48 protein-coding genes and 2 pseudogenes (1 of these 50 only partly in view) are annotated in these 56,004 nt (G+C 66.0%); 30 read left to right on the top strand and 20 right to left on the bottom strand.

Features of this window, described 5'->3' with window-relative positions:
* Positions 1-126, bottom strand: a pseudogene (locus tag V8Z74_RS21395) (GntR family transcriptional regulator); the annotation flags it as partial.
* 102 nt (positions 127-228) lie between these two features.
* Positions 229-1,143, bottom strand: coding sequence for a LysR family transcriptional regulator (locus tag V8Z74_RS21400; RefSeq protein WP_349711080.1), 915 nt, complete (start codon positions 1,141-1,143; stop codon positions 229-231).
* Between the two features lie 121 nt (positions 1,144-1,264).
* On the opposite strand from V8Z74_RS21400, the gene V8Z74_RS21405 reads away from it, so the two are divergent.
* The 3 genes from V8Z74_RS21405 to V8Z74_RS21415 all read left to right on the top strand — a co-directional run bounded on the left by V8Z74_RS21405 (position 1,265) and on the right by V8Z74_RS21415 (position 4,948).
* Entirely contained in the window at positions 1,265-2,377 is a 1,113-nt protein-coding gene (locus V8Z74_RS21405) for a tartrate dehydrogenase (RefSeq protein ID WP_349711082.1), read from the top strand.
* Between the two features lie 120 nt (positions 2,378-2,497).
* Entirely contained in the window at positions 2,498-3,445 is a 948-nt protein-coding gene (locus V8Z74_RS21410) for a tripartite tricarboxylate transporter substrate binding protein (RefSeq protein WP_349711126.1), read from the top strand.
* Between the two features lie 168 nt (positions 3,446-3,613).
* Positions 3,614-4,948 (top strand): glycerate kinase type-2 family protein, encoded by a 1,335-nt coding sequence (locus tag V8Z74_RS21415; protein ID WP_349711084.1) that lies wholly within the window; start codon positions 3,614-3,616, stop codon positions 4,946-4,948.
* Between the two features lie 991 nt (positions 4,949-5,939).
* Here V8Z74_RS21415 and V8Z74_RS21420 read toward each other — a convergent pair.
* Positions 5,940-6,857, bottom strand: coding sequence for a LysR family transcriptional regulator (locus tag V8Z74_RS21420; RefSeq protein ID WP_066477010.1), 918 nt, complete (start codon positions 6,855-6,857; stop codon positions 5,940-5,942).
* A gap of 109 nt (positions 6,858-6,966) precedes the next feature.
* On the opposite strand from V8Z74_RS21420, the gene gcl reads away from it, so the two are divergent.
* The 3 genes from gcl to glxR all read left to right on the top strand — a co-directional run bounded on the left by gcl (position 6,967) and on the right by glxR (position 10,597).
* On the top strand, positions 6,967-8,757 hold the full coding sequence (gcl, locus tag V8Z74_RS21425; protein WP_066477004.1) for a glyoxylate carboligase: 1,791 nt from the start codon (positions 6,967-6,969) through the stop codon (positions 8,755-8,757).
* A 71-nt stretch (positions 8,758-8,828) separates the two neighbouring features.
* Entirely contained in the window at positions 8,829-9,632 is an 804-nt protein-coding gene (gene hyi, locus V8Z74_RS21430) for a hydroxypyruvate isomerase (protein ID WP_066477002.1), read from the top strand.
* 50 nt (positions 9,633-9,682) lie between these two features.
* A complete protein-coding gene (glxR, locus tag V8Z74_RS21435) occupies positions 9,683-10,597 on the top strand; it encodes a 2-hydroxy-3-oxopropionate reductase (RefSeq protein WP_066476998.1) in 915 nt (304 codons plus the stop codon).
* Between the two features lie 196 nt (positions 10,598-10,793).
* On the opposite strand, the gene ggt is transcribed toward glxR, so the two are convergent.
* Complete coding sequence (ggt, locus tag V8Z74_RS21440) at positions 10,794-12,626, bottom strand: gamma-glutamyltransferase (RefSeq protein ID WP_349711085.1); 1,833 nt, start codon at positions 12,624-12,626, stop codon at positions 10,794-10,796.
* Between the two features lie 287 nt (positions 12,627-12,913).
* Here ggt and uraH point away from each other — a divergent pair, with 287 nt between their 5' ends.
* Complete coding sequence (gene uraH / locus V8Z74_RS21445) at positions 12,914-13,264, top strand: hydroxyisourate hydrolase (RefSeq protein WP_349711086.1); 351 nt, start codon at positions 12,914-12,916, stop codon at positions 13,262-13,264.
* A gap of 168 nt (positions 13,265-13,432) precedes the next feature.
* Here uraH and V8Z74_RS21450 read toward each other — a convergent pair whose 3' ends face one another.
* Positions 13,433-13,822 (bottom strand): DoxX family protein, encoded by a 390-nt coding sequence (locus tag V8Z74_RS21450; protein ID WP_066476989.1) that lies wholly within the window; start codon positions 13,820-13,822, stop codon positions 13,433-13,435.
* 377 nt (positions 13,823-14,199) lie between these two features.
* Here V8Z74_RS21450 and V8Z74_RS21455 point away from each other — a divergent pair, with 377 nt between their 5' ends.
* Positions 14,200-14,784 (top strand): BPSL1445 family SYLF domain-containing lipoprotein, encoded by a 585-nt coding sequence (locus V8Z74_RS21455; RefSeq protein WP_066476987.1) that lies wholly within the window; start codon positions 14,200-14,202, stop codon positions 14,782-14,784.
* Positions 14,785-14,889: 105 nt separating this feature from the next.
* On the opposite strand, the gene V8Z74_RS21460 is transcribed toward V8Z74_RS21455, so the two are convergent.
* Positions 14,890-15,390, bottom strand: a complete 501-nt coding sequence (locus V8Z74_RS21460) for a hypothetical protein (RefSeq protein ID WP_066476978.1) — start codon at positions 15,388-15,390, stop codon at positions 14,890-14,892.
* A gap of 272 nt (positions 15,391-15,662) precedes the next feature.
* Between V8Z74_RS21460 and xdhC the strand changes: the two genes are divergently transcribed.
* From xdhC to V8Z74_RS21520, 12 genes and pseudogenes are all read left to right on the top strand, one after another.
* Positions 15,663-16,502 (top strand): xanthine dehydrogenase accessory protein XdhC, encoded by an 840-nt coding sequence (gene xdhC / locus V8Z74_RS21465; RefSeq protein ID WP_066476974.1) that lies wholly within the window; start codon positions 15,663-15,665, stop codon positions 16,500-16,502.
* A 329-nt stretch (positions 16,503-16,831) separates the two neighbouring features.
* Positions 16,832-18,142 (top strand): urate hydroxylase PuuD, encoded by a 1,311-nt coding sequence (locus tag V8Z74_RS21470; protein ID WP_066476972.1) that lies wholly within the window; start codon positions 16,832-16,834, stop codon positions 18,140-18,142.
* A gap of 164 nt (positions 18,143-18,306) precedes the next feature.
* Positions 18,307-18,948 (top strand): Crp/Fnr family transcriptional regulator, encoded by a 642-nt coding sequence (locus tag V8Z74_RS21475; protein WP_349711087.1) that lies wholly within the window; start codon positions 18,307-18,309, stop codon positions 18,946-18,948.
* A 252-nt stretch (positions 18,949-19,200) separates the two neighbouring features.
* Positions 19,201-21,231: a sensor domain-containing diguanylate cyclase gene (locus V8Z74_RS21480; RefSeq protein WP_349711088.1), complete on the top strand. Its 2,031-nt coding sequence runs from the start codon at positions 19,201-19,203 to the stop codon at positions 21,229-21,231.
* Positions 21,232-21,409: 178 nt separating this feature from the next.
* Positions 21,410-22,342 (top strand): LysR family transcriptional regulator, encoded by a 933-nt coding sequence (locus V8Z74_RS21485; protein ID WP_066476970.1) that lies wholly within the window; start codon positions 21,410-21,412, stop codon positions 22,340-22,342.
* Positions 22,343-22,418: 76 nt separating this feature from the next.
* A pseudogene (locus V8Z74_RS21490) lies at positions 22,419-23,985 on the top strand (ABC transporter ATP-binding protein).
* Positions 23,978-25,075 (top strand): ABC transporter permease, encoded by a 1,098-nt coding sequence (locus V8Z74_RS21495; protein WP_349711089.1) that lies wholly within the window; start codon positions 23,978-23,980, stop codon positions 25,073-25,075. The pseudogene V8Z74_RS21490 and the gene V8Z74_RS21495 overlap by 8 nt, the downstream one beginning before the upstream one ends.
* Positions 25,075-25,995, top strand: coding sequence for an ABC transporter permease (locus V8Z74_RS21500; RefSeq protein WP_349711090.1), 921 nt, complete (start codon positions 25,075-25,077; stop codon positions 25,993-25,995). The genes V8Z74_RS21495 and V8Z74_RS21500 overlap by 1 nt, the downstream gene beginning before the upstream one ends.
* A 47-nt stretch (positions 25,996-26,042) precedes the next feature.
* Positions 26,043-27,191, top strand: coding sequence for a BMP family ABC transporter substrate-binding protein (locus tag V8Z74_RS21505; RefSeq protein ID WP_066476957.1), 1,149 nt, complete (start codon positions 26,043-26,045; stop codon positions 27,189-27,191).
* Positions 27,192-27,435: 244 nt separating this feature from the next.
* Positions 27,436-28,596: a BMP family ABC transporter substrate-binding protein gene (locus V8Z74_RS21510; protein ID WP_066476954.1), complete on the top strand. Its 1,161-nt coding sequence runs from the start codon at positions 27,436-27,438 to the stop codon at positions 28,594-28,596.
* 155 nt (positions 28,597-28,751) lie between these two features.
* Positions 28,752-29,726: an aromatic ring-hydroxylating dioxygenase subunit alpha gene (locus V8Z74_RS21515; protein WP_349711091.1), complete on the top strand. Its 975-nt coding sequence runs from the start codon at positions 28,752-28,754 to the stop codon at positions 29,724-29,726.
* Positions 29,726-30,787, top strand: a complete 1,062-nt coding sequence (locus V8Z74_RS21520; protein WP_349711092.1) for an adenosine deaminase — start codon at positions 29,726-29,728, stop codon at positions 30,785-30,787. The genes V8Z74_RS21515 and V8Z74_RS21520 overlap by 1 nt, the downstream gene beginning before the upstream one ends.
* A gap of 42 nt (positions 30,788-30,829) precedes the next feature.
* Here V8Z74_RS21520 and V8Z74_RS21525 read toward each other — a convergent pair whose 3' ends face one another.
* From V8Z74_RS21525 to V8Z74_RS21540, 4 genes are all read right to left on the bottom strand, one after another.
* Entirely contained in the window at positions 30,830-31,276 is a 447-nt protein-coding gene (locus tag V8Z74_RS21525) for an HIT family protein (RefSeq protein ID WP_349711093.1), read from the bottom strand.
* A 99-nt stretch (positions 31,277-31,375) separates the two neighbouring features.
* Entirely contained in the window at positions 31,376-32,569 is a 1,194-nt protein-coding gene (locus V8Z74_RS21530) for a serine hydrolase domain-containing protein (protein ID WP_349711094.1), read from the bottom strand.
* Between the two features lie 195 nt (positions 32,570-32,764).
* On the bottom strand, positions 32,765-33,862 hold the full coding sequence (locus V8Z74_RS21535; RefSeq protein WP_349711096.1) for a porin: 1,098 nt from the start codon (positions 33,860-33,862) through the stop codon (positions 32,765-32,767).
* Between the two features lie 67 nt (positions 33,863-33,929).
* On the bottom strand, positions 33,930-34,313 hold the full coding sequence (locus V8Z74_RS21540) for a hypothetical protein (RefSeq protein ID WP_349711097.1): 384 nt from the start codon (positions 34,311-34,313) through the stop codon (positions 33,930-33,932).
* 65 nt (positions 34,314-34,378) lie between these two features.
* Here V8Z74_RS21540 and guaD point away from each other — a divergent pair, with 65 nt between their 5' ends.
* On the top strand, positions 34,379-35,671 hold the full coding sequence (gene guaD, locus V8Z74_RS21545; RefSeq protein ID WP_066476938.1) for a guanine deaminase: 1,293 nt from the start codon (positions 34,379-34,381) through the stop codon (positions 35,669-35,671).
* Between the two features lie 63 nt (positions 35,672-35,734).
* Complete coding sequence (gene dcd, locus V8Z74_RS21550; RefSeq protein WP_066476934.1) at positions 35,735-36,301, top strand: dCTP deaminase; 567 nt, start codon at positions 35,735-35,737, stop codon at positions 36,299-36,301.
* A 61-nt stretch (positions 36,302-36,362) separates the two neighbouring features.
* Here the strand turns inward: dcd and V8Z74_RS21555 are convergent, their stop codons facing one another.
* Together V8Z74_RS21555 and V8Z74_RS21560 are read right to left on the bottom strand one after the other, a co-directional pair.
* Positions 36,363-38,114 (bottom strand): sensor domain-containing diguanylate cyclase, encoded by a 1,752-nt coding sequence (locus tag V8Z74_RS21555; protein WP_066476931.1) that lies wholly within the window; start codon positions 38,112-38,114, stop codon positions 36,363-36,365.
* A gap of 70 nt (positions 38,115-38,184) precedes the next feature.
* Positions 38,185-39,150 (bottom strand): delta(1)-pyrroline-2-carboxylate reductase family protein, encoded by a 966-nt coding sequence (locus V8Z74_RS21560; protein WP_349711099.1) that lies wholly within the window; start codon positions 39,148-39,150, stop codon positions 38,185-38,187.
* A 161-nt stretch (positions 39,151-39,311) separates the two neighbouring features.
* Between V8Z74_RS21560 and V8Z74_RS21565 the strand changes: the two genes are divergently transcribed.
* From V8Z74_RS21565 to V8Z74_RS21575, 3 genes are all read left to right on the top strand, one after another.
* Positions 39,312-39,659: a hypothetical protein gene (locus tag V8Z74_RS21565; protein ID WP_066476924.1), complete on the top strand. Its 348-nt coding sequence runs from the start codon at positions 39,312-39,314 to the stop codon at positions 39,657-39,659.
* A gap of 105 nt (positions 39,660-39,764) precedes the next feature.
* Positions 39,765-40,634 carry a KPN_02809 family neutral zinc metallopeptidase gene (gene ypfJ, locus V8Z74_RS21570; protein ID WP_066476921.1) on the top strand — a complete coding sequence of 290 codons (870 nt, stop codon included), beginning with the start codon at positions 39,765-39,767 and terminating at the stop codon, positions 40,632-40,634.
* Between the two features lie 198 nt (positions 40,635-40,832).
* Positions 40,833-42,257: a DEAD/DEAH box helicase gene (locus V8Z74_RS21575; RefSeq protein WP_066476919.1), complete on the top strand. Its 1,425-nt coding sequence runs from the start codon at positions 40,833-40,835 to the stop codon at positions 42,255-42,257.
* Positions 42,258-42,314: 57 nt separating this feature from the next.
* Here V8Z74_RS21575 and V8Z74_RS21580 read toward each other — a convergent pair whose 3' ends face one another.
* A complete protein-coding gene (locus V8Z74_RS21580) occupies positions 42,315-43,169 on the bottom strand; it encodes a symmetrical bis(5'-nucleosyl)-tetraphosphatase (protein ID WP_349711100.1) in 855 nt (284 codons plus the stop codon).
* Between the two features lie 898 nt (positions 43,170-44,067).
* Here V8Z74_RS21580 and V8Z74_RS21585 point away from each other — a divergent pair.
* The 3 genes from V8Z74_RS21585 (at position 44,068) to V8Z74_RS21595 (ending at position 46,457) form a co-directional block, all read left to right on the top strand.
* On the top strand, positions 44,068-44,355 hold the full coding sequence (locus V8Z74_RS21585) for an H-NS histone family protein (protein ID WP_066476915.1): 288 nt from the start codon (positions 44,068-44,070) through the stop codon (positions 44,353-44,355).
* A 152-nt stretch (positions 44,356-44,507) separates the two neighbouring features.
* A complete protein-coding gene (locus V8Z74_RS21590; protein WP_066476906.1) occupies positions 44,508-45,698 on the top strand; it encodes an FAD-dependent monooxygenase in 1,191 nt (396 codons plus the stop codon).
* Between the two features lie 333 nt (positions 45,699-46,031).
* On the top strand, positions 46,032-46,457 hold the full coding sequence (locus V8Z74_RS21595; protein WP_349711101.1) for a hypothetical protein: 426 nt from the start codon (positions 46,032-46,034) through the stop codon (positions 46,455-46,457).
* Between the two features lie 55 nt (positions 46,458-46,512).
* On the opposite strand, the gene V8Z74_RS21600 is transcribed toward V8Z74_RS21595, so the two are convergent.
* Positions 46,513-47,781, bottom strand: a complete 1,269-nt coding sequence (locus V8Z74_RS21600) for an MFS transporter (protein WP_349711102.1) — start codon at positions 47,779-47,781, stop codon at positions 46,513-46,515.
* Between the two features lie 223 nt (positions 47,782-48,004).
* Positions 48,005-48,880, bottom strand: coding sequence for a tryptophan 2,3-dioxygenase (kynA, locus tag V8Z74_RS21605; RefSeq protein WP_066477171.1), 876 nt, complete (start codon positions 48,878-48,880; stop codon positions 48,005-48,007).
* A 138-nt stretch (positions 48,881-49,018) separates the two neighbouring features.
* Here kynA and V8Z74_RS21610 point away from each other — a divergent pair, with 138 nt between their 5' ends.
* A complete protein-coding gene (locus tag V8Z74_RS21610; protein WP_349711103.1) occupies positions 49,019-49,951 on the top strand; it encodes a methylated-DNA--[protein]-cysteine S-methyltransferase in 933 nt (310 codons plus the stop codon).
* Between the two features lie 103 nt (positions 49,952-50,054).
* A complete protein-coding gene (locus V8Z74_RS21615) occupies positions 50,055-50,996 on the top strand; it encodes a DNA-3-methyladenine glycosylase family protein (RefSeq protein WP_349711105.1) in 942 nt (313 codons plus the stop codon).
* Positions 50,997-51,136: 140 nt separating this feature from the next.
* Here the strand turns inward: V8Z74_RS21615 and kynU are convergent, their stop codons facing one another.
* From kynU to V8Z74_RS21640, 5 genes are all read right to left on the bottom strand, one after another.
* Positions 51,137-52,441, bottom strand: coding sequence for a kynureninase (gene kynU, locus V8Z74_RS21620; RefSeq protein ID WP_349711106.1), 1,305 nt, complete (start codon positions 52,439-52,441; stop codon positions 51,137-51,139).
* Positions 52,442-52,650: 209 nt separating this feature from the next.
* Positions 52,651-53,283 carry an arylformamidase gene (gene kynB, locus V8Z74_RS21625; protein WP_349711107.1) on the bottom strand — a complete coding sequence of 211 codons (633 nt, stop codon included), beginning with the start codon at positions 53,281-53,283 and terminating at the stop codon, positions 52,651-52,653.
* A 4-nt stretch (positions 53,284-53,287) separates the two neighbouring features.
* Positions 53,288-54,655, bottom strand: a complete 1,368-nt coding sequence (locus tag V8Z74_RS21630) for an amino acid permease (protein ID WP_349711109.1) — start codon at positions 54,653-54,655, stop codon at positions 53,288-53,290.
* A gap of 126 nt (positions 54,656-54,781) precedes the next feature.
* Positions 54,782-55,576, bottom strand: a complete 795-nt coding sequence (locus V8Z74_RS21635; protein ID WP_349711110.1) for a helix-turn-helix domain-containing protein — start codon at positions 55,574-55,576, stop codon at positions 54,782-54,784.
* A 26-nt stretch (positions 55,577-55,602) separates the two neighbouring features.
* Positions 55,603-56,004 carry the 3' portion of a LysE family translocator gene (locus V8Z74_RS21640; protein WP_349711111.1) on the bottom strand. It continues 252 nt past the right edge of the window, so only the last 402 of its 654 coding nucleotides appear in the window; its start codon lies off the right edge, out of view; its stop codon occupies positions 55,603-55,605.

The raw sequence follows: 56,004 nt of genomic DNA on the forward strand, positions 1-56,004 counted from the left end.
GGCCAGCTTGGTGCCGGGCATGAGGCGGTGTTCGACAATGGCCTTGGTCAGGCTTTCGACGATGAAACTGGTGGTGGAAGCTTCCATCGCCTCATCATAGTCCTTGGCGGCAAGTTTTGTATACAGTTTCTGTCGACAGGAACTAAGTGTTCTCCCTTAGGCTCCTCTGGCTGACACCAAGGTGAAAAGTGTTTTGCTGTGGAGAGGGGGCAGCAAGGCCCTCCGAAATCACCGGCCCGGCTGGACGGCGCCGAAGTGGCGCGTCAGGTGGGCGATGAACTTCTGCACGCGGCTCGTGTGCTGGTGGCGCTGCGGGTAGACCGCGTAGATATCCGCCATCGGGGTACTGTAGTCCTGCAGCACCTGCACCAGCCGGCCGCTTTGCAGATAGCGCGCGATGTCCCATTCCGCCCGCATCACGATGCCCAGGCCCGCCAGGGCCCAGTTCACGGCGATCTCCCCGTCGTTGGTGGAAAGGCGGCTGCGCAGCCGCACGCTCTCGGTCCTGCCGCCATGCGCAAAGCGCCAGATGCCGTAGGCATCGTCACCCTGGCGTATGTCTATGCAGTCGTGGTGGCGCAGCTGGGCGGGCGTCTGCGGAGCGCCATGCTGGGCCAGGTAGCGGGGGGCCGCGCACAGCAGCCGCCGGTTGGGTGCCAGCCGCGTGGCCAGTACCCGCGCATCGGGCGGTTCGCCAAAGCGTATGCAGATGTCGAAGCTGTCGTCGACCAGTGGTGGCGGCTGCACCGACAGCTGCAGCTGTACCTGGACCTGCGGATATTCCCTGCTGAAGCCGGCGATCAGCGGCGCGATATGGCTGCGGCCGAAGCCCAGCGTGGCGTTGACCCGCAGCAGTCCCTGGGGCTGCCTGCGCATGCCGGCCAGTTGCTGCTCCATGGCTTCGATGTCGGCCAGGATGCGGCGGGCCTGTTCCAGATAGGTTTCGCCCTCCATCGTCAGGTGCAGGCGCCGCGTGGTGCGGCTGACCAGCTGTACGCCGAGCCGGGCCTCCAGTTGCGAAAGGCGCTTGCTGGCGGCGGCGGTGCTGATGCCCTCCTCGCGCGCTGCGGCCGAGAGGCTGCCGGCACGAGCCAGCAGGCTGAAGAACGCCATTTCGGAAGGAGGCGAGGCGGGAGTGCTCATTGTTGAATCAAAGTGAACAATGGCATCACTTTAAGGGCGTGTGCAGCCCGGCTCAAGCGATAGATTCGCCTCCCATGGCCCCGTGGTGGCGGGCCGCACATCCACAAGGAGCAAAAGATCCATGAGCAAGACCTATCGCATCGCCTGCATCCCCGGCGACGGCATCGGCAAGGAGGTCATCCCCGCAGGGCAGGCGGTGCTGGAGGCGCTGGCCGCGTCGCAGCCCGGCCTGGCCTTCGAATTCACCAGCTACGGCTGGGGCGGCGACTGGTACCGCGCGCACGGCGAGATGATGCCGGCCGACGGCCTGCAGGCGCTCAGGGACAAGGATGCCATCCTGTTCGGCTCGGCGGGCGACCCGCACATCCCCGACCACGTCACGCTGTGGGGGCTGCGCCTGAAGATCTGCCAGGGGTTCGATCAGTACGCCAACGTGCGGCCCACGCGCATCCTGCCCGGCATCGACGCGCCGCTCAAGCGCTGCGGCCCGCAGGACCTGGACTGGGTCATCGTGCGAGAGAACTCGGAAGGCGAATACGCGGGAGTGGGCGGGCGCGTGCACCAGGGCCACCCCCTCGAGGCGGCCACGGACGTGAGCATGATGACCCGCGCCGGCGTCGAGCGCATCATGCGTTTTGCCTTCAGGCTGGCGCAATCCCGGCCGCGCAAGCTGCTCACGGTCATCACCAAAAGCAACGCCCAGCGCCATGCCATGGTGATGTGGGACGAGATCGCCGTGCAGATCAGCCAGGAGTTTCCCGACGTGAAATGGGACAAGGAACTGGTGGACGCCGCCACCGCGCGCATGGTCAACCGCCCCGCGACGCTGGACACCATAGTCGCCACCAACCTGCATGCCGACATCCTGAGCGACCTGGCCGCCGCGCTGGCCGGCAGCCTGGGCATCGCGCCCACCGGCAACATCGACCCCGAGCGCCGCTACCCCAGCATGTTCGAGCCCATCCACGGCTCGGCCTTCGACATCATGGGCAAGGGCCTGGCCAACCCCGTGGGCACCTTCTGGAGCTGCGTGATGCTGCTCGAGCACCTGGGCGAGCCCGCCGCCGCGCAGCGCCTGATGCGCGCCGTGGAGAGCGTGACCGCCGATTCCCGGCTCCACACCGGCGACCTGGGCGGCCAGGCCACCACGGCCGAGGTGACGCAGGCGGTGATCGACCGGTTTCAACATGCGCAGCCCGCCGGCCGGGCCGACAAGGCTGCCCAGGCCGTCTGAGGCAGCCCGGCCGCGGCACTGTCCGCCGGGGCGACAGCCCCGGCGAACATGATTCCAACGACAAAAAAGACAGAGAGACAAATCATGAGCACCATCAGCAAGCGCACCGTTCTCGCATCCATGCTGGGCCTGGCGATCTGCGGCGCGGCCGCCTCCGCGGCCTGGGCCCAGCCCTGGCCCGGCCGGCCCGTGAATCTCATCGTGCCCTTCCCGGCCGGCGGCACCACCGATGTGCTGGCCCGTGCTCTGGGCCAGGAACTGGCCAAGAGCCTGGGCCAGCCCGTGATCGTGGAAAACCGTCCCGGCGCCGGCGCCACGCTGGGGGCCGACTACGTGGCCAAGGCCAAGCCCGACGGCTACACGCTGCTCATGGGCGCCGTGCACCACACCATCGCCACCAGCGTCTACCGCAAGCTCGGCTATGACTTCCAGAAGGACCTGGCGCCCGTGACCACGGTGGCCGTGGTGCCCAATGTGCTGGTGGTCAATCCCCAGGTACCGGCCAGGAGCGTGCAGGAGCTGCTGGCGCTGGCGCGCGCGCAGCCGGGCAAGTACACCTACGGCTCCAACGGCGCGGGCACGGGCCAGCACCTGATCGGCGCCCAGTTCGAAAGCATGGGCCATGTGCAACTGCTGCATGTGCCCTACAAGGGCAGCGGCCCGCTGACCACGGACCTGCTGGGCGGGCAGATCGCCATGTCCTTCGACACCGTCACGCCCGTGCTGCCGCACATCAAGGCCGGCAAGCTGCGCGCGCTGGCCGTGACCACGGCCAGGCGCTCGGTGGCCTTGCCCGACGTGCCCACCATGGACGAGGCGGGGCTCAAGGGCTTCGACATGGGTACCTGGTTCGGCGTGCTCGTGCCCCGGGCCACGCCCGCCGACGTGGTGGCGCGCCTGAACGCCGACATGGTGCGCATCATCCAGTCGCCGTCCTTCCAGAAGAAGATGGCCGAAATCGGCGCCGACCCCGTGGGCAACACCCCGCAGCAGATGGCCGAGCAGATCAGGGACGACACAGAGCGCTTTGCCAGGCTGGTCAAGGACGCCGGGGTTTCCCTGGAATAACGCATATTCCGTCCCGGGGCCGCGACAGGCCGGTGGGCAGGGCGCAATCCCTTGCCGCGCCGGCCCTGGCGGGCGGTGCGGCTGCGGCGCGCTAAGCAGTTTTGACCGGAGCGCATGTGCCTGCCTGGCGGCGGCTGCTTTCATAATGGCCGTCGGAGACACCTAACCATGAGCACTGCAACGCACCCGGCGCTGGCCCAGCCCCAGCACGACCCCCAGCAATTTCTATTGGACCTGTACCGCATCGCCGTACAGCGTGCCCAGCCCCTGCACAGCATGGCGCAGCACCTGCCCAAGCCGCCCAAGGGCCGCACGGTGGTGCTCGGTGCCGGCAAGGCCGGCGGCTCCATGGCCCAGGCGCTGGAAGCGCTGTGGCCACAGGATGCGCCGCTGTCCGGACTGGTCGTGACGCGCTACGACCACATTCCGCCGCGCCCCGAAGGGCTGGCCCGGCGCCTGGAAGTCGTGGAAGCGGCCCACCCCGTGCCCGATGCCGCCGGCCTGGCTGCCGCCGAGCGCATCCTGGCGCTGACCGAAGGCCTGACCGAGGACGATCTGGTGCTGTGCCTGATCTCCGGCGGCGGCTCGTCGCTCCTGACCCTGCCGGCCGAGGGCATCGACCTGGCGGAAAAGCAGCGCATCAACAAGGCCCTGCTCGAAAGCGGTGCGGCCATCAACGAGATGAACTGCGTGCGCAAGCACCTCTCGCGCATCAAGGGAGGGCGCCTGGCCGCGGCCTGCCATCCGGCCAAGGTGGTGACGCTGACCATCAGCGACGTGCCTGGCGACGATCCGTCGATCATCGCCAGCGGCCCCACGGTGCCCGATGCCTCGACCTGTGCCGACGCTCTGGCCATCCTGGACCGCTACCAGATCAGCGTGCCCGACTCCGTGCGCGCCGCGCTGGAGGATGGCTCGCTGGAAACGCCCAAGCCCGGTGACCCGCGCTTTGCAGGCCATGAGGTCCACATGATCGCCACGCCCCAGCAGTCGCTGGACGCCGCTGCCGCGGCGGCGCGCGCGGCCGGCATCGCGGCCCATGTGCTGTCCGACGAGATCGAGGGCGAATCGCGCGAAGTGGGCAAGGTGCATGCCGCGATGGCCCGCGCCGTGGCCCGCCACGGCGAGCCGTTCGCCAAGCCTTGCGTGATCCTCTCGGGCGGCGAGACCACGGTCACCATCCGCCCGCGCCAGCCTGGTGCAGCCAAGGGGCGCGGCGGCCGTGCGGGCGAGTTCTGCATGGGCCTGGCCCAGGCGCTGCAAGGCCAGGAAAAGGTCTGGGCGCTGGCCGCCGATACCGACGGCATCGACGGCGTGGAAGACAATGCCGGCGCACGCGTCTCGCCCGACACGCTGGCACGCGCAGCCGGGAAGAACCTGCGCATCAGCGACCATCTGGACCGCAACGATGCTTACGGCTATTTCTCGGCCCTGGGCGATCTGGTGATCACCGGCCCGACCCACACCAACGTCAACGATTTCCGCGCGATTCTGATTCTTTGAAAACATCAAATTGAATAGCTGCCTGCGCTAGCTATTCAATGGTTTCAGGCTAGAAACAATCTGCAGCTACCGTTCATAAAGCGGTAGCTGCTCTTTTTTATGTAGCTGGCATGTAAAATTGGCAGGGTGATCGCATCTATCTAATCAGTGCTTTTTGTAGATGCAGATGTCTTGCTTGTGCAGTGGACAGAGGCCGGTTTTCGCCCGGCAGGCGACCTACTCTTCTTGCTCGCGCAAGCAGAGTAGACAGAAGAAGCGCGCCCTGCTGCCTGCGTCCCTACGGCTTCGCCTACGGGCAAACCTGCGTCACCTGCTTCAGTCTGCGGTGCGCCCCAACTCACGACGCGCTGCGCGCTTCGTTCAAACAAACGGGCGCAAGTCAGTGCACGAAGCAACGCTGTCCTGCGGCAGCGTTGCCCGCAGCCTGAACCGGGCGCCGCAGGCGCAGCCAAAAAGCGGTTGGGAGCGGGAACCACACGGGCCGTCGCTGCCGCTTGGCTTGGGGCGTTGCGCTGTTTCCTATCCCCCTGTGTATGCGCCTGCGGCACGAGGCTGGCGGGGGGGGCGGCTGCACCGCAGAGTGCAGACGCTTCGTGGTCTGACTCGCCGCCGTTTGTTTGAGTGGAGTGCGTAGCACGCAACGAGTTCGGTGGCGCCCCCCCGCAAGCCTTGTGACGCAGGTTGCCTGTAGGCGAAGCCGTAGGGACGCGGCAGTGGGGCACGTTTCTTTGGGTACTTGCTTGTCGTGCGACAAGAAAGTACCTCGCCTGCCGGGGCGAGACCCGGCTTCTGTCCGTAACGCGGGCATGACGCTTCAAATCAAGTCATTGATTTTTCAAAGTATTTAGATGCGACTGCCCTGGTAAAACAGTCACGCTCCAACCCCGGGACAGCGAGAAAGGGCCACTCCGCACCGGGACTGTCGTCCCTCTCCGTTAGCGCGTAGCGCGTACAGAGAGGGGAGGGCGCGAAGCGACTCAGGGGGGCATCTCTAGCCGCCGCGCGGCAGCTCCTCCCACCAGGCGTCGTCGAAGCGGCCCTGCAGAAAGGCGATGAAGGACTGCACCTTCTGCGGCACCAGGCGCGGCGATGGATAGACGGCGTGGATCTCCTGCTCGGGCAGGCGGCAGGTCTTGAGCACCTCGACCACGCGGCCGTCCTTGAGGGAGTCATGCGCCACGTAGCGGGGCAGGGCGGCAATGCCCATGTGCGAGCGTGCGGCGGCCAGCAAGGCCGAGAGGTTGTTGGAGCGCAGCCGCCCGGTGACGGGAACGGAGACGGGCTCGCCGCTGGCATTGCGCAGGCGCCACAGGTCGTTGCCCTGCACGCTGCTGTAGATCAGCGTGGCGTGCTCCTTGAGGTCCGAGGGGCGGCGCGGCGTGCCGCGTTTCTTCAGGTAGGCGGGCGATGCCACCAGCACCCAGGGGTTGACGCCCAGCGTGCGCGCGCCCAGCGACGAATCGGCCAGCTTGCCCAGGCGCAGCGCCACGTCGATGCCGTTGGCCACGAGGTCGGTGTAGCGGTCCTCGAAGCTCAGGTCCACCTGCACCTGGGGATTTTGCTGCATGAATTCCAGCGCCAGCGGAATGACCACGCGCCGCCCGAAGGCCACCGAGCTGCCGATGCGCAACTGGCCCTGCACATGGGTCTGGCGCAGCTGGACCACGTTTTCGGCGTCGGCTACGTCGTTGACGATGATCTTGCACTTCTCGTAGTAGAGCGCGCCGGCCTCGGTCAGGCTCACGCCGCGCGTGTTGCGGTTGAGCAGGCGGACCTTGAGCCGCGTTTCCATGGCCGCGACCTGCTTGGTCACTGTGGGCTGGGTGGTGGCGAATTCCTGGGCGACCTTGGTGAAACTGCCGGTTTCCACCACCCGCACGAACATGTGCATGGCATCGAGTCGGTCCATGATTTCCTCTCCTACTTATTCTTCAGTGGAATAAATTTTATGGTCCGTGGGCGCCTTCCGCCAGGCGGGGGTCTTGTCTAAAGTCCATCTCAGTTCTTAGGAGACCCCCATGGCCAAAATGAAAGCGATCGAAGCCGCAGTCCGCGTGCTCGAAAAAGAAGGTGTAACCGTTGCGTTCGGCGTGCCCGGCGCGGCAATCAATCCGCTGTACGCAGCGATGAAGGACCACGGCGGCATCGGTCACATTCTGGCCCGCCACGTCGAGGGCGCCAGCCACATGGCCGAAGGCTATACCCGTGCCGTCGCCGGCAACATCGGCGTGTGCATCGGCACCAGCGGACCTGCCGGCACCGACATGATCACCGGCCTGTACTCGGCCAGCGCCGACTCCATCCCGATCCTGTGCATCACCGGCCAGGCACCGCGCTCGCGCCTGCACAAGGAAGACTTCCAGGCCGTGGACATCGCCTCCATCGCCAAGCCCGTGACCAAGTGGGCCACCACTGTGCTGGAACCCGCCCAGGTGCCCCGCGCCTTCCAGCAGGCCTTCCACCTGATGCGCTCCGGCCGCCCCGGCCCCGTGCTGATCGACCTGCCCATCGACGTGCAGCTGGCCGAGATCGAATTCGACATCGACACCTACGAGCCCCTGCCCGCCTACAAGCCGGCGGCATCGCGCAAGCAGGCCGAGAAGGCCATCGCGATGCTCAACGAATCCGAGCGTCCGCTGATCGTCTCCGGCGGCGGCGTGATCAACGCCGATGCGTCCGAACTGCTGGTCGAGCTGGCCGAAACCCTGAACGTGCCCGTGATCCCCACGCTGATGGGCTGGGGCACCATTCCTGACGACCACCCGCTGATGGCGGGCATGTGCGGCCTGCAGACCAGCCACCGCTACGGCAACGCCACCATGCTGGCTTCGGACTTCGTGTTCGGCATCGGCAACCGCTGGGCCAACCGCCACACCGGCTCCGTCGACGTGTACACCAAGGGCCGCAAGTTCATCCACGTGGACATCGAGCCCACGCAGATCGGCCGCGTGTTCGCCCCCGACTACGGCATCGTCTCCGACGCCAAGGCTGCGCTGGAGCAGTTCGTGGCCGTGGCCAAGGAGTGGAAGGCCGCCGGCAAGCTCAAGGACCGCAGCGCCTGGGTGTCCGAATGCCAGGGCCGCAAGAACAGCGTCGAGTTCCTGCGCAAGACGAACTTCGACAACGTGCCGATGAAGCCCCAGCGCGTGTACCAGTGCATGAACCGCTCGCTGGACCGCGACACGACCTATGTGTCCACCATCGGCCTGTCGCAGATCGCCGGCGCCCAGTTCCTGCACGTGTACAAGCCCCGCAACTGGATCAACTGCGGCCAGGCCGGCCCGCTGGGCTGGACCACGCCCGCCGCTCTGGGCGTGCGCGTGGCCGATCCCAAGCGCAAGATCGTGGCGCTGTCGGGCGACTACGACTTCCAGTTCATGATCGAAGAGCTGGCCGTGGGTGCACAGTTCAAGCTGCCCTACGTCCACGTGCTGGTCAACAACAGCTACCTGGGCCTGATCCGCCAGGCGCAGCGTGCCTTCTCGATCGACTATTGCGTGCAATTGGCGTTCGACAATATCAACATGAATGAGGGTGAAGCCAGCCGCGGCTACGGCGTGGACCATGTTAAGGTCGTCGAGGGCCTGGGCTGCAAGGCCATCCGTGTGCACCGCGCCGAGGACTTCGCTCCCGCCATGGCACAGGCCGAGGCCTGGATGGCCGAGCACAAGACACCGGTGGTCATCGAGTGCATCCTGGAGCGTGTGACCAACATCTCCATGGGCACCGAAATCGACAACGTGGTCGAGTTCGAAGACCTGGCCACCGAAAAGGCCGACGTCCCCAGCGCACTGGCGCTGCTGGACTGAGCGGTCGGCCCAAAGGACAGAGCCTGGGCTCTGTCCTTTTCCCTTTGACGAGATATCTGGAGACTGAAGTCATGCCCCGTTTTGCTGCCAATCTGAGCATGCTGTTTACCGAGGTGCCGTTCCTCGACCGTTTCGAGCGCGCCGCCAATGCCGGCTTCGAAGCCGTCGAATTCCTGTTTCCCTACGCCCACACCGTGGAGGAAATCAAGGAGCGCCTGAACGCCACCGGCCTGAAGATCGTGCTGCACAACCTGCCCGCCGGCGACTGGGATGCCGGCGAGCGCGGCATTGCCTGCGACCCCAAGCGCGTCGACGAATTCCGCGCCGGCGTGGCCAAGGCCGTGACCTATGCCCACGCCCTGGGCGTGCCCCAGCTCAACTGCCTGGCCGGCAAGGCGCCCGCGGGCGTGGACGCCGCCACGCTGCGCCGCACCTTCGTCGAGAATCTGCGCTTTGCCGCAGCGGCGCTCAAGACTGCCGACCTGCGCCTGCTGATCGAGCCCATCAACCCCTTCGACATCCCCGGCTTCTACCTGAACCGCACGGATGAGGCCCTGTCCATCCTGGACGAAGTCGGCGCCGACAACGCCTTCGTGCAGTACGACATCTACCACGCCCAGCGCACCGAGGGCGAGCTGGCCAACACGCTGCAGAAGAACCTGGCCCGCATTGCCCATGTGCAACTGGCCGACAACCCCGGCCGCAACGAGCCCGGTACCGGCGAGATCAACTACCCCTTCCTGTTCGCGCACCTGGACCGCATCGGCTACACCGGCTGGGTCGGCTGCGAATACAAGCCCGCCAGGGACACCGAGTCCGGCCTTGGCTGGATCGAGACGGTTGCAGGCCAGAAGAAGGCCGCAGTGGCCGCCTGACACGCGGCATCAGCCACGAATTTGATTCTTAATAAAACTAGGAGAACACCATGAACGCATCGTCCCTCAAGCTGGGCTTCATCGGTCTGGGCATCATGGGCGCGCCCATGTGCGGCCACCTGATCGCCGCCGGCCACCAGCTGTTCGTCAACACCGTGGGCAAGGTGCCTTCGCCCATCGCCGAAAGCAGTGCCACCCAGTGCACCACGGCCCGCGGCGTGGCCGAGCGCGCCGACATCATCTTCATCATGGTTCCCGACACGCCCGACGTCGAGAAGGTGCTGTTCGGTGAAGACGGCGTGGCCGCCGGCCTCAAGGGCAGCTCCGGCAAGATCGTGGTGGACATGTCCTCCATCTCGCCCGTCGCCACCAAGGACTTCGCCAAGCGCATCGAAGCCGCTGGCGCCCAGTACCTGGACGCTCCCGTCTCCGGCGGCGAAGTCGGTGCCAAGAACGCCACGCTGTCCATCATGGTCGGCGGCCCCGACGCAGCCTTCGAGCGCGTCAAGCCCCTGTTCGAGAAGATGGGCAAGAACATCACCCTGGTGGGAGGCAACGGCGACGGCCAGACCGCCAAGGTGGCCAACCAGATCATCGTGGCGCTGAACATCGAAGCCGTGGCCGAGGCCCTGCTGTTCGCCTCGCGCGCCGGCGCCGATCCGGCCCGCGTGCGCGAAGCCCTGCTGGGCGGCTTTGCCTCTTCCAAGATCCTGGAAGTGCATGCCGAGCGCATGATCAAGCGCACCTTCGATCCCGGCTTCCGCATCGCCCTGCACCAGAAGGACCTGAACCTGGCCCTGTCCAGCGCCCGCCAGCTCGGCGTGTCGCTGCCCAATACGGCCCAGGCCCAGGAACTGTTCAACAGCTGCGTGGCCCATGGCGGCGCAGGCTGGGACCATTCCGGCATGGTGCGCGCCCTGGAAATCCAGGCCAATTTCGAAGTCGGCCAGAAGGTCGAAGGCTGACATCCGCTTGGTGGGGAGGACGGCGACAGCCAGGCGCAACAATGCGTGCTGCGCATTCAGCCAGTAGCTGTCCTGCAAGCAAAAAGCCGCGCTCGGTGAGCGCGGCTTTTTTTATGCCAATGCCGAGGCCGGCGGGCCAGCCACGGCAGCGGAAAAGCCGCTCCCGAGGGCGCGGGCCGTGCGGGCGGGCGCCGGCTCAGTACGCCATGGTTTCGCCGTCGGGATTGCGCGGATCGGAAGCGCCGTACAGCGTGCCGTCCCTGATCTCTATGGTCTGCGTGCGGCCCATGGAAGGCTTGAGCACCACGTTGTGCCCCCATTGCCTGAGCAGGGCCAGCGTGTCGGCGCTGAAGCCTTTTTCGACGCGCAGCTCGTCTGGCGACCACTGATGGTGAAAGCGCGGCGTGGCGGCGGCCTCCAGCGGGTTCATGCCGTAGTCGATGTAGTTGACGATCTGCTGCAGCACGGTGGTGATGATGCGCGCCCCGCCGGGGCTGCCGGTCACCAGCACCGGCTTGCCGCCCTTGAGCACCATGGTGGGCGTCATGGACGACAGCGGGCGCTTGCCGGCCTGCACGGCATTGGCGTCGCCGCCCACCAGGCCGTAGGCATTGGCCACGCCGGGCTTGGCCGAGAAGTCGTCCATCTCGTTGTTGAGCAAAATCCCCGTGCCCCGGGCCACGATGCCGCTGCCGAAGTTGGTGTTGAGCGTATAGGTCACGGCCACGGCGTTGCCGGCCTTGTCCACCACGGAGTAGTGCGTGGTCTGGTCGCTTTCATGGGGCTGGGGCTTGCCGGGCCTGATGTCCCTGCTGGGGCGGGCCTTGCGCGGCTGGATGGTGGCGGCCAGCTCGTCAGCATAGCTTTTGGAGATCAGGCCCTGCAGCGGAATCTTCACGAAGTCCGGGTCGCCCAGGTATTCGGAGCGGTCGGCATAGGCCAGCTTCATGGCCTCGGTCATGTAGTGCACGCTTTGCGCGCTGTTCGCGCCCCACTGGTTCATGGGCCAGCACTCCATCATGTTGAGGATCTGCAGCAGGTGGGCGCCGCCCGAGGACGGCGGCGGCATGGTCACGATCTGGTAGCCGCGGTAGGTGCCGCGCAGGGGCTCGCGCTCCACCACCTTGTAGTCGCGCAGGTCCTGCAGCGTGAGGGCATTGGCATGCGGCGCCATTTCGGCCGCGATCTTCTGTGCGATCGCACCCTGGTAGAAGACCTTGGCGCCCTGCTGGCTGATCAGGCGCATGGATCGGGCCAGGTCCTTTTGCACCAGGCGGTCGCCGGTCTTCAGCGGTGCGCCGTTCTTCCAGAAGATGGCCTGGGTGGCCGGCCATCGGCCCATGTTCTTCTTTTCCTGCTCCAGCGTCTTGGCCAGGGTCACGCTCACGGGATAGCCTTTTTCAGCCAGCGCAATGGCCGGCGCCATCACTTTGGGCAGGGGCATGGAGCCCCAGCGCGAGAGTGCATGCGTGAGGCCGGCCACGGTGCCGGGCACGCCCACGGCATAGTGGGTATAGAGCGACTTGCCGTCGATGACATGGCCCTTGTCGTCCAGGTACATATTGCGCGAGGCACCCCGGGGGGCCACTTCGCGGAAGTCCAGCGCAATGTCCCTGCCGCTCCTGGCATCGTGCACCATCATGAAGCCGCCGCCGCCGATGTTGCCGGCGTTGGGCAGGGCCACGGCCAGCGCAAAGCCCACGGCCACGGCCGCATCCACGGCATTGCCGCCGGCCTTGAGAATGTCCACGCCGATCTGCGTGGCCAGTTCCTGCTCGGTGGCCACCATGCCGTTTTTGGCCTCGACGGGATGGAACACGTCCATGTCGAAGTCATAGGCGGCGGCAGCGGCCTTGGCGGCATCGGACTGCATGACGGGTGCGGCGGCAGGTGCGGAGGGTGATGCCGTGGCGGCCGGTGCGGCGTCCTGGTTCCGGTCGCCATGGCTGCTGCAGGCGGCCAGGCCGGCAAGGGCAATGGCGAGGCAGGCGGCCTGCGCGGTGGCGCGCAATCGCGTGGGTAGGGGCATGATTCTTGTCTCCTGAGTTCGTCGTCCGGGAATGCGGCCCGTTGCGGGCTGCGCCGGCGAGGGGCCAGTCTAGAAGCGCTGCCGGCCGCTTTCTTGCAGGACTGCAGGCCATTTTGGGTATGTGCCTAGAAGTCAAGGCTGTAAAGCCTTGGGTGGGGTACAGAAACTGTATACACTTTGACAAGGCAAAGAGGGGATGGCTCGCGCAGGGGTGCGAGCGCTGCCACTTTGTCTATCGATATTTGACATAACCAAGGCGGCCCTGAACCGCCTCTGAGGAGATTTCCATGGGCCTGAGCACCCACGTTCTCGACACCATGAATGGCTGCCCTGCCGCCGGCATGGCCGTCGAACTGTTTTCCACCGAAGGCGACAAGGCCACGCTGATCAAGAGCCTGGTGCTGAACCATGACGGCCGCACCGATGCGCCGCTGTTCGACAACAACGCGCTCAAGGTCGGCACCTACCGCCTGACGTTCGACGTGGCCGCCTACTTCAAGGTCCGCGGCGTGCAGCTGCCCGAGCCCAGCTTCCTGAACAAGGTGAGCCTGGACTTCGGCGTGGCCAACGTCGACCAGCACTACCACGTGCCCCTGCTGGTCAGCCCCTGGAGCTACTCCACCTACCGCGGTTCCTGATAGCGGACCAGGGCGGGCTTGTCGCTCGTTCTGAGGAACATGGCAAAAATGAAAGCGGCTTGCGCTGAGTCATCAAGGATTTCAGATTGAAATATGTCTGAAAACTATAGATGAAGGGCGCAAGCCGCTCATTTATTTGAAGATCCGTGCCGGATCTCCCGGGCTCGTTTATTTGCCCTTGGAATGGCCCATGGCCACCACCAGGGCGGTGACGAAGTAGAAGGCCTGCAATTCCAGCGCCCAGCCGCCGGAGCTCTGCAGCATCAGCACCTGCCTGGTATGCACCAGCGCGAAGGCCACGACCATGTTGATGGCGATCACCAGCGCGGCCGGCACCACCCACAGCCCGACCAGCAGCAGCAGCGGCGCCACCACTTCGCCGATATAGACGCCATAGGCCAGCCAGCCGGGCGCGCCCAGGGCCTCCACCATGCGTTCTATGCCGCCGATGCCGTGGCGGATCTTGGCCCAGCCGTGGAACAGCGTCAGCACGGCCAGCGTCACGCGCAGCAGCACCATGGCTGCCTGGGGATGATGAAAATGGCTCCAGAACTTCATGAATTTCCTTGTGGTTGTCTGCCTTCGAAACCGGGAAGAATGCCTGGCAACAATGCCAGCGCCGAATGATGGCACAGCCCGGTGGCGGTCGGCCGGGGGCATGGCGCAGGCGCAGGAAAAGCTCCTTGCCGCCGGCGCCGGGTAATGCAAACGCGCACGGGCTTGTGGGCCATTTTTGATACTTCGCAAGGCGCCCTGTAGGCGAAACCCTCAAGTTGGTTGAAGAGCGGCCATGAACGCACGGGGGCGCACTAGGATCGTGCCAATCCTGTCTTTCGCGGGCTGTTGCCATGAGGGATGAACAGCGGCCGGACAACGCGGGGTGCAGGACCACCAACAAATGTGCTCACACATTCATCCCAAGAAAGGATATTGGTATGCGTCAAATCTCCATGCGTTCCGTGGCCATGGCTGTCGCCGTGGCTGCCGGCGCCCTGTCCATGGCTGCCTGCACCACCACCAAGCCCGAGACCACCTCGGCACCGCGCGCCGATTCCACGACCATCAACACGCGCGCCAACGCCGCGCTGGAGCGCCTGTACCAGACGGCTCCCGGCTCCAAGGAAATGGTGCAGCGCGCCAAGGGCGTGCTGATCTTCCCGTCGGTGATCGGCGGCAGCTTCGTCGTGGGCGTCGAGCATGGCCGCGGCGTGTTGCGCGTCAACGGTCGCAACCACAGCTACTACAGCACCACGGGCGCTTCCATCGGCTGGCAGGCCGGCGGCCAGTCCAAGGCTGTGATCTATGTGTTCAACACCCAGGAAGCCCTGGACAAGTTCGTCAACAGCAACGGCTGGTCCGTGGGAGCCGATGCCACGGTGGCGGCCGGCAAGATCGGCGCCAACGGCACCATCGACACCACCACGGCCCAGGCGCCTGTGACCAGCTATGTGCTGACCAATGCGGGCCTGGAAGCCGGTGTCTCGCTGCAGGGCTCCAAGATCACCAAGATTGTCGAGTGACCGATTGCCGGGGAGGGCGCAATGCTCTCCCGGTACGTCAAAAAAAACCGGCCGAGGCCGGTTTTTTCATGGGCGGACAGCGGGGTGCCCGCCAGGGCGGCGCGTCTACTGCCCGCGCTGGCCTTCGGTCAGCGTATCGAGCTGGAAGCGCCCCGACTGGTCCCACAGCCAGGTGTCGGTATAGGTCACCTTGCCCAGGCGCACGGGCGCCGGAAAAGGCGCCGCGGCGCGGACCGTGCGTTCGATCTCGGCCACCACCTCCGGCGCATGGCTGGGCGCGCGCAGCCAGTGCAGGCGCTGGATGCGGCCGCTGGCGTCGAGCTGCACCTGCAGCACACCCACGGCATACAGCATGGGCGGCAGCGTGCCCTTGTAGATGCGCTGGCCGTTGAGGTCGTAGATTCTGCGTGCGGCATCCTGGCGGTAGGCCTGGGCCGTGGTCGCATTCGAGGCGCCGGGCGCCGGGCCCGTTCCGATGTCGGGCGCGGTCTTGCAGGCCGTGACCAGCGAGGCGATGGTTGCCACCAGGCCGGCCCACAGCCAGGGGCTGCGCGGCTTGCCGGGCAGGGGGGAGCTGCCCGAAGGCATTTCAGGGGTCTCAGACATGGCGCCAAGCGTATCCCGAAATCCGGTACGGCCGCCAGAGCCTGTGCAAATCAATGTGGCGCCGCTGGAAAAATCCGCAACAGATTGCCCGGGGCGGCCTGGCCAGCCCGGTGGTTGCCCGCGCAGATGCCGCCGGCTATCCGGGCTTTGTTAGCGCGCCCATATGCGAATCCATCTACCGGTATCCCCAAAATGGGAGAACATGGGCGAAATGGTGCGGGCTTGCGGAAGTCGTCCCGAGAGCGCCCCTGCAACGAGCGGATTGAACAGACATGTGGAGCGAGACATACAGGCAGGTGCTGGACCGGCTGCGGCAGGAGCCGCTGTGCTGGGTGCAGATCGATCAGACGCAGGGCTCGGCTCCGCGCGAGGCAGGTGCGTGGATGGCGGTTTTTGCCGAACAGGTGTTCGGCACCATCGGCGGCGGCCACCTGGAATGGCAGGCCATTGACCAGGCCAGGCAGTTGCTGGCGCGGTGGCGCACGGAAGGCGGCCAGGCCGAAGAGGTCACGCACCGCTATGCCCTGGGCCCGAGCCTGGGCCAATGCTGCGGCGGTGCCGTCGGCTTGCGCTTTGCATTTTTCGAACAGGGCCGGCAGGAGCAGCTGCGTCCCTTGCTGCCCATTCCGGATGCCTGCGTGGCACTGTTCGGCGCCGGCCATGTCGGCTATGCGCTGGTGCGCATTCTTTCCAGCCTGCCTTACCGCGTCATCTGGGTGGACAGCCGCGATGCCATCTTTCCCGAGCAGGAGCAGATCGGCGTGCAGTGCGAATATTCCGACCCCGTGCAGGGCGCGGTGCAGGATCTGCCGCCGCAGTCCCAGGTGCTGATCATGAGCTTCAGCCATGCCGAGGACCTGGAGATCGTGGCCCAGTGCCTGCGGCGCCAGCGCCTGCAAGGCGATCTGCCCTATATCGGCCTGATCGGCAGCAAGACCAAGTGGGCGACCTTCAGGCGCCGCCTGCGCGAGCGCGGCTTCAGCGACGAGGAACTGGCGCATGTCACCTGTCCCATAGGCGTGCCGGGCATCGACGGCAAGGAGCCCGAGGTGATTGCAGTGGCCGTGGCGGCCCAGCTGCTGCAGAACCGGGGCAGCCGGGCCATGGCGTAAACTCCTGCAGTGCGCTTGCCGCGGGTGCGACGGCATGGTCCCGCGTTCAGGCCAGGCCATGCAAGGCCGGCGGCTTCTAACCCATTTGCGTGTCATGAAAGCCATCGCGCGGCCAAAAGTTCATCGATATAAGGGAAATCTCTAGGGTGGGATATCCCGAAACTGGATGATCTGGATCAGAAAAGTGCATACACTTTCTGTCCACAAACTGGTCGCAGCGGTGCCCCGTGATCTTTCACTCCCGGGAGCGCGGCCTTTTACCTTCTGCTCAGAGCGCCCGCAGTGGTGAGCAGGTTGTCGGCAGCCCCACGCTGCCAAGGTTGAGAGCTATGGAAAGCTACATTCTCGACTGGGCTAACCTGCTGTTGCGGTGGCTCCACGTCATTACGGCCATTGCCTGGGTCGGTTCTTCGTTCTACTTCGTGTTCCTGGACAGCAGCTTGACGCCGCCTGTCGATGACGACCTCAAGAAGCAGGGCGTCAACGGCGAGCTGTGGGCGGTGCACGGCGGTGGCTTCTACCATCCCGTCAAGTTCAACGTCTCCCCTCCCAAGATGCCGGACCACCTGCACTGGTTCTACTGGGAAAGCTACACGACCTGGCTGTCGGGCTTCGCGCTGCTGACGGTTTCCTATCTTTGGAATGCCAACATCTACCTGGTCAACCCCGGCGATCCGAACGGCATGAGCTCGGCTGCCGCCATTGCCTCGGCGCTGTCCTTCCTGGTGGTGTTCTGGCTGCTGTACGACTTCATCTGCCGCACCTTCGGCCAGAGGAAGAACGGCGACGCCATCGTCGGCGCCATGGTTCTGGTGCTGGTGTGCATTGCGGCCTTCCTGGCCTGCCACATCTTCCCCGGCCAGGCCGCCTTCCTGCTGATGGGCGCGATGATCGCCACCTCGATGAGCGCCAACGTGTTCTTCTGGATCATCCCCGGCCAGCGCAAGGTGGTTGCCGCCCTGAAAGCCGGCCAGCCCGTCGACCCCATCCATGGCAAGCGCGGCAAGCAGCGCAGCGTGCACAACACCTACTTCACGCTGCCCGTGCTGTTCGCCATGCTGTCCAACCACTATGGCTGGCTGTATAGCCACCAGCTGAACTGGCTGGTGCTGATCCTGATGATGTTTGCCGGCGCGGCCATCCGCCAGTTCTTCGTGATGCGCCACGGCTACAAGCTGGGCCGCAACAGCCATCCCTGGCCCTATGCCCTGGTCGGCGTGCTGGTTCTGATCGGCGTGTTCTCCTGGCTGAAGCCCGCTCCGGCGGCTCCCGCGGCTGCACCGGCGCCCGCTGCTGCCCCCGCACCCGCCGCAGCACCTGCTGCCGCAGCGGAAGGCACGCCAGCTCCGGCAGCCGCCGAGCAGCCCGCTGCCGCGCCTGCCGCCGCAGCCGGTGGCAGCATCGGATATGCCCAGGTGGGTCCGTTCTTCCAGCAGCACTGCGTGGTGTGCCACGGCGCTGCCATCCAGCAAAAGGGCGTGCGCCTGGACTCGGCCGAAGGCGTGAAGTCCCACGCCCAGCAGATCTACCAGCAGGTGGTCCAGCTGCGCAAGATGCCTTTCGGCAACCCCGGTTCGCTGACCGAGGACGAGCGCAACATGATCAAACAGTGGTACGAATCGGGCGCTTCGGTGAACTGATGCGCTGCTGATACAGCCAAGCCCCAAAGCCGCTTCTTCAGGAAGCGGCTTTTTTGTTCCTGTATCGCACCGAGCCGGCAAGGCCTTGCTCACAGGGCGAGGGATATGCCGGTTGTTGACCTGGCTCAATGCGGTGGTGGCTGGCGGACGGCAAAGTGGCGGCCATGTTCACTCTGCCATCCATGTCGCAACTGACCGCCATGTTCGGGCAACCCGCGGTGTTTGCTCCAGGCTCGTGGCTCAGGCGGCGCCACGCACCGATGGAACATGTGCTGTATCTCGAGAGCGGCTGCGTGCTGCTGGGCGTGGCGCAGCAGGAGCAGATGCGCCACCAGCTGGGACGCGTGGAAGGGCCGCTCTGGCTGGATGCCGCATTCGCCATGCAGCAGCACCTGCCTTGCATGGACATGCAGGCCCAGAGCCATGTGCGTGTGCACTCCATTCCCGTGGCAGCATTCCGGCAGGCACTGGCCGAACTGCAGTCGCCGGTGCAGATGCTGCTGCAGGACCTGGCGCGCGCCTATTGCACGCAGGCGGAGCTGGCGGTCAGCCGCCTGGCGCAGGACGCCGAGGCGCGGTGCGCCCAATGGCTGCTGCACCATGCGGTGCCGCACGAAAAGGGCAGCCTGCGCGTGACGCTCCATGCCCGCAAGCAGTCGATAGCCGCCCAGCTGGGCATGGCTCCCGAAACCCTGTCGCGCATCCTGCGCCAGCTGCGCGAGCGCGGCTTGATCGGCGGGCGTGGCAACGTGATCGATCTGCCCGAGCCGGGTGCTTTGCGTACGCTGGCGCTGGGCTCTTTCTGACACGCGCCGCGCAGGCAGCGCCGCCGGCGCCATGGCTGGCCGAGAGGATGGCTCAGGGGTTCCTCCCGTTGGATAACGGTTGCCATCTTCCTATATTGGGAGCTCATGTCCGAGCGCCCTCCGCATCCTTCGTCAGAGCCGCCCTGGGTGGTTCCGGAGCAGCCCCTTGCGGCTGCAGGGGAGAGGCTTTCTCCGCGCAAGCCGGGTGGCAGGCCTCGCGGGCCCGGGCCCATTGTGCGCAGCATGCTGCTGATGGCGGCCCTCACGGCCATCGTGCTGAGCATCGGCCTGGTCTGGTGGAGCGTGCATTCCACGCGGCAGTCGGTGGTGGAGCATGCCTTGCCGCTGCAGACCCAGGCCCTCGAGCAGATGGGCCGCACGCTGGCATTTAGGCTGGAGCAGCAGCAAAAGCCCTTACAGGCCCTGGCCAGTGCGCTGGCGCCGCATGTTGCAGAGCCGCGCGCAGTGCTGCAGTCTATGCTGCAGCAACAGGTTTCCATGGGGCGGCTGTTCGAGCGCCTGCAGCTGGCCGATGCGCAGGGGCAGTTGCTTGTCAGCCTGCAGGGCGGGCAGGCCCAGGCGCTGGACGGCCTGACCGGGCCGGAGCGCGATGTGCTGCGCCGTGGCCTGGAGGATGGCAAGCCCTTGACCAAGGTCTGGATGCACCCGGATGGTGCAGATGCCATGCTGGACATGCTGCATGTGGTGCCTTTGCGCGATGAGCAGGGCAGGCTGGTCGGCGTGCTGGGCGGCAGCCTGCAGATGCCGGCCCAGGCTTTTCTGCCCGCGGCCGCCGGCACGGACAACGACGAAAAGGCCGGCCTGCTGGTGCTGGGCGCGGATGGCAAGATCATTGCCGGGAACGAGCGCGGACACTGGCAGCTGGCCGGCAGCTCCGAAACGCCCTGGATGCGCGATGCCATCGATGCGGACTGGATCAAATCGGTGCAGGTGGGGGCGGTCGGCGAGCAGCGCGGCCAGCAGCTGTGGAGTGCCGTGGCCTTGCCCTGGACGCAGTGGATTCTGCTCAAGGTTTCCGATGTGCAGGCCTTGGCACCCGGGCTTACGCAGCGCGAGCAATGGACCGTGGTTGCCGTCGCAGTGGCCGCGGCTGTGGCCCTGGCACTGGTCCTGGCCCTGATTGCCTATCCCTTGACCGAGCTCTATCGCCGCTCGCAGCGAGCCCTGCAGAGCCAGCTTGTGGACGAAGTGGATGGCAGTGTCCGGGGTTCCCTGTGGTGGCGGCGCCTGTCCGAGCATGACTGGGGCGAGGCACAGGCCTTGCGCAATGCATTGCAGGCCCTGGGGCGGAGCCGGGAAGTGCAGCAGGAAAGACAACAGGAGATGCAGCTGCAGCTGCAGACACTGATGGACTATGCACCCGTCGGGCTGGTGGTGACCCAGGCCAGCCGCATCCAGCGCGTCGGCATGCAGGCGGCCCGCATCCTCGGCTATACGCCGCGCGAGCTGCAGGGCATGCCGGTCCACCGGCTCTGTTCCTCTTCCCATGTCTATGAGCAGCTGGTGCAGCGCATACGGCGCGACCTGGACATCTATGGCCAGTTCGACAGCGAAACCTGCCTGCAGCGCAAGGATGGCAACGTCGTGTGGGTACGCATCCACGGGCAGAGCCTGCAGCGCATGCGCCGCGGCTGGGAGGTGCCCAAGCGCGAGGCCCGGGAAGACTTTCTGGTCTGGGAGGTGGAGGATGTCACCACGCAGCGACTGGTGCGCGAACAGTCGGGCTGGAAGGCCATGCATGATCCGCTGACCAAGCTGCCCAACCGTGCCGCCTTTGCCATGCGGCTGCAGGAGTGGCTGCGCGAATGCGCCGAGGCCACTGCGGCGGCCGGCATGGATGCGGGCGAGCCGGCCGAGGAAACCACGCATGGCGTCATCCTCTATCTGGATCTCGACCATTTCTCCCAAGTCAACCAGCAGGGCGGCCGACAGGCGGGCGACGAGGTGCTGGGCCATATTGCCCGGCTGATAGAAGCCTCGGTACGTCCGCAAGGCTGGGTTGCGCGGGTCGGGGGAGACGAATTCGCCGTGCTGCTGCCTGGCGCCACCCAGCAGGAGGGCATGCGCACGGCGCAACTGCTGTGCATGGCCGTGCAGGACTGGGAAGGGGCATGGAACCTGATGGGCGTGAGCATCGGCCTGCTGGTGATCGATGCCCGCCGGTACACGGTGGCCGCAGCGCTCAAGGCGGCCGACATGGCCTGCTACGCGGCCAAGCGCAAGGGGCGCAACCGGGTGGAGGTCATGACGCAGGCAGCCTAGCCAGGGTGCAGGCCATGGGCCACAACCCGCCACTGTTCATATCCGATGTTTTGCCTTGAATAAACCGTTTCCGTGCTGACGGCCGGCGGCGAGTAGGTTACGCTCGCGCCTGATTTTTACGCGTCAGAACTTCATACAAGAGACAACGCTGCGGCCGCGGGGCCCTGCGCCCATGCCTATGCGTGATCAGACCCTTTTCGACAAGATAGACCTGCACCTCATCCGCGTGCTGCATACCGTGCTCACGGAACGCAGCGTTTCTCGCGCCGCCCTGCGCCTGGGCATGCACCAGCCCGCGGTATCGGCCGCCCTGCGGCGGCTGCGCGAGCTGGCCGGGGACCCGCTGCTGGTGCGTTCGGGCGCGCAGATGCAGCCCACGGAAGTGGGACAGCGCATGATGCAGCCGGCTGCCGACATCCTCCGTGCTGCCGAGGGCCTCTTCAGCGATGCGCGCCATTTCGATCCGCGCACCTCGACACGGACCTTCCGCATCGCCGCCAGCGACTATCTGGATCCGCAGTTCCTGCCGCGCCTGGTGGCTGCCATCAAGCTGGAGGCTCCCAACTGTCCCGTGGACATACTGCCGCTGAGTGCGGAGTCCCATTACGAAGGCCAGCTGGCCCAGGGAGAGGTGGACGTGGTGATCGGCAACTGGCCGCAGCCGCCCCAGGGCCTGCACATGGCACGGCTGTTCGAGGACGAGGTGGTGTGCCTGGTCAGCCCCAAGCATCCGGCGGTGCGCCGTGGCTGGGACGTGCAGCAATGGCTGGAGGCCGAGCATATTGCGCCCACACCGGCCTATCCGGGCGCACGCGGCGTGATCGACGAGCAGCTGGCCGGCATGGGGCTGCAGCGCCAGGTCACGGCGCGTTGCGCGCATTTCAGCCTGATTCCCGACATGGTGGCATCAAGCTTGCTTGTGCTGACCTCGGGGCGATTGTTCTGCGAACGCTTTTGCGAGCGCCTGCCTCTGGTCATCCTGCCTTCTCCTGTGGAGTTTCCGCCACTGGTCTATTACCAGTTGTGGCACGCTCGTTCGCATGCGGGTGCTGCCACGCGGTGGTTGCGGGAAGTGGTACGGAATGTGGCTTTAATGCTTCGAAATCAATAGTTTGCACACACGATGGATGTAAGCTCCCGGACCTGGATGTGTCAATTGGTTGTTTAAATTGAGAGACAATCCAGCGATGAATCCCCCCCACACCCCTTCCTCGCCGATGGAGACGCCTGCGCGTCTGCAATTGGCAGGTATTACCAAGCGATACCCGGCGGTGGTTGCCAATAATGGGGTATCGCTGAATGTTCGCCCCGGAGAGGTGCATGCCATTCTGGGCGAGAACGGCGCTGGCAAGTCCACGCTGATGAAGATCATCTATGGTGCCGTCAAGCCCGACGAAGGCAGCATCTTCGTCGACGGCAAGCCTGTACAGATCCGCAATCCCCAGGAGGCGCGCCAGCTGGGCATTGCCATGGTGTTCCAGCATTTCAGCCTGTTCGATACGCTGACCGTGGCCGAGAACGTCTGGCTGGGCCTGGACAAAAGCATGGCACTGGCCCAGGTGGTCGAGCGCATCGCCGCCACGGCACGCGACTACGGCCTCGAAGTGGATCCGCACCGCCCGGTGCACACGCTGTCCGTGGGCGAGATGCAGCGCGTGGAGATCATCCGTGCGCTGCTGACCAATCCGCGCGTGCTGATCCTGGATGAGCCCACCTCGGTGCTGACTCCGCAGGCCGTGGAAAAACTGTTCGTCGTGCTGCGCCGGCTGGCCTCCGAAGGCTGCTCCATCCTCTATATCAGCCACAAGCTGCATGAAATCCGTTCGCTGTGCACGGCCTGCACGGTGCTGCGCGGCGGCGTGGTGACGGGCGAATGCAATCCCGCGCAGGAAACCAATGCCTCCCTGTCGCGCATGATGATCGGCTCCGAGCCGCCGCAGCTCGAACACCGCAGCGCCAGGGTCGGCGAGGCCGTACTGCGCGTGCAGGACCTGAGCCTCAGGAGCCAGGATCCGTTCGGCGTCGACCTGCAGCACATCGCGCTGCAGGTGCGGGCCGGCGAAGTGGTCGGCATTGCCGGCGTTTCGGGCAACGGCCAGAAGGAACTCATGTACGCGCTGTCGGGCGAGGACACGCGCGCGGACGCCGAGATGATCCAGGTGCTTGGCAAGGGCGTGGGCCGCATGGGACCGGCGCGCCGCCGTGGCCTGGGCCTGCACTTCGTGCCCGAGGAACGGCTGGGGCGCGGTGCCGTGCCCGGCATGGGGCTGGCGCACAACCTGCTGCTGACACGCAAGACGGCGCTGGGCAAGGGGGGGGTGGATGCGCATGGGCCAACTGCAGGCCCAGGCGCGCGACATCATCGCCCGCTTCAATGTGCGGGCCGGGGGACCGAATGCCGCGGCACAGTCGCTGTCGGGCGGCAATCTGCAGAAGTTCATCGTGGGCCGCGAGATCGATGCCAGGCCGCGCTTGCTGATCATTTCCCAGCCGACCTGGGGGGTGGACGTGGGGGCTGCCGCGCAGATACGCGGCGAAATACTGCAGCTGCGCGATGCCGGCTGCGCCGTGCTGGTCGTGAGCGAGGAGCTGGACGAATTGTTTGAAATCTGTGACCGCCTGCATGTGGTGGCCAAGGGGCGGCTGTCGCCTTCCGTCGCGCGTGCCGACGCCACGGTGCAGCAGATCGGCGAGTGGATGAGCGGTCTGTGGGATGGGACAGGCGCCTCGGCGCAGGGAGCTGCACATGCTTAAGCTCGAACAGCGTCCCCAGGCCTCGAAGTTCTGGACCTATGGCTCGCCGGTGCTGGCGCTGCTGATCACGGTGCTGATCGGCGTGGGCCTGTTCGTCATCCTGGGCAAGGACCCGGTGCGCGGCCTGCAAGCCTTCTTCTGGGAGCCGGTCAAGTCCGGCTATGCGCTGGGCGAACTGGCCGTCAAGGCCACGCCGCTGCTGCTGATCGCCCTGGGGCTGGCCGTGTGCTTCCGCTCCAATGTCTGGAACATCGGCGCCGAGGGCCAGTTCGTCATCGGCGCGGTGGCGGCTGCCGGCATGGCGCTGCTGGCCGACAAGAGCACGGGTCCCTGGATCGTGCCGGCCATCCTGGTCGCCGGCGTGCTGGGCGGCATGGCGTGGGCGGGCATCGTGGCATTGCTGCGCGACCGCTTCAACGCCAATGAAATCCTGGTCAGCCTGATGCTGGTCTATGTGGGCACGCTGGTGCTCGGCTATCTGGTCTACGGCCCCTGGAAGGACCCCATGGGCTACAACTTCCCGCAGACCAAGACCTTCGAGCGCGTCACCCAGATTCCGCGCCTGGTGCAGGGCATGCGCATGAACATCGGCGTCGTCATCGCGCTGCTGGGCTCGGGCCTGCTGTGGGCCTTTCTGTTCCGTACGCGCGCCGGCTTTGCGCTGCAGGTCGGCGGGCTGGCGCCGGCAGCCGCGCGCTATGCGGGCTTTTCCTCGCGTAAGGCGCTGTGGACGGCGCTGCTGATTTCGGGCGCCACCGCGGGCCTCGCGGGCGCGCTGGAAGTGGCCGGCCCGCTGGGCCAGCTCACGCCCTATGTGCCGGCTGGCTATGGCTTTGCGGCCATCATCGTGGCCTTCGTGGGGCGCCTGCACCCCGTGGGCATGATTTTTTCCTCCATTCTCATGAGCATGTTCTATATCGGCGGCGAGCTGGCGCAGTCGCGCCTGGGCCTGCCCAAGGCACTGACCGGCGTGTTCCAGGGGCTGCTGCTGTTCACGCTGCTGGCCTGCGACACGCTGGTGGCCTACCGCATCCGCTGGATGGCACAGAAAGCCGGCCCGGCCGTGGCTGCAGCGAAGGGAGTCCGCTGATGGAATCCTATGCACTGCTTCTGGGCGCCACGCTCAGCGCCGGCACCGTGCTGGCGCTGGCGGCGCTGGGCCTGCTGATCAACGAGAAGGCGGGCATCGTCAACCTGGGCGCCGAAGGCATGATGCTGTGCGCCGCCATTGCGGGCTTTGCCGCCGTGGTGCATACGGGCAGCACCTGGCTGGGCTTTGCCGCCGGCATGGGCGCGGGCGCGCTGCTGGCCGCCATCTTCGGGTTGCTGGTGATCTGGCTCAATACCAACCAGTACGCCACGGGCTTGGCCCTGTCGCTGTTCGGCGCCGGCTTCTCGGCCTTTCTGGGCCTGGGCTATGTGCAGGCCAAGCTGCCCGAGCTGCCCAAATACGCCGTTCCCGGCCTGGCCGACTTGCCCGTCGTGGGTCCGGCGCTGTTCACGCTGCATCCGTTGGTGTACGGGGCCGTGGTGCTGGCCATTGCCATGGTGTGGTTTCTGTACCGCACGCGCGCGGGCCTGGTGCTGCGCGCCGTGGGCGAATCGCCGTCCTCGGCCCATGCCCTGGGCTACCCGGTGCGCCGCATCCGCCTGATGGCCGTGGTGTTCGGCGGCGCCATGTGCGGCCTCGCCGGTGCCTATATCTCCACCGTCTATACCCCGCTGTGGGTGGAGGGCATGGTTTCGGGCCGCGGCTGGATCGCGCTGGCGCTGACGACCTTTGCCACCTGGCGGCCCGCGCGCGTGCTGCTGGGCGCATACCTGTTCGGCGGCGTGACCATGCTGCAGTTCCACCTGCAGGCCACGGGGCTGCAGGTGCCCAGCCAGGTGCTGTCCATGCTGCCGTATCTGGCCACCATCGTGGTGCTGGTGCTGATTTCCCGCAATCCGACCTGGATACGCGCCAACATGCCTGCCTCGCTGGGCAAACCCTTCTACCCGGGCTCCTGAGCCTGGATCGACTTCACCCTTAGAACTACGTTTGAGAGGAATTTGCAATGACCACACTGCGCAAGCGTGCCCTGATCAAGATGATCGGCCTGTCGGCCGTTTCGCTGGCTGCCCTGACGGCTTGCGGCAAGAAGGACGAGGCCCCGGCTGCACCTGCTGCAGCGCCTGCCGCCCAGGCCCCGGCCGCCGACAAGCTCAAGATCGGCTTCATGTACGTGAGCCCCATCGGCGACGGCGGCTGGACCTTCCAGCATGAGCTGGCACGCAAGGCGATCCAGGAAAAGTTCGGCGACAAGATCGAGACCTCGATGGTGGAAAGCGTGCCCGAGAGCGCCGATGCCGAGCGCGTGATGCGCGACATGGCCGGCCAGGGCAACAAGCTGATCTTCGCGACCAGCTTCGGCTACCAGGAGTTCGTGCAGAAGGTCGCAGCCGACCTCAAGGACGTGAAGTTCGAGCATGCCACCGGCTACAAGATGGGCGACAACGTCGCCATCTACGACTCCAAGACCTTTGAGGGCGCCTACCTGGCCGGCATCGTGGCTGGCGGCATGACCAAGACCAAGACCGTCGGCGTGGTGGCCTCGGTGCCCATCCCTGAAGTGGTGCGCAACATCAACAGCTTCGTGCTGGGCGCCCAGAGCGTGGACCCCTCGATCAAGGCCAAGGTGGTCTGGGTCAACGAATGGTTTGCGCCTCCCAAGGAATCCGAAGCCGCGACCAGCCTGATCAACGGCGGCGTGGACGTGATGTACCAGAACACCAACTCGCCCGCCGTGCTCAAGACCGCGGAAGAGCGCGGTGCGCGCGCCTTCGGCAAGGATGGCGACATGAGCGCCTTCGCGCCCAAGGCCCACCTGGGCTCGGCCGTCATCAACTGGACGCCTTACTACACCAAGGTGGTCGAAGACACGCTGGCCGGCAAGTGGCAAGGCGGCTCCTACTGGTGGGGCGTGAAGGAAGGCGCGATGGATCTGGTGAAGATCGCCGACGACGTGCCCCAGGAGATCAAGGACAAGGTCGAGAAGGCCAAGGCCGGCCTGAAGGACGGCAGCTTCGCGGTCTGGACCGGCCCGATCAAGGACAACACGGGCAAGGAGGTGCTGCCCGCCGGCCAGGTGGCCGACGAGCCTTTCCTCAAGGGCATCAACTTCTATGTGAACGGCATCGAAGGCTCCGTGCCCGGCGCCAAGTAAAAAACAGGAGCGCTTGGCGCTCCATTCAAGGCCCTCAGGGGCCTTTTTGCTGGGTATTGCGTCATGTCCAGTGCTTGTCGCTTTGTGGCAAACCATTGGTTACATCGGCCGATTTCTGCCTATATTGGCAGGCCACGGACCGCTCCGTTTCGGCGGAGCGGACTCCGGCGATGGCCTGGTTCTTGCATGCTGTTCTTCGCCTTCAAGGCATTTGCGTATTTCAACGATTCCAAAGGAAACCGAAATGACTGACTTCCACAAGCGTTCGCTGCTCAAGGTGGCTGCACTGTCGGCCGTGGCCACCGCGGCCCTGGTGGGCTGCGGCAAGAAGGAGGAGGCGAGCGCACCGGCCGCCGCTCCGGCACCGGCGCCTGCAGCGGCTGCTCCCGCTGCCGCCGAGCCGCTCAAGATCGGCTTCGCCTATGTGGGCCCTGTGGGCGACGGCGGCTATTCCTTTGCGCACGACCAGGCCCGCAAGGCGCTGGAGAAGGAATACGGCGACAAGATCAAGACCACCTATGTGGAAAGCGTGCCCGAAGGGGCTGATGCGGAGCGCGTGCTGCGCGACCTGGCCACGCAGGGCAACAAGCTGATCTTCGGCACGACCTTCGGCTACATGGACACCATCCAGAAGCTGGCGCCGGAATTTCCCGACGTGAAGTGGGAACACGCCACCGGCTACAAGACCGCAGCCAATGCCAGCACCTACGATTTCCGCACCTACGAAGGCGCGTATCTCGCAGGCGTGATCGCCGGTGCCATGACCAAGACCAACACCCTGGGCGTGGTGGGCTCGGTGCCGATTCCCGAAGTGCTGCGCAACATCAACAGCTTCACGCTGGGCGCCCAGTCCATGAATCCCAAGATCAAGACCAAGGTGGTCTGGGTCAACGAATGGTTCGCTCCCCCGAAGGAAACCGAAGCCGCCACCAGCCTGATCAACGGCGGTGCCGACATCCTGTTCCAGAACACCGATTCGCCCGCCGTGCTCAAGACCGCCGAGGAAAAGGGCAAGCGCGCCTTCGGCTGGGATTCGGACATGACCAGCTACGGCCCCAAGGCCCACCTGGCATCGGCCATCTTCAACCCCTCGGGCTACTACATCAAGACCACGCGCGAAGTGCTGGACGGCACGTGGAAGAGCCAGCAATCGTGGTGGGGCGTGAAGGAGGACGCCATCGACATCGTCTCCCTGGCGGCCGATGTGCCCGCCGAGGTCAAGGCCAAGGTCGAGGAAGTCAAGAAGGGCCTGAAGGACGGCAGCTTCCAGATCTGGAAGGGCCCGATCGCCAGCTCCGAAGGCAAGGAAGTCGTGGCGGCCGGCCAGGTGGCCGACGACAACTTCCTGCGCGGCATCAACTTCTACGTCAAGGGCGTGGAAGGCAAGGTGCCCGGCGGCCAGTAATCGCGCCACCGTCTGAAAAAGGCCGCCCACGGGCGGCCTTTTTTCGGTTTAGCGTTCACAATGGCACGACTTGCGCAAATCGGATTCAGGCAGCGCGTCCCGCGGGAAGTGCTTCCTGTGCATTCTTGCTTGCGTAAATGCTCAATGACCTTCCCATGATTGAAAAACAACTTTGGCATCCTGTGGCGCAGGCGCAGGATGTGACGAATACTCCTTTGGCCGTGCAGTTGCTGGGGCAGGCCATCGTGCTGTGGCGCAACGAGGACGATGCCGTCCAGGCCTTCGCGGACCGCTGCCCCCACCGTGGTGCGCGCCTGTCCATGGGCCGTGTCGAGAACGGCCGCCTGGAATGCCCGTACCACGGCTGGCAGTTCGCTAGCGGCGGCCGGTGCGTCAAGGTGCCGGCGCTGCCCGAGTTCACGCCGCCGCCCACGCAGTGCGTGAAATCCTTCGAGGTGCAGCAAGCCTATGGCCTGGTCTGGGTGCGCCTGGAGGCCGGGGAGCATCCGCTGCCCGCGTTTGCCGCCGAAGCCGACGAGCACCTGCGCAAGGTCAACTGCGGTCCTTATGACGTGGCCGCGAGTGCGCCGCGCATCATCGAGAACTTCCTGGACATGTCCCACTTCGGCTTCGTGCACGAGGGCTGGCTGGGCAGCCGCGATGCCACGGCCATCGCTCCCTACGCCGTCGAAGCCACGGCCACCGGCGTGCTGGCCACGGGCTGCAAGGCCGTGCAGCCCCAGTCCAACCTGCACTCCACCCAGGCCGCGGAGGTCGAATACAGCTACGAGGTAACGGCGCCGTACACCGCGCTGCTGACCAAGATTCCCGAGGAGGGCTCTTCCAGGCAGGGGTGGCGCGAATCCATTGGCCTGTTCATCTGCCCCGTCACGCCCGAAACCAGCCGCGTCTGGTTCCGCCTGGCCGTGGCAGACTTCGAATCCAGCGACGCGCAGCTGCAGAGCTTCCAGCACACCATCTTCGTGCAGGACCAGCCGGTGCTGGAATCGCAATTGCCCAAGGCTTTGCCGCTGGATCCGCGTGCCGAGATGCATTCGGCCGCGGACCGCATGTCATCCGCCTACCGCCGCTTCCTCAAGGCCCAAGGCATCACGTTTGGAGTCTGCTGATGAAACATTCCGTGCCCCGGATCCATGCTGAACATCTGCCCGCGCTGCTGCGTGCCATGCCCAAGGCCGAGCTGCACATGCATATCGAGGGTTCGCTGGAGCCCGAGCTGATCTTCGCGCTGGCCGAGCGCAACGGTGTACAGCTGCCTTACGCCGACGTGGAGGCGTTGCGCGCGGCCTATGCCTTCACCGACCTGCAGAGCTTTCTGGACATTTATTACGCGGGTGCCAGCGTGCTGCTGCACGAGCAGGACTTCTACGACATGGCGCGCGCCTATCTCAACCGCGCCGTGGCCGACAACGTGGTGCACACGGAAATCTTCTTCGACCCGCAGACGCATACCGCGCGCGGCGTGGGCATGGAGACCGTGATCAACGGCCTTTACCGCGCCTGCCGCGACGCGGAGATCGAGCAGGGCATCTCGGCCTCGCTGATCCTGAGCTTCCTGCGCCACCTGAGCGAGGAAGAGGCGCTGCAGACGCTGGAAGACGCGCTGCCGCTGCGCGACCGCTTCATCGGCGTGGGCCTGGACAGCAGCGAGGTGGGGAATCCGCCCGAGAAGTTCGCGCGCGTGTTCGGGCGCTGCCGGGAACTGGGCCTGCACCTGGTGGCCCATGCGGGCGAGGAAGGGCCGCCGGCCTATATCTGGGGCGCGCTGGACGTGCTGCATGTGGAGCGCATCGACCACGGCGTGCAGGCCGAAAAAGACCCGGTGCTGATGCAGCGGCTGGTCGACGAGCAGATTCCCCTTACGGTCTGCCCGCTGTCCAACCTCAAGCTCTGCGTGGTCGATTCGCTGGCCGCGCACAACCTGCCGCAGTTGCTCAAGGCCGGCCTCAAGGTCACGGTCAATTCGGACGACCCGGCCTACTTCGGCGGCTATGTGAACGAGAACTACCTGCAGCTGTTCGAGGCCACGGGCATGGGCGCCCAGGAGGCCTACCAGCTGGCGCGCAACAGCCTGGAGGCCAGCTTCGTGGCCGCTGCGCAGAAGGAGCAGTGGATCGCATTGCTGGACGAAACGTTCGCGCAGTTCGCGCGCCGGACCGGAGACGCGTGAATCCCTCCCGTCCGGCGGCGGCCGGATGGGCGCTGCCGGCTTCTATGTCTGCGCCAGGGCCTGGCGCAGGCGCTCGGCAAAGCGGTTGAGCACGGGCATGCCGGGCTCCTCGCGCTTCCAGGTCAGCGACAGGCCATCGCCCGCCTTGCGCGGCAGCACATGCAGGTGGAAATGGAACACCGTCTGCCCGCCTGCGGCGCCGTTGGCCTGGAACAGCGTGATGCCCTCGGGCTCCAGCGCCTGGGCCGCTGCGGCGGCGATGCGCCGGGCGGTCTGCATCACGGCGCCGGCTTCCTCGGGCGTGAGTTCCAGCAGATTGGCCGCATGGCGCTTGGAGGCGATCAGCACATGACCTTCGCAGGCCTGGCCTATGTCCATGAAAGCGATGGTCAGCTCGTCCTCATAGACTTTGGCCGACGGAATGTCGCCGTTGACGAGCTTGCAGAAAATGCATTCGCCGGCGGGGGATTCATCCACGAACATGGGCATCGAGGTCTCCTTGCGGTTCTTGAAACGGCCTATCTTATGCGCCGTCGCCCGTGCGCCACTGCCGCCGGCGCTGCAAGGCGGTCTGTCCGGGAAACCGCTTCAGTGTGCAGTCCGCAGGTGCTGCGACACGGCCTGGGCCAGCGCGACCAGCCCGTCGTCGGTCCTGAGCACATTGTCCTGCCGTGTGATGGCCTGCCCGGCCGTGGCCGGACGCGCCCGCGTGTCCGGATAGGTACCGAACTGCACGATGGTCAGTGCGTGGGCCGGGTCCACGAGAATGCGCTGGCCGAAGCGGCCCGATGCGATCACGGCGCCGCGCACTTGGATGGGATGCCACCAGAAGTCGGCATAGCCCGTACCCGAAGGCATGGCCCGGCCCGATTGCCTTACGCGCGCCTGGTTGGCGGTCGACGGCGTGGCAAGAATCCGCTCGATGGCCTGCCTTGCCACGACCTGGCGCCCCTGTGCCTGCCCCTGGTTGCGGATCAGCTCGCCAAAGCGCGCGGCGTCGCGCAGCGTGCTGTGCAGGCCACCCGACGCAAACTCGCTGCCGGCTGCATCAAGCGGGTAGTAGGCCTGGTCCTGTGCGCCCATGGGCTGCCAAACCATGTTTCTGACTAGGTCCGACAGCGACCGGCCTGTCACGCGCTGCAGCGCCCAGGCCACGGCCTCCGTGGAGCCGTTTTGGTAGTAGAAGATGCCGTTAGCGGGCGGCTCCGTGGCCTGGGGCACTTTGAGGAAGCCATGGATGGAGTCCGGCATGCCGCTGCGGGCCGGCAGCAGGCCGGCAGCGGCGAACATGCCAATGTCGGGCGGCAGGGCCTGCGGATACGCCAGGGCCAGCTGCATGTCCATGTTCTGCTGGACCGATGCCTGGCCGAACGGTGAATCACGCAGCTCTGGCACATAGGCGGCCAGCGGGGCATCGAGGTCGATCCTGCCTTGCTGTGCCAGCTGAACGGCGATCAGGCCGACCATGGATTTGGACATGGATGCCCAGCTGTGCACATCGCGCGGCCGCATGCCGTTGAGATAGCGCTCGTAGATGATTTTCCCCTCATGTATGACCAGCAGTCCGTCCACATGGTTTTCGGCCAGATATTGCGCCATGCCGAAGTTCTGCCCGTCCGGGGTTTTGATTGCCAGTTCTCTGTCCTGAATCGGGGTGCCAGAGAAAAGGGGCGAGGCGACCAGTGCATTGGGAATCGTCGAGGTCGGCACGATTTCCCGGGCATTTCTCAGGCCCCAGCGGATATTCTCGGGAAGCAGCCAGTTTTCCCGGGTGATTTTCATCTCGGGATGGAGTGGCCTGCTTCTTTCACTGAATAATGGATTATGGGCTTCTTCAATATCTGAACTGGCTGCGGATGATAATGAGCTGGCGGTCTGGCATCCGCAGACAAATGCCATGCCGGCGGCCGCGAAAATGTATTTTGCGCAGAATAAGGGGCGAGATATGGGCATGATTTTCAATGACGGCAATAATGGTCAGAAGGAGTGGCGAATGCCCGCTGCGATGAACCGCCCCGAGCTGCTGCCGGCGGCCTCGATGGGCACGCCGCCCAGCGCCACGGCCGCGCCGCCCCGGTTGTTGACGCCCAACAGGCGCCCGTACAGTTCCGTGCGCTTGCTCAGCGCATAGTCGTACCCCAGGGTCCAGACGGTCTGGCCGCGGGCGCTGGCCTCGACCCTGCGGTGCGCCACTACGGCCATCAGCCGGGACTGGACGCTCGCCTGCCAGGAGATACCACCGCTTCTCAGCGTGGATTCCCGGGTGGCGCTGTGGTTGGATCCGGATTGAGCGATGTTGGCCGAAAGCATGAGCTCCGGCCTGATCCGGTAATACGCGCTCAGCGCCTGGTATCGCGAAGTGATGGGCGTTGCAAGGGGCTGGTCCGTGCTCGCGGTCCGCACATTCTGGAAGGAGTAGGCCAGATAGAAACTCCTGTCTTTCCAGCCCAGGCTGCCGCCATAGAGGTCGTTGAGCCGCTGGCTGCTGCTGCCCTGTTCGCCGAAGGAATAGGCGAGGATGGCGAAGAAGTTCTGCTCCGGCGGTGTCATGTAGCGGATCATGTTGCTGCCGCGCGAGGCAAAGGCGCGCACGCCCTGCTGGCTGTCTACGATGGAGCGCAGGTTCAGCGGCGAAAAAGTCGCATTGAGCACATAGGGATCGGCCTGGACGATGCCGATGAACATCGGCGTGTACATGCGCCCGAAGTCCACCAGGCCCCAGCGGCTGGTAAGACCTATGCTGGACTGTCGAAGGAAAGCCAGGGAGCCGTCGGGCGCCTCGCCGGACCCGGTATCAGCGCCTATCCCTGCTTCCAGGTCGAAGCGCGCCTTGAGCCCGCCGCCCAGATCCTCCACACCCTGAAAGCCGATGCGTGAACCGGCATTGCCACCTTCATTGAGTTTGGTGATGGATTTCGAGCCGGATTTTCCATAGCCGACATACATATCCATGATTCCATATATCCGGGTCTGGCTGTTCTGAGCCATGGCCGAAAATGAAAACAGAAGCATTGCCAGAAACAGGCGATATTTTCTGTATGTCGAGCTGGTTCGAATCGGGGGACTGGTCCGCATGCTGTTTCCGTCTGGAGGGGAATGCGGAGTATGGAGTTGCTTCTCCATTTATAGAAATACTTTTTATTTATGCGCGGGCATAATTATTTCTGATATTGAGGTTTGGCCGGATATGCAAACCATCGAAGAAATAAACGGATATTCGCATGGAACTTGCGAGCAAATATTTTTTTCTGGAATCAAATAACGAAAAAATATATCCGGGCAATGGGGCGGCAAGGCGCAAACTCCGGTGCTGCGCCGGCCATCCATGTCGTCGGTGCGGGGCAGGGCCGCTTGGGTGGCTGCGCAATGCTTCGTAAACAATAGCGTGCAGCGCCTGATAGCTGCTGTTTCTGATATGCAATGGTTTTGCAATCAAGATATGCCAAGCGCAACAAGCTATGCTTTTTGATGAAGATGCGTCTGTCGGCGCCGCAAGCGGACAGGCGCCACGCCACAATTGCGCCAAACCATATAGCCCTTATAAGGGTCGCCGTGCGCCGTGCGACGGCACCCGCGCGTAAGCTTGTTCCCATGAAAATCTACCGTAGTGCCCTGTTGCGCTTTGCCGATGACGGCCAAGCCGTGTATGACTCCGATGGCCTGCTGGCCGTGGCGCCCGATGCGCAAGGCGTGCAGCGCGTGGTGGCCGCGGGCAGCTGGCAGGCGCTGGCGCCCCAGTACATCGACCGCGAGGGCGTGCAGCGCATCGACCTGCCGGGCCGCCTGCTGGCCCCCGGCTTCGTGGACCTGCATATCCACTATCCGCAGACCGATGTGATCGGCGCGCCCGCGTCCGGCCTGCTACCCTGGCTGGAGAACTACACCTTCCCGCATGAATCGCGTTTTGCGGACCGCGCCTATGCGGACGGCGTGGCGGACTTCTTCATGGACGAGCTGCTGCGCAACGGCGTGACCACGGCGCTGGCCTTTGCCACCTCGCACCCGACCTCGGTGGACGCCATCATGACGGCCGCCCGCCAGCGCGGCATGCGCATGATTGCCGGCAAGGTGCTGCAGGACCGCAACAGCCCCGACGGCGTGCGCGACGATACCGAGCAGGGCCTGATCGACACCGAGACCCTGATCCAGCGCTGGCATGGCGTGGACCGGCTGGGCTATGCCATCACGCCGCGCTTTGCGCCTACCAGCACCGACGCCCAGCTGCGCGGCGCCGGCGAGCTGGCCGCCAGGTATGGCGACGTATGGATCCAGTCCCATGTGGCCGAGAACCTGGACGAAGTCGCCTGGGTCAAGCAGCTGTTTCCCGAGTCACGCAGCTATCTGGCCGTCTACGACGACTTTGGCCTGATGCGCGAGCGCGCTGTTTACGCCCACAGCATCTGGCTCGATGAAACCGACCGCAAGCTCATGCATGACACGCGCTCGGCGGCGGCCATCAGCCCGACCAGCAACCAGTTCCTGGCCAGCGGCTACTTCGACTACATCAAGGCCGACGAGGCCGGCATGCTCTACGGCCTGGCCAGCGACGTGGGCGGCGGCATGAGCTTCTCGCCGTTCCGTACCATGCAGGCCGCCTACGTGGTGGGCCGCGAAAGCCTGGCCAAGCAGGGCCTGAGCCTGGCGCCCGGCCACCTCTGGTGGCAGCACACGGCAGGCGCCGCGCGCGCCCTGGGCCTGCAAGGCGTGATAGGCAATCTGCAGCCGGGCTGCGAGGCCGACTTTGTCGTCATCAATCCGGGCTGCACGCCGCTGCTGGCGCGCAAGACCGGAGAAGCCCGCAATCTGGACGAACTGCTGTTCGCCATGATCATCCTCGGAGATGACCGCCTGATTGAGCAAACCATTGTTTCTCAAGCAAAATAGGAGTCTTGCGCTTGATTCATGAGCGCACGACGCTATGAAAAATCAAGCGATACAGGATTCCCAATGAGCATCAAGAGCGACAAATGGATCCGCCGGATGGCGGAGCAGCACGGCATGATCGATCCCTTCGAGCCCGGTCAGGTGCGCCAGCTCGACGGCAAGAAGATCATCAGCTACGGCACCTCGAGCTACGGCTACGATATCCGCTGCGCACGCGAGTTCAAGGTGTTCACCAACATCCACAGCACGGTGGTGGACCCCAAGAACTTCGACGAGAAGAGCTTTGTGGACTTCGAGGGCGACTACTGCATCATCCCGCCCAACAGCTTCGCGCTGGCCCGCACGGTCGAGTATTTCCGCATTCCGCGCGACGTGCTGACCGTCTGCCTGGGCAAGAGCACCTACGCGCGCTGCGGCATCATCGTCAACGTCACGCCGTTCGAGCCCGAGTGGGAAGGCTATGTGACGCTGGAGTTCTCCAACACCACGCCGCTGCCTGCCAAGATCTACGCGGGCGAAGGCTGCGCCCAGGTGCTGTTCTTCCAGGGCGACGAACAATGCGAGACCAGCTATAAGGACCGCAACGGCAAGTACCAGGGCCAGCATGGCGTGACCCTGCCCAAGACCTGATCGCGGCTTGTCCGCCCGCTGAAGCCCGCGGCCTTTGGTTGCGGGCTTTTTTCATGGCCGCTCAGTCCTGCCAGCGCACGGTGTTGCGGCCGGCGGCCTTGGCTGCATACAAGGCCTCGTCGCTGCGCCGCCGCATGGCGCTGCCGTCGTCGCTGTCCGTGCTGTGCAGGGCGCTGGCGCCGATGCTGATGGTGACGGTGGCGCCATGCTGCATGGGTTTTTCGGCCACCATGGCGCACAGCTGCCGGGCCAGCTCCATGGCTGCTTCGGCCGAGGTGTCGGGCAGCAGCGCCATGAACTCCTCTCCGCCCATGCGGGCCAGTACATCGGATTGGCGCAGGCGCGCGCCCAGCAGCCGGGCGACATGGCGCAGTACCGCATCGCCCATGTCGTGCCCGTAACGGTCGTTGATGGACTTGAAATGGTCGATGTCCACGCTCAGCAGGCACATCGGCCGCTGGCTGCGCCGCGCCAGCGCCAGGGCGAACTGCAGCTGCGATTCGAAGCCGCGCCGGTTGAGCAGGCCGGTGAGCGGATCGCTATGGGCCAGCCGCTGCAGCTCGGCATTGGCCTGCTGCAGCTGCAGCGTGCGCTCGGCCACTTGGGCCTCCATGGCCTCGTTGGCCGCGCGCAGCTTGGCGATGGTGCCGCGCAGCGTCAGCGACAGATGGCGCACTTCGCGGCTGCTGTGCAGCACCGGAATTTCGGCCGGCTGGCCGTTCCTGTCCCGCGCATAGGCGGCGCGCGCGAGCTGCTTCAGGTCCTGGCTCAGCCGCCGGGCCGCCAGCCAGGCAATGCCTGCGGCCAGGAAAGCGGCGGCCAGGCCGGCGGCCACGATCTTGACCATGGCCTGGCGCGCGGGCGCATAGGCTGTGGCCAGCGGTTGGCGGGCCACGATGCGCCAGCCCAGGTCGGATGCCGCGTTGCGCGGCTGCAGTGTCACGGCGGCCGTCAGGAAGCGTTCGTCGCTGTCCTTCCAGCGTGCAATCTCGGCCTGGGCCTGCAGGGCCGCAATGTCGGCTTCGGCCGCATGCAGCTTGAGCGGCAGCTCCTGCCCCAGGCGGGCAAAGGGCTGCATCTGTCCGTTGGGGCCGTAGATGAGCCGGCCGTTGCGGTCGAAGATGAACAGCGAGATCCGGCGTTCCTGCGCATTGCCGGGCAGCAGGCTTTCAATGGTCTCGCGTACCCACCCCCAGCTGCTGTAGACGCCCAGCACGCCGATGATGCGGCCCTGCGGATTGATGGGGGCCGAGAAATCGATGAAGCGGTGAGGCTCGCCGTTGGCGGCAGGCGGCAGCAGCCGGGCCAGATGCGGCGCCTCGTGCACGTCGCTGACGTGCAGGCCCGCAAGCCCGTGCCGGAACCACGATCGGCTCTGTACCTGCTCTCCTGCAAGCTGGCCTTTGGTGGCACTGCGCACCACGCCCTGGATGTCGCTGACGCCGATCCAGGTGCTGAAAGGCAGGGTCGATTGCAGGCGGGTCAGCAGGGCGCTGACGCCGGGCGCGGAGAGGCCTTGTTCCCACAGCTCCCTGGAGCCGGCAAGCACTTGGACGGTGCGTGTGCGGTCGAACAGGCCGTCGGCCAGCAGCCGGGAGGCGTTGGACGCGACGGTATGCAGCGAGGCCGCGGCGTCGCGCTGCATGCGCCAGCGCAGCAGCTCCGCGAAGCCCACCGACATGCAAACGGCCAGCACAACCATCAACGAGCCGAACACGAGAGACAGCTGGGCGCGCAGGCCCAGGCGCTGCCAGCGCGAGGCGGGCTGCGCTGCGAAGGGCTCTGTCTGAGAGGTTTCGGTGGGGGAATTCAATGGAACCTCGCTCTCGTCATGGAAGGATGCGGGGTAATTGCTCCCTGGAAGATAGCATGCCGGATGCTGGCTATGGGCTGGCTGCGGCTTGCCGGCGCGCCATGCGCAGCGCCAGCCGCGTGGCGGCCAGATCCCAGCCGCCCCAGCCGCAGGACTTGAACAGTACCGGCGTCCGGGGGCGCGGCCAGTCCTGGGCCAGGACCGTTTCCAGCGTGGGCAGCCCCTGGACGGCGATGCCGGCCTGCAGCAGGTCGCCTGCTTCATGCCGGGCATCCTGGGTATCCACGACGATGAGGCCCCGGTCCTGCATGTCACGGCACAGCGCGGGTGCCAGCTCCACCATGGCCGGGGTGAAGGCGCCGACCGCGCAGACAAAGGCATCGTCGCGCGGTGCGTCGTGCAGCACCACGGCCTGCGCAGGCGTGCAGGTCACGATGAGCGGGCAGTGGCGTGTGGCCGCAGCCAGGTCGGCGGCCACATGGGCCTGCAGGCCCAGTTGCCGGGCCTGCTCCACCAACTGCTGCGCGCTTTTCTCGCTGCGCGAGGCGATCCAGACTTCGCGGGTGCCCAGGCCGCTGGCAAAGGCCTGCAGGTGGGCGCTGCCCTGCACGCCGGCGCCCACGATGAGCAGCGGCCCGTGGGGATTGGGCGCCAGCCGCCTGGCCGCCAGCAGAGAGACGGCGGCCGTGCGCCGCGCCGTGACAGTGGGGCCGTCCAGGATGAGCCGGCGTTCGCCCGTGGCGACATCGAACACCACGATGTCGCCCTGAATCGTGGGGCGTGCGGTCTGCGCATTGGCCGGCGTGAAGCTGATGAGCTTGGTCATGGCCAGCTGCCCGTCGGTGGCCGGCATGCAGAACAGGGCGCCGTCCCGGGCCAGCGGCATGACGATGCGTGCCGGCACGTGGATGGCGTCCGAGTCGCGCAGCGACAGCAGCAAGGCGGCAATCTCGTCGGCCAGGGCATTCCAGGGCAGCACGGCGGCGGTGGCCCGGGCGTCCAGCGCGTCGGGCATGGGGCTTGGAACATGGGTCATGCCCGCAACTGTACACAGCAGGCCGCCGGCAACCAATGGCGCGCGGCCCGGGAGGCGACTGGCGCAACCGGCTGACATGGCGTGGCGGCAACAGGGCCGTTGGGCGAGCCTGTCCGGCGAGCGACAATAGCGCCTGTCGCATCCAACAGATTTTGCTTTTCATGTTTGGTTCTTCTTCCCGTACCGGGCAACGCAGCGAGCCCACCTGGACCCAGGCGCCGGCCAGCGCCTCGTCCTCCGAGCCCGCATGGCATGACAGCGAGAGCACCCGCGCCGTCAGACAGCCCAGCCGCGTGCAGGGCCAGGCGCAGCGCCAGCCGCCGGGCCGGGGCTGGCTCACGCTGGCGCTGGCGGTGCTGGGGCTGCTGGTGGTGGCCTATCTGCTCATGCGCATGTTCGACGTGGTGCAGGAGCAGGTGGCGCGCAACCATCCGGGGGCCGGGCCGGCCACCATCGGCCTGATGCCGGCCCATGGTGCGGGCCAGTCCGTCAGCGGGCCGGTGAAGTAAAGCGTTATCGCAGGATGGAGAGCACGGTGTCGGCCGTGCTCGGCAATGGAACAACACGGCCCTGGCAACTGCCGGGCTGGTCGGGACAGCAAAGGAGTGCTCGCCATGAGATGGGAAGGAAACCGGGAGTCGGACAATGTGGAGGACCGCCGGGGAGAGGGCGGAGGCGGCGGCTTTCCTATCGGCGGCCGCGGCATCGGCATCGGCACGGTGGTGCTGGCGCTGATCGGCTGGGGCGTGTTCGGCATCAACCCGCTGACCACGATCGGCGTGCTCTCGGGCGGCGGCGCGCCCCAGGTGCAGCAGGCGCCTGCGCACCGGCCGCCGGGCGACGACCAGGGCGCCAAGTTCGTCTCCACCGTACTGGCGTCCACCGAGGATGTGTGGAGCCAGATCTTCAGCCAGGGCGGCTCGCAATACCGCAATCCCAAGCTGGTGCTCTATACGGGCGTCACGCCGACTGCCTGCGGCACGGGCCAGGCGGCCATGGGGCCGTTCTACTGCCCCGGGGACCAGAAGGTCTATCTGGACATGGACTTCTTCAACACCATGAGCCGCCAGTTGGGCGCGCCGGGCGTGTTCGCCCGCGCCTATGTGGTGGCCCACGAAGTCGGACACCATGTGCAGAATCTGCTGGGCATCTCGGGCAAGGTCGACGGTATGCGCGGGCGTATCAGCGAACGCGAACAGAATGCCCTGTCCGTGCGGCTGGAACTGCAGGCCGACTGCTTTGCCGGCATCTGGGCGAACAAATCGCAGCAGGCCAAGAACTGGCTGGATCAGGGCGATATCGAATCCGCGGTCAACGCAGCCCAGCAGATCGGCGACGACAAGCTGCAGCGCGAGTCCACGGGCGTGGTGCGGCCCGACAGCTTCACGCACGGCAGCAGCGCCCAGCGCGTGCGCTGGTTCACCCAGGGCTACAAGACCGGCAGCGTGAAGGCCTGCGACACCTTCTCCGCGCCATCGCTGTAAGGCCGTGCCGTGAAGCGCGGGCGTGTGAGGTTGTCACACGCCTGTCTTGCCTGACAGGCAGCGTGGCGGCAGCGGCGAAATTCCATCGGCCCGCGCCGGGGAATTTCCCTCTTGCTTTCATCCTGTAGCCCTTGGTTTCAGGCAGCCATTGCGCCGGTTTGGCGCAAAAACGCACACAGTGCGACAATTACGCCCTCAATGACAAGCTCTTTTTCCAATCTTCACCTGGCTGAGCCCCTGGCACGCGCTGTAGCCGACATGGGCTATGAGTCCATGACTCCCATCCAGGCGCAAGCCATCCCGGTCGTGTTGACGGGCAAGGATGTCATGGGCGCGGCCCAGACAGGTACAGGCAAGACCGCGGCCTTTTCCCTGCCATTGCTGCAGCGCCTGATGCGCCATGAAAACGCCTCGGCCTCCCCGGCGCGCCATCCCGTGCGCGCCCTGGTGCTGCTGCCCACGCGCGAGCTGGCCGATCAGGTGGCCCAGCAGATCGCGCTGTACGCCAAGCACACCAAGCTGCGCAGCACGGTGGTGTTCGGCGGCATGGACATGAAGCCCCAGACGGCCGAACTGAAGAAAGGCGTGGAAGTGCTGGTGGCCACGCCGGGGCGCCTGCTCGACCACATCGAGGCCAAGAACGCGGTGCTCAACCAGGTCGAATATGTGGTGCTGGACGAAGCCGACCGCATGCTGGACATCGGTTTCCTGCCCGACCTGCAGCGCATTCTTTCCTATCTCCCCAAGCAGCGCACCACCTTGCTGTTCAGCGCCACGTTTTCGCCCGAGATCAAGCGCCTGGCCAACAGCTATCTGCAGGACCCCGTCACCATCGAGGTGGCGCGTCCCAATGAAACGGCGTCCACGGTGGAGCAGCGTTTCTACAGCGTCAGCGACGACGACAAGCGCTATGCGATCCGCTCCATCCTCAAGCAGCGCGACATCCGACAAGCCTTCATCTTTTCCAACAGCAAGCTGGGTTGCTCGCGGCTCACGCGGGCGCTGGAGCGCGACGGCCTGCGCGCGGCGGCCCTGCATGGCGACAAGAGCCAGGACGAGCGCCTGAAGGCGCTCGAAGCGTTCAAGGCCGGCGAAGTCGACCTGCTGGTGTGCACCGACGTGGCGGCGCGTGGCCTGGACATCAAGGACGTGCCTGCGGTGTTCAACTACGACGTGCCCTTCAACGCCGAAGACTATGTGCACCGCATCGGCCGCACCGGCCGTGCCGGCGCCTCGGGCTTGGCCGTCACGCTGGTCACTAGCCATGACAGCCGCAACGTGGCCGACATCGAGAAACTCACCAAGAAGAAGATCGAGGTGGAGCGCTGCCCGATGGAGGATTTCCGTCCGCCGCGCACGAGCCGCCCCGGCCATGGCGAGGGCGAGCGCCGCCGCGAACGTGATGGCTACAGTGCCGCAGCCTATGGCCATCGCCCATCGCGCATGGCGCAGCGTGCGAACAATGCCGACCCGTTCTTCGACAAGCCGTACGAGCCCTCGTCGGCGGCAGAGCCTGCATCCTGGGAAAGCCAGCGTGCTGCAGCGGTCAAGAGCGTGAGCCCCAGCATCCGCCCCAAGCGCAAGATCGCCGCCTTGTTCAAGGCGCCCGTGGCCTCCTCCTGAGGCGCCGCGGAAAGAAGCTGGAAACGCCTGCCTTGCGCAGGCGTTTTTGCTGGTCGGTCAGCCGGATTTGCCCGGAGCCTGGGCCTGGGGGCAATGGACTTGTATGAGTTCGCGCTCGGCCAGCGCATCGCCGAGGCGCATCATGCTCAGGCAGCCACCCCAGACGCAGCCCGTATCCAGCGCCATCAGGTGCGGGCGGTTGATGTGGCCCAGCGTGGACCAGTGGCCAAAGGCCATGGTGACCTGGGCCGTTGCACGGCCGGGCACTTCGAACCAGGGCATCAGGCCTTCGGGGGCATGCTCGGCCGATTCGGCACTGTCGAAGTCCATGGTTCCTTCGCTGCTGCAAAAGCGCAGGCGCGTAAAGGCATTGACAATGCAGCGCAGCCGGTCGTTGCCCGTCAGTGCCGGATCCCAGCGATCGGGTTGATTGCCGTACATGGAGTGCAAGAAAGCTGCCAGCTCCGAGCTTTGCAAGACGGCTTGCACTTCGGCGGAAAGGTCCAGGCTGTCCTGCAGCGTCCATTGCGGCAGCACGCCCGCATGGACCATGAGCAGCGGCTCGCCCCTGGCGCTGACATGCAGGCGTGCCAGCGGCTGCTGGCGCAGCCAGTCGAGCAGCCCGTCCTTGTCGGGCGCATCGAGTACCTGAGACAGGGTGTCGCGCTTGCTTTGGCGCCGCAGGCCGTGGGCGGCGGCCAGCAGATGCAGGTCGTGGTTGCCCAGCAATACGCGCATGGAGTCGCCTGCGGCCATGCAGGCGCGCAGCACCTGTGCCGATTTGGGGCCGCGGTTGACCAGATCGCCAAGCACATACAGCGTGTCCCTGCTTGCGGAGAAATCCACGGTGTGCAGCAACTGCTCGAAAGCGTCGTAGCAGCCTTGAATGTCCCCGATACAGTAAATTGCCATGCTTTTCCTTCGGATGGATGAACGGGGATTTTCCGCCGTTTCCGGGTGATGCTGCAGCGACGCGCGGCATCGCGACGCGTTAAAGGTCATCTCCTTGCCATCCCGCCTGCCCTCCCGGGATCTTGAGGCCGGCCAGCCTTGCGGCGATACGACCCTGGAGAGCCTGCGTCTCCTTCGGGCGGGCCGGGATACGGAAACCTTTTCCATTACGGGTTCAACCTCTGGATATTGTTCATGTTAATGATTAATGGAGAGCCGGTGGATGTTGAAACAGGCCAGCCGATTTTCAACAGCATGGCATTCAGTATGGAGAATGCCGACTTCCGCGGAATTTCCGTTTCAGCGACAGAGTTCCTGCTTGTTCGATGCAAATGGCTGTCAATCTGCAGGTATAGGGTGCCGGTTTGACGATTTTTCACGCTTTGGATTTTGCGCGGGCATGAATGCCGGGAAATGAGGGCGTTGGGCGCCACGAAGCGTCGGGCCGCTTGGCGCAGGCGCCGTGGTGTTGTCCTTCTGGCAAGGCATGGGGGCCACAAGTGCGCGCTTGCTGCCGGTTTTCCCGCTTGGACAGGAGATGTTGACAGGGCCGGCCGCCCCTGGCCGGACCCGGGCTGGCCTTGTTCTGGCCTGGGGTTCTCCTGCGCTTCAAGTAGGGGCGCTGCAGCCGCCGGCGCATTAGAGCGGCCCGCTTCGCAAAATGGCTGGAGAGGCGATGCGGTGAAAGTCGGAAGCTTGGCAAAATCCCATGCCGCACCTGTCCGGTATATGGGCTGGAATATGGCTGGCGGCTGTGCTAATGCGTTGAAAATGTGGTTACTGCGTATGCTGGGATAATGGCCAAACTAATAACTGTACTTATAATTAACGGGTCTTAAATCAACAGCAAAGCGCAACCATGAGCACCTACAAGGAACTACTGAAGCAACGTGAAGATCTGGAGCAGCAAATCAAGGAAGCGCGTGCGCGCGAACTTGCGGATGCTGTGGCCAAGGTTCGTAGCCTGGTCGCCGAATACGGCCTGACCGCGGAGGATGTGTTTCCTCCCGCGCGTTCGCGTTCCTCCAATGCAGGCTCCAAGGTGGCACCGAAGTATCGTGATCCTGCGACCGGCCAGACCTGGACCGGCCGCGGCAAGCCCCCGAAGTGGATTGCAGATCAGGACCGCGAGAAGTTCGCCATCTGACTGGCTGCCCCGCGCATGTTGAAAGAACCCGCCCCGGCGGGTTTTTTTCTTTTCTGAAGCAGCGCAAAGACGGCGCGAACAGATGATCTGCATCGGGTTTGGCCCGCTTGGCACGGGCTTGGCCCGTTGCCGAGACGGCACAATATGAAGCCATGAACAAGCAGGTGTTGATAGCAGGAGGCGGCATTGGCGGGCTGGCTGCGGCGATTGCGGCAGCGCGTGCGGACTGGGATGTGCGCCTGTTCGAGCGCGCAGGGCAGTTTTCCGAAGTCGGCGCGGGCATTCAGCTGGGGCCGAATGTGGTGCGCTGCCTGCAGGCCTGGGGTCTGCAGCGGCCGCTGCAGCGGGTGATCGCCTCGCCGGGGGCGCTGCGTGCCTGCAGCGCCATCACGGGCAGGGAGCTGGGCCACCTGCCCTTGGGAATGGACAGCGTGCACCGCTATGGCGCGGCCTATGCCACCATCCACCGGGCCGATCTGCATGCATTGCTGCTGGAGGCATTGCAGGAGCAGCCTTCCGTCCATCTCAACCTGAATCAGTTCGTGAGCAGCTATGCGGAAAGCGATGGCGTGGTCACGATACGCACCAGCGGCAACAAGCTCATCGAGGGCGATGCGCTCATCGGCGCCGACGGCGTGCGCAGCAAGGTCCGCGCCCAGATGCTGGACGACGGGCCGCCGCGCATCACCGGGCATCTGGCCTACCGCGCCATGGTGCACCAGGCCCAGTTGCCCAAGCGCCTGCGCACCGGCGACGTCACGGCCTGGTTGGGGCCGCATCTGCATGCCATCCAGTACCCGGTGCGGCGGGGAGAGCTGCAGAACCTGGTGGTGATTGTCCAGGGGCCGGCACCCGAGGATCTGGACCAGTGGGACCATTCGGCCAATCTGCCCGATCTGCTCGTGCACCTGAAAGGCACCTGCTCCTATCTGCAGGATCTGGTTCAGCATGTGCCCGATGCCGGCGGCGAATGGCGGCTGTGGCCGGTGGCCGACCGCGTGCCGTTGGCGTCGCCGCGCCAGATGGCGCAGGGCCTGGTGGCCCTGCTGGGCGATGCGGCCCATCCCATGCGCCCGTATCTGGCCCAGGGCGCGGGCATGGCCATCGAGGACGCGGCCGAGCTGCAAGGCGCGCTGTCCATGCACGATCTGGATGTGAGCCTGCGCCTGCGCCGCTATGCGCTCAACCGCTGGCAGCGCAATGCGCGCGTGCAGGAGCGCTCGCTGCGCAACGGCCGCATCTTCCATGCGACCGGCCTGGTGCGCTGGGGGCGGGACCTGTCGCTGCGCATGCTGGGCAGCCGGCTCATGGATGTACCCTGGCTGTATCGCGGCAATAACTAGTCGCTGTCCTCGTCCCCTCCCGCGGACTGGTTGCCGGCCCCGGGGGCCATGGTGGGCGGGCATGGGGCTGCCGTTTTGGCCAGGATGCGCCCGCCTGTCGGGCGAAGAGCAGGGCGCCGAACAGCGCACATGCTTTGCCGCATGGTCGCGGCTGCCGCCGGACAGGCGCCCCGCACGCGGCAAGCGCTGCGGTCCACACAAATGCAGGGCTACTCGGTTCATGGGCCAGTTCGCGGATCGGCGTGGCGCCCCATTGGCGGAGCAAAAAATGCTTGACCTTTGAGCCTGCTTGAAGGTGAAGCTCCTGGCTTCTTTCACTCCCTGCATGAATCCATGTCCGTTCCCGCCTTTTCCACGAACCAATATCGGCGCCTCGTGCGCGCCAGCGCCTGGTACGACCTGCTTGTGACCTGGCCTTTCGCGCTGCCATGGACTTTTGCCTGGCTGCTGGGCCTGCTGGCCGGGGTGCACGCCATGCTGGATCTGCCCGGCAGCGTGCCTGCCGCCGACACCCTGCATGTGCTGCTGGCCAATCTGGTGGGTTCGGTCGTGGTGGCGTGGGCGCTGGCCCGCATCATCCAGCCCACGCTGCTGCTGGGCCGGCTCGATGCGCTCGCGCGCTGGCTGTTTGCCCTCTGGCAGGTGTATGCGGTGCTCCATGGTGCAAGCGCCATCGTGCTGGGCTTTACGGCGTTCGAGCTGCTGTTCGGCCTGCTGCAGCTATGGCGCGTGGCGGATGCCAAGAAGGGGGGCGCCTAGCCTTTCCTGGATAAAAAAATGAGCTGCCTGCGCTTGATGGGAAAGCGTTGCAAGCCTATTTCCTGGACTGCCCGGCCGTGCCGCGCAGCAGCGGCGACATGGGCAGCCAGCGGTAGGCCAGGCAGCCCACGACCAGCATGCCGGTCACCATGAGCATGACCATGCGGTAGATTTCCCAGCCCTGGCGTTCGGCCATGCCGGCCACCACGCCGGACAGCCATTGCATCAGCGCCGCGCCCAGGAACATGGCCATGGTGTAGACCGACAGGGCGCGGCCCGTGGTCTCGCGCGGGTAGGAGGAGCGCACGTCGGCATACAGCAGCGACGAGTAGCCCGAGAAAACGCCCATGGCAAAGATCAGCGCCACATTGACCACGGGGTGGTGGACAAAGGCCATCAGCACGAAGATGGCCGCCATGCTCAGGGCAAACACGATGATGCGCCGGCGGCGCAGGCCGGGCCCGGGGTCGAGGCGGCCGAAGGCCGAGGGCGCAAACAGCGAGATGACCGACAGGGCCAGCGCCACGTTGCCCGTGGTGACCAGCGAGAACTGGTAGCGGTCCATGAGCATGGGACTGAGCCAGAGGCCGCGCACCGTGAGGAAGGAGGCGTAGCCGACCATGCCGATCAGCACGATGCCCCAGGTATGGGGCAGCAGCAGCAGGCTGCCGAAGCCCTTGAGGGCCTCGACAAAGCCGGGCTTGGGCTGGGCGTCGCTGGCCAGCGGCGGCTCGTGCACGCGGAAAAAGATCAGCAGCCAGGATAGGGCGCACAGCACGGCCAGCACGCCGAAGCCGAAGCGCCAGCCCTGGTGCTGCACCAGCCAGGCCAGCGGCGTGCCGGTGAACAGCAGGCCCAGGCCGCCAAAGCCCATGCCCACGCCGGACATGAAGGCAAAGCGGTTGAGCGGGAAATGGCGCGAGATAAAGATGGTGCAGGCCAGAAAGGCCGGCGAGCAGCCCACGCCGATCAGCAGCTGGCCCAGCATCAGCCAGGGATAGCTCGTGGCCAGCGCGGACAACGTGGCGCCCGCGATCGCCATGGGAAACGCCGTGAGCACCGTCCGGCGCAGGCCGTAGATGTCCATGCCCACGCCCATGAGCAGCTGGGTGACGCCGAACGACAGGCCGAACAGTCCGGCAAACGAGCCCAGGGACTGCGACGAAAGCCCGAAGTCGTTGCGCAGCCCGTCGGCCATGATGGAGGTGACGGTGCGAAAGGCCTGGCTCAGCGCAAAGGCAGAGAGCAGGCACAGCAGCATGGCCCAGAGAACGCGGGAAGAAGGCGGGGCGGCTTGCGGGGAGATGGCTTCGGGGCTGGACATGGAGAGGGTGCCGGCAAGTGGATGCCTGCAGCATGGGGAAAGCAGGGAAAGGCAGGAAATCGTTCTAGCGGATTGTGCCTTTCCCGTCTGTCACGCAGGAGCGCGGTCCGGCCCGGCGGGGACTGCTTTCTGAAGCTGGCAGCCTTCGAAACCGGCGGCGCAGGCGCCCAGCCGTAGGTGTGCTCTTCTCCCTTCGGGAAGCCGCGCAGCGGCTCGGAAGGCTTCAAAGCTCCGTGCGCAGGCTCCAGATCTCCGGAAACAGCACCACGTCCAGCATCTTCTTGAGATAGCTCACGCCGCCCGTGCCGCCGGTGCCGCGCTTGAAGCCGATCACGCGCTCCACGGTGGTCAGGTGGCGGAAGCGCCAGAGGCGGAAGGCGTCCTCGATGTCGGCCAGCTTCTCGCCGAGCTGGTACAGGTCCCAGTGCTTGTGCGGGTCGCGGTAGACGGTGATCCAGGCCTGCTTCACGCCTTCGCTGGCTTCATAGGGCTGGGTCCAGTCGCGCTGCAGGCGGTCGGCCGGCACTGCAATGCCTTCGCGTGCCAGCAGCTGCAGCGCCACGTCGTACAGCGAGGGCGACTCGTAGGCGGCCTGCACCTGGGCCAGCAGGTCGCTGCGGTGCGCGTGGGGCTTGAGCATGGCCGCGTTCTTGTTGCCCAGCGCGAATTCGATGCAGCGGTACTGGTAGCTCTGGAAGCCGCTGGAGTTGGCCAGGTAGGGGCGCATGGCCGAGTATTCGGGCGGCGTCATGGTCGACAGCACGGTCCAGGCGCTGACCAGCTGCTCCATGATGCGCGAGACGCGTGCCAGCATCTTGAAGGCATCGGGCTTGGTCTCGCCCGAGGCATTGGCGATGGCGGCCGTGGCCGCGCGCACCTCATGCAGCATGAGCTTCATCCACAGCTCGCTAGTCTGGTGCTGGATGATGAACAGCATCTCGTCATGCGCGGGCGACAGCGGGTGCTGGGCGCTGAGGATCTGGTCCAGGTGCAGGTAGTCGCCATAGCTCATGTCCTTGCTGAAATCGAGCTGGGCGTTTTCGGAGCGGACAATGGCTTCGCCGCCATGCATGGGGCAGCCGGTGGATTCTGGGGTCATGGTCTCGTGCGTTGTTTTGTGGCTGGTGCGCAGCGTAACCGAAAGCACGGCAGCATTCCTGCAAATCCGGGGGCCGGGCGCTGCAAGAACGTGGATGCGGGCCCCGTGCATCCTGCGTACAGTGAAGTCCGATGTTTCATGAATGAACCAGCCCTGCATCCGAAGAAAGCCGACGCCATGCCTGCTACCGCCCAACGCCTTGCCGACCCGCTCAGCACCGCCGACGCAGACGGCCTGCAGCAGCAGATCACGCGCTGCTGCCGCTGGCTGGAGGCCGAAGATCCGCCGCCCGCGCTGCAAGAGCTTGCCCGGCGCACGGGCCTGAGCCCGTGGCAGCTGCACCGCGCCTTCAAGCGCAGCACGGGGCTCACGCCCAAGGCCTACGCCAAGGCCCGGCGCGGCCAGAACCTGCGCGCGGCGCTGGCGCCGGCGCGCAGCAGCTCGGTCACCGATGCGGCCTATCTGAGCGGCTACGAGGCCAGCAGCAGCTTCTACAAGGATGCGCCCGCCATGCTGGGCATGGCGCCCGGGGCCTTCCGGCGCAAGGGCGCCAACCAGACCATACGCTTTGCCGTGGCCGAATGCTCGCTGGGCAGCCTGCTGGTGGCCAGCACCGATCGGGGGGTGTGCAGCGTGCTGCTGGGCGACGATGCCCAGGCGCTGGTGCACGACCTGCAGCGGCGCTTCGCGGCCGCCGAGCTGGTCGGCGGCGATGCGCGCTACGAGCAGACCGTGGCCCAGGTGGTGGCCCTCGTCGAGCAGCCCCGCGTGGGCCTGGCGCTGCCGCTGGACATCCAGGGCACGGCCTTCCAGCAGCGGGTCTGGCAGGCGCTGCAGGCCATTCCCGCAGGGCAGACCATCAGCTATTCCGAACTCGCGCAGCGCCTGGGCATGCCGCAGGCCGCGCGCGCCGTCGCCAATGCGGTGGCGGCCAACCCGATTGCCGTGGCTGTGCCCTGCCACCGCGTGGTGCGCAACGACGGCAGCCTCTCGGGCTATCGCTGGGGCGTGGAGCGCAAGCGTGCGCTGCTGCTGCGCGAAGCCCAGCAGGCCAAGGCCAGGAACTCCTGAAAAGGGAGCAGCTGGCGCTTTCTGTTCCCATGTTTTGCAGTGATATTTATTGCAAACCGAGGAACGGATTGCGCAAGGCGCTTCCAATTTGATAGAAAACCGCATGCTGCTTGAAGTCTCTCTTGCCCTGCCCGAACCCTACCGTTTCGACGAATTCGTGCATTTCCATAACCGCGACGAGCAGCAGGTGGCAGAGCGCGTCGATGCCCTGGCCTGCAGCCTGCACAAAGCCATCATCTGGAAGCACCGGCCTGCCTTGCTGCAGCTGCAGTGGCAGCCAGGACGTGTGCGGGCGGGTCTGCATGCGCCAGGCGCCGGGCAGGCCAAGACCGACAGAGCCGCACTGCAGGCCATGGTGCAGCGCATGCTGGGCCTGGCCTATCCGCCCGGCGAGCTGGAGCGCGCCCATGGCGGCCACCCGGAGCTGGGGCCCTTGCTGCAGCGCCAGGCCGGCCTGCATGTGCCCGGAGCGCCCACGCCGTTCGAGGCGCTGACCTGGGCCATCACCGGCCAGCAGATCACGGTGGCCGTGGCGGTCTCGCTGCGGCGCAAGCTGATCGCCCTCGCAGGCGAGCCGCTGCGGTGGAACGGAGACCTTCCGGCGCTGCGCGCATACCCCGATGCGCAGCGCGTGGCGGCGCTGGACATGGAGACGCTGCGCGGCGCGGGCTTTTCGCAGGCCAAGGCCCAGGCCCTGCTGGCCGTGGCCCGGGCCGTTGCCGAAGGGCAATTGCCGCTCGACGACTGGGCGGCCCGCAGCGCCGCAGGCGCCTGGCGCCAGGAGGAAGTGGATGCGGCCACCGCGCAGCTGCTGGCCCTCAAGGGCATAGGGCCGTGGACGGTCAACTACACATTGCTGCGCGGCTACGGCTGGCCCGACGGCAGCCTGCACGGCGACGTGGCCGTGCGCCGCGCCATGGGCTTGCTCACGGGCAGCGCCCAGCCCGATGCGCGCACGGCCAGCGGCTGGCTGGAGCAGTTCAAGCCCTGGCGCGCACTGGTCGCGGCGCACCTGTGGGCCTCGCTGGCCGATACGGCGTATTGACGTAGTGAGTGCTCCTGCGCTCCGACCGGTGGAACTGGCGCGCACAGATCAGAGACGCCGAGCAAGAGCCGCCTCGCGGCGGGGGCGCCTAACTGAGGGCGTCGTCCCCTGGGGGAAGCCGCGTGAGCGGCTCAGGGGGGTTAAGTCACCGCGTTGAGGGTGTTGAACCCGGGCTGCTGCCATTCGCCCGACTCCAATACCTGGCGCAGGTGCTCGACGGCGTGCCACACGTCCTCGAAGCCCACGTACAGCGGCGTGAAGCCGAAGCGCAGGATGTCCTTGTGGCGTCCCGTGCCGTCGCCCTTGCGGAAGTCGCCGATCACGCCGCGGGCGATCAGCGCCTGCACGATGGCGTAGGCGCCGCTGTCCTTGCCTTCCACGCCCAGGCCTTCCTCGCGGGTGAGGCAGACCTGGGAGCCGCGCGCCGCATGCTCGCGCGGCGTGGCCAGGCCCAGTCCGTGGCCCTGGCAGCGCTCTTCCACAAGGCGGATGAACAGGTCGGTCAGGGCCAGCGACTTGGCGCGCAGCGCCGCCATGCCGCCGAACCGCTCGGCTTCGGTATAGATGTCCAGGCCGCACTGCAGCACGCTCATGCTGACCATGGGCTGGGTGCCGCACAGATAGCGCTGTATGCCCTGGGCCGGGTGGTAGTCGGGCACGAACTTGAAGGGCTCGGCGTGGCCGAACCAGCCCGACAGCGGCTGCCAGAAACGGTTGATCAGCCGCGGATGCGCCCAGACGAAGGCCGGCGCGCCGGGGCCGCCGTTGAGGTACTTGTAGCTGCAGCCCACGGCGAAGTCGGCGTCGGCGCCCTTGAGGTCCACGGGCACGGCGCCCGCGCTGTGGCACAGGTCCCAGACGCACAGAATGCCCCTGGCGTGGGCGGCGGCCGTGACGGCGGCCATATCGTGCATGGCGCCCGTGCGGTAGTTCACATGGGTGAGCATGGAGATGGCCACGTCGTCCTGCAGTGCGCCGGCGATCTCTTCGGGCTCCAGCAGCACCAGCTCCAGGCCGTATTCCTGGCAGACGGACTGGGCGATGTAGAGGTCGGTGGGGAAGTTGCTGCGCTCGCTGATGAGTTTTGTGCGCGCCGGGGCGTCTTCGCGGGCGATGCGCGCCGCGGCCGTGAGCACCTTGTAGAGGTTGATGGAGGTGGTGTCGGTGAACACCACTTCGCCCGCGCCCGCGCCTATCCAGGGCGCGAACTGGTCGCCCAGGCGCTCGGGCAGGGTGATCCAGCCGGCCTTGTTCCAGGAGGTGATCAGGCCCTGGCCCCATTCCTGCTGCACGACCTCGGCCACGCGGGCCGCCGCGGCCCTGGGCTGGGCGCCCAGCGAATTGCCGTCCAGGTAGATCACGCCCTGGGGAAGCGCAAAGCGCTCGCGCAGCGGGCGCAGCGCATCCTGTGCATCCAGGGCCTGGCACTCTTGCAAAGTGGTCATCGAAATTCCTTTTTGATAGCTGCCAGCGCTTGATGGACAAGCGCTACAGCCGGTTTACTCTTGATTTCTACAATGTTTGCCGAGGCAATTGTGCTTGGACAAGGCATGGTGCAAGCCAGGGATGCCGAGCAAGAGCCGTCTCGCAGCGGGGCGGCCCAGGCGAAGGCATCGTCCCCTCCCGCGAAGCGAGGGGGAAGGTGCGTGGCACCTCAGGGGATGCTTCTCAAGACGGCCCGGACCGGGGACGCATCGGCCTCGGTGAGCTTGAGCGGCAGCGCGATCAGCTCGTAGTCCCCCTCGGCCACTTCGTCGAGCACCAGGTTCTCCAGCACGCGCAGGCCGCGCGCGCGGATCACCATGTGGCTGTCCAAGGTCTTGCTCGTGGCCGGGTCGATGCTGGCCGTGTCGATGCCGATCAGCTGCACGCCCCGGTCGGCGAGCCGGGCCACCGTCTCGGGCGCGTAGGCGGCAAGATCCGGGTCCCAGCTGGTGGGGGCTTTCTCGTAGGTGCGCACCAGCACGCGCGCGGGCAGGTCGGCGGTGATGGCGTGTTCTATATGGCGCCACTTGATCAGCGGGCCGCAGCCCATGGCATGGATGACGCGGCAGGGGCCGAGGAAGGCGTCGAGATCGACATGGCCTATGCTGGCGCCGCCCGCGTCATAGTGCAGGGGCGCGTCGGCATGCGCGCCCACATGGGGCGACAGCGTGATCGCGCTCACGTTCACCGGGCAGCCCGGGCCTATGGTGGCGCACCACTGCTGCGAGTACGGCGTGTCGCCCGGGAACACCGGGGCCAGGGGGTGGATGGCGGGGGAGATGTCCCAGATCTGGCGTGGCATGGCCTTATTTCCTCCGGTACCAGAAAGCATAGATCAGCATCAGCAGCACCAGGAACGGCACGCCGACCAGCACGGTGGTGTGGAATTCCCGGGTGAAGTAGGTGGTCACGATGACGCCCAGCATCAGCACGGCGCCCAGCAGCGTGAACACCGGAAAGCCCCACATGCGAAACTGCAGCCGCTCGCCTGGATGTTCGCGCTGCCAGCGCGGGCGGAAGAACAAATGGGTGACGAAGACCATGAACCAGGCGAACATGGCGCCGAACATGGCGATCGACATCATCAGCTCCAGCGACTGCTCGGGTTTGAGCACATTGAAGACCATGGCCACGGCCATGCCCAGGCAGGACACGGCGATCGCGCCCAGCGGCACGCCGCTCTTGCTCAGGCGGCCCAGGCCGGACGGCGCATAGCCGCCGCGCGAGAGGCTGAACATCATGCGCGAGGTGACGTAGAGCTGGCTGTTCATGGCCGACAGCGAAGCCACCAGCACCACGAAGTTGAGCACGCCGGCCGCGCCGGGAATGCGCAGGATCTCCATCACCTTGACGAACGGGCTCTTGTCGGTGCCGGCCTGGTTCCAGGGCACGATGGCCAGCATGATGGCCAGCGACAGCAGGTAGAACAGCACCAGGCGCAGCACCGTGGAGCGAAAGGCCGAGGTCACGGCACGCTGCGGGTGCTCGGCCTCGCCGGCGGCGATGGCGATGGCCTCCAGGCTCAGGTAGCTGAAGATGGCCACGATCACGCCCACCCAGGTGCCCCACCAGCCGTTGGGAAAGAAGCCGCCGCCCGCCGTGTAGTTGGCAAAGCCGACACCTTCGGGGCGGGGGCCGGACAGCACATAGGCGCCGATCAGGATGAAGGCCACGATGGCCACCACCTTGACCATGGAGAACACATACTCGACCTGGCCGAAGGCCTTGACGCTGGTGGCATTGACGGCCGCCAGGGCCAGCGAGAACAGCAGCACCCAGACCCACTGCGGCACATCGGGGAACCAGTAGCGCATATAGAGGCCCACGGCCGTGACCTCCATGCCCACGGCCAGCACCACGGCGGCCCAGTAGGCGTAGCGCACCAGGAAGCCGGCCAGCGGGCCGAGGTAGTGCTCGGCATAGGCGCCGAACGAGCCCGAGGTGGGATGGGCCACGGTCATCTCGGCCAGGCAGCCCATCAGCAGCAGGCCGATCAGCGCGCCGATGGCGTAGCTGATGAGCACGCTGGGGCCGGCCACGCCGATGGCGAAGGCGCTGCCCATGAACAGCCCCGTGCCGATGGCACCGCCGATGGCGATCATCGCCATCTGGGCGGAGTTGAGCTGCTGGCGCAGGCCGGTTTCTCGTTGCTGTATGTCTTGGAAGGCGGCCATGGTGCGCTGCAGATCGGTGTGAAAGCGAAAGGCGTAAGTATCGGCGCTTTCAGCGCCATGCAACCGGCTCGGCCGTTCAGTTGCCGCCGCCAAGATAAGGCGGCCTAAGGACGGCCTAAGGACGGCCTAAGGGCGGCCGCCTCTTGCATAGCAGCCCGGCGTGAGCGCATGGTGGGCCTTGAAGGCGCGCTGCAGATGGGCCTGGTCGGCAAAGCCCATGGCGTGGGCGGCCTCGGCCAGCGCTGCGCCCGTGGCCAGCAGGCGACGTGCGCCGTTGATGCGCAGGTTCAGGCGATAGCTGCCGGGCGTCATGCCCGTGGCGGCCTTGAAGCGGCGGATGAAGCGCGTGGCGCTCATGCCGCACTCCTGGGCCAGAGACTGCACGGTCAGGCCTGCGTCGGGCTGCGCATGCAGCCGGTGCAAGGCGGACTGCAGCTCCGGGCCGGTGCAGTGCAAAGGCGCTGCAGCCGGCTGGGCGCAGCGGGCCATCAGCTGATCCAGGCCCTGGGCCAGCCGCTGCGCGGCAGCGGGGCCGTCGACGGGGCGGCACAGGCCGTCCACCAGCCGGGCGGTCTGCGCATCGTCCGGCGTGCGCCGTGCAAAGCGCAGCGCGGCCACGCCCAGCCGGGCATGCAGCCAGTCGGCGTCGACGAACAGCATGCGGTAGGCCCAGGATGCGCCGGGTTCGGGGTTGCAGGCATGCCAGGCGCCCGGCTCGATCAGCACCACGCCGCCAGCCGTCACGGGCTGGGGACCCTGGGCATGGTGGAACACGGTACGCCCCGCGTCCACGATGCCTATCGAATACTCGGCATGCATGTGCAGCCGAAAGCAATGCGGCGAAGCTGCGCTGTCGCGCAGCTCGGCCCAGGGCGCGGCCGGGTGGCGGTGAAAGCGGTGTGGCGAGGCGGAGACTGTCATGGGACGAGGGCGGCAAGAAGCGGTCATCATGCCAGCATGGCGGCCACGCTGGCCACCAGCAGCAGGGCCAGCAGGCGGTGGAACAGCCGCTGGCGGCGCGGCGTGGTCAGCTGGCTCGACAGGGCCTGGCCCAGCAGCGCCCAGCTGCCGACCCCCACCAGGCAGGCCAGCAGCGACATGGCGCAGAACTGCAGCAGCGCCAGGGCCGCATCGGCCTGCGGCAGCACGAACAGGCCGACGCCGGCCAGCGCCACCAGCCAGGCCTTGGGATTGAGCGTCTGCACGGCCGCGCCCTGCAGCAGCAGCCGCAGCGTGCGGGATGCCGGGCTTTCCCGATGTTGCCGGCTTTCCCCGGGGGATACATCGCCGGATGCCGCTTCTTCCGCTTCTGCCGCTTCGGCAGGCGCCCGCGCCAGCCGCCAGGCCAG

This window comes from Comamonas sp. w2-DMI (genome assembly GCF_040187735.1).
Lineage (GTDB): Bacteria > Pseudomonadota > Gammaproteobacteria > Burkholderiales > Burkholderiaceae_C > Comamonas > Comamonas terrae.

What these genes read in the sequence shown, in the direction of transcription:
- V8Z74_RS21400 (WP_349711080.1), bottom strand. Translation starts at nt 1,143, where the DNA reads ATGAGCACTCCCGCCTCGCCTCCTTCCGAAATGGCGTTCTTCAGCCTG.
- V8Z74_RS21405 (WP_349711082.1), top strand. Translation starts at nt 1,265, where the DNA reads ATGAGCAAGACCTATCGCATCGCCTGCATCCCCGGCGACGGCATCGGC.
- V8Z74_RS21410 (WP_349711126.1), top strand. Translation starts at nt 2,498, where the DNA reads ATGCTGGGCCTGGCGATCTGCGGCGCGGCCGCCTCCGCGGCCTGGGCC.
- V8Z74_RS21415 (WP_349711084.1), top strand. Translation starts at nt 3,614, where the DNA reads ATGAGCACTGCAACGCACCCGGCGCTGGCCCAGCCCCAGCACGACCCC.
- V8Z74_RS21420 (WP_066477010.1), bottom strand. Translation starts at nt 6,857, where the DNA reads ATGGACCGACTCGATGCCATGCACATGTTCGTGCGGGTGGTGGAAACC.
- gcl (WP_066477004.1), top strand. Translation starts at nt 6,967, where the DNA reads ATGGCCAAAATGAAAGCGATCGAAGCCGCAGTCCGCGTGCTCGAAAAA.
- hyi (WP_066477002.1), top strand. Translation starts at nt 8,829, where the DNA reads ATGCCCCGTTTTGCTGCCAATCTGAGCATGCTGTTTACCGAGGTGCCG.
- glxR (WP_066476998.1), top strand. Translation starts at nt 9,683, where the DNA reads ATGAACGCATCGTCCCTCAAGCTGGGCTTCATCGGTCTGGGCATCATG.
- ggt (WP_349711085.1), bottom strand. Translation starts at nt 12,626, where the DNA reads ATGCCCCTACCCACGCGATTGCGCGCCACCGCGCAGGCCGCCTGCCTC.
- uraH (WP_349711086.1), top strand. Translation starts at nt 12,914, where the DNA reads ATGGGCCTGAGCACCCACGTTCTCGACACCATGAATGGCTGCCCTGCC.
- V8Z74_RS21450 (WP_066476989.1), bottom strand. Translation starts at nt 13,822, where the DNA reads ATGAAGTTCTGGAGCCATTTTCATCATCCCCAGGCAGCCATGGTGCTG.
- V8Z74_RS21455 (WP_066476987.1), top strand. Translation starts at nt 14,200, where the DNA reads ATGCGTCAAATCTCCATGCGTTCCGTGGCCATGGCTGTCGCCGTGGCT.
- V8Z74_RS21460 (WP_066476978.1), bottom strand. Translation starts at nt 15,390, where the DNA reads ATGTCTGAGACCCCTGAAATGCCTTCGGGCAGCTCCCCCCTGCCCGGC.
- xdhC (WP_066476974.1), top strand. Translation starts at nt 15,663, where the DNA reads ATGTGGAGCGAGACATACAGGCAGGTGCTGGACCGGCTGCGGCAGGAG.
- V8Z74_RS21470 (WP_066476972.1), top strand. Translation starts at nt 16,832, where the DNA reads ATGGAAAGCTACATTCTCGACTGGGCTAACCTGCTGTTGCGGTGGCTC.
- V8Z74_RS21475 (WP_349711087.1), top strand. Translation starts at nt 18,307, where the DNA reads ATGTTCACTCTGCCATCCATGTCGCAACTGACCGCCATGTTCGGGCAA.
- V8Z74_RS21480 (WP_349711088.1), top strand. Translation starts at nt 19,201, where the DNA reads ATGGCGGCCCTCACGGCCATCGTGCTGAGCATCGGCCTGGTCTGGTGG.
- V8Z74_RS21485 (WP_066476970.1), top strand. Translation starts at nt 21,410, where the DNA reads ATGCGTGATCAGACCCTTTTCGACAAGATAGACCTGCACCTCATCCGC.
- V8Z74_RS21495 (WP_349711089.1), top strand. Translation starts at nt 23,978, where the DNA reads ATGCTTAAGCTCGAACAGCGTCCCCAGGCCTCGAAGTTCTGGACCTAT.
- V8Z74_RS21500 (WP_349711090.1), top strand. Translation starts at nt 25,075, where the DNA reads ATGGAATCCTATGCACTGCTTCTGGGCGCCACGCTCAGCGCCGGCACC.
- V8Z74_RS21505 (WP_066476957.1), top strand. Translation starts at nt 26,043, where the DNA reads ATGACCACACTGCGCAAGCGTGCCCTGATCAAGATGATCGGCCTGTCG.
- V8Z74_RS21510 (WP_066476954.1), top strand. Translation starts at nt 27,436, where the DNA reads ATGACTGACTTCCACAAGCGTTCGCTGCTCAAGGTGGCTGCACTGTCG.
- V8Z74_RS21515 (WP_349711091.1), top strand. Translation starts at nt 28,752, where the DNA reads ATGATTGAAAAACAACTTTGGCATCCTGTGGCGCAGGCGCAGGATGTG.
- V8Z74_RS21520 (WP_349711092.1), top strand. Translation starts at nt 29,726, where the DNA reads ATGAAACATTCCGTGCCCCGGATCCATGCTGAACATCTGCCCGCGCTG.
- V8Z74_RS21525 (WP_349711093.1), bottom strand. Translation starts at nt 31,276, where the DNA reads ATGCCCATGTTCGTGGATGAATCCCCCGCCGGCGAATGCATTTTCTGC.
- V8Z74_RS21530 (WP_349711094.1), bottom strand. Translation starts at nt 32,569, where the DNA reads ATGAAAATCACCCGGGAAAACTGGCTGCTTCCCGAGAATATCCGCTGG.
- V8Z74_RS21535 (WP_349711096.1), bottom strand. Translation starts at nt 33,862, where the DNA reads ATGCGGACCAGTCCCCCGATTCGAACCAGCTCGACATACAGAAAATAT.
- guaD (WP_066476938.1), top strand. Translation starts at nt 34,379, where the DNA reads ATGAAAATCTACCGTAGTGCCCTGTTGCGCTTTGCCGATGACGGCCAA.
- dcd (WP_066476934.1), top strand. Translation starts at nt 35,735, where the DNA reads ATGAGCATCAAGAGCGACAAATGGATCCGCCGGATGGCGGAGCAGCAC.
- V8Z74_RS21560 (WP_349711099.1), bottom strand. Translation starts at nt 39,150, where the DNA reads ATGACCCATGTTCCAAGCCCCATGCCCGACGCGCTGGACGCCCGGGCC.
- V8Z74_RS21565 (WP_066476924.1), top strand. Translation starts at nt 39,312, where the DNA reads ATGTTTGGTTCTTCTTCCCGTACCGGGCAACGCAGCGAGCCCACCTGG.
- ypfJ (WP_066476921.1), top strand. Translation starts at nt 39,765, where the DNA reads ATGAGATGGGAAGGAAACCGGGAGTCGGACAATGTGGAGGACCGCCGG.
- V8Z74_RS21575 (WP_066476919.1), top strand. Translation starts at nt 40,833, where the DNA reads ATGACAAGCTCTTTTTCCAATCTTCACCTGGCTGAGCCCCTGGCACGC.
- V8Z74_RS21580 (WP_349711100.1), bottom strand. Translation starts at nt 43,169, where the DNA reads ATGGCAATTTACTGTATCGGGGACATTCAAGGCTGCTACGACGCTTTC.
- V8Z74_RS21585 (WP_066476915.1), top strand. Translation starts at nt 44,068, where the DNA reads ATGAGCACCTACAAGGAACTACTGAAGCAACGTGAAGATCTGGAGCAG.
- V8Z74_RS21590 (WP_066476906.1), top strand. Translation starts at nt 44,508, where the DNA reads ATGAACAAGCAGGTGTTGATAGCAGGAGGCGGCATTGGCGGGCTGGCT.
- V8Z74_RS21595 (WP_349711101.1), top strand. Translation starts at nt 46,032, where the DNA reads ATGTCCGTTCCCGCCTTTTCCACGAACCAATATCGGCGCCTCGTGCGC.
- V8Z74_RS21600 (WP_349711102.1), bottom strand. Translation starts at nt 47,781, where the DNA reads ATGTCCAGCCCCGAAGCCATCTCCCCGCAAGCCGCCCCGCCTTCTTCC.
- kynA (WP_066477171.1), bottom strand. Translation starts at nt 48,880, where the DNA reads ATGACCCCAGAATCCACCGGCTGCCCCATGCATGGCGGCGAAGCCATT.
- V8Z74_RS21610 (WP_349711103.1), top strand. Translation starts at nt 49,019, where the DNA reads ATGAATGAACCAGCCCTGCATCCGAAGAAAGCCGACGCCATGCCTGCT.
- V8Z74_RS21615 (WP_349711105.1), top strand. Translation starts at nt 50,055, where the DNA reads ATGCTGCTTGAAGTCTCTCTTGCCCTGCCCGAACCCTACCGTTTCGAC.
- kynU (WP_349711106.1), bottom strand. Translation starts at nt 52,441, where the DNA reads ATGACCACTTTGCAAGAGTGCCAGGCCCTGGATGCACAGGATGCGCTG.
- kynB (WP_349711107.1), bottom strand. Translation starts at nt 53,283, where the DNA reads ATGCCACGCCAGATCTGGGACATCTCCCCCGCCATCCACCCCCTGGCC.
- V8Z74_RS21630 (WP_349711109.1), bottom strand. Translation starts at nt 54,655, where the DNA reads ATGGCCGCCTTCCAAGACATACAGCAACGAGAAACCGGCCTGCGCCAG.
- V8Z74_RS21635 (WP_349711110.1), bottom strand. Translation starts at nt 55,576, where the DNA reads ATGACAGTCTCCGCCTCGCCACACCGCTTTCACCGCCACCCGGCCGCG.